The sequence below is a fragment of the Brevibacterium sp. S111 genome, assembly GCF_004745075.1.
In the GTDB taxonomy this organism is placed as follows: Bacteria; Actinomycetota; Actinomycetes; order Actinomycetales; family Brevibacteriaceae; genus Brevibacterium.
Genome location: NZ_RHFH01000005.1, coordinates 112,819 through 170,489 on the forward strand (window position 1 = coordinate 112,819; position 57,671 = coordinate 170,489).

The window sequence follows — 57,671 nt, forward strand, 5'->3', positions numbered from 1 at the left end:
CCCAGGGTGTGCTGACCGGGAAGTACAAAGTCGGGCAGCCGCTGCCCGAAGGCTCCCGCGCCACCGACGAGGAAGGCGGCGGCGCTGACATAATCAAGAGCCGCTACCTCAACGACACCACCTTGTCTGCGGTCGCGAAGCTCGAACCCATCGCCGCTGATCTCGGACTGACGATGGCGCAGCTCGCCGTCGCCTGGGTGCTGGCCAACGACAACGTCGCCACCGCCCTGGTCGGCGCCTCTCGCCCCGAGCAGATCGCCTCGAATGCCGAAGCAGCCGGTGTCACACTCGACGCCGAAGTGCTCACCCGCATCGACGAAGTCCTCGGCGACCTGCCCGAGACGGCCCCGTCGAAGACCCGGTCACCCGAGACCCGCCTGGTCTGAGCTTTCCGCAACGAGCTGACGGTCCGGCGCTGGGCTGAGAGCAAAGCGTCGGACCACGTGCTGCGCGGCCCTGCTCTTCAGCTCGGCAGGAGGGTGCCGTAGTGGGCGGTATCGACGGGGCGCAGGATGATCGGGCCACAGGCCGCCGTGAGCAGTCCCGAAATCACCGGAAGAGCGAAGGCCAAGGGTTCGATTTCTGTGTTGGACACCGTGTACACCATCGGAATATTGCCGTGGAAGAACAGCGCCAAGACCCCTAATGCGACCACCGCCGAGGCGGCACCAAGTCCGAAGAGAAACAACAGCGACGATGCACGGCTGGAGAGGCGACGGACGAACAGACGCAGAATCGCATAAGCCGGGGCGCTTGTCACGAGACCCAACGCGGCTCCGGCAACAGCAAAGAACGGGGCCCACGCGAGATTTCCCGCCAGGTCACCTAGTCCGCTGGATACGCCCATCAGGACGAGACTCCAGATGGCCGCACTGACAGCCCCGATACCGGTGACAACGAGCACAAATCGTCCCAGAGTGCTCCACTTCCCGAGACTCATCTGCCTGACCGCTCCTCATTGACAACGTAACCTGACCTCAACCGTACTGCCTTTCGGCCAAGATCTGGGAGAGCTTCCAGGCGAAGCTCCCCTTCTGGTCCCGGATCACGGGCAATAGTGACTCAGTCGTGCCGTCTGCTGGACCCACCGCGCTTCCCCTGGCAGGTCTCTTCCGCCACTCCCTGACCGGCAGTTTGGTCGTGAGGGGAATTCTCTGGTCGATCCACGGCGCTGTCGACGCCTGAGACCGCGGTGGATCGACCAGAGAATGCCGGTCAGGTGCCGCTGCGAAGACACTTCCGTCGTGCGATGGCGCATAACCCGTTTTTCGATGGCGCCTTCGCCGAGGCGGCCCGCCCTTCGACGGCGCACTCGCCGAGGCGACCCCACCCCCTGAGGCACCCCCGCCGAGGTGCCACCCTCCGTCGTGCGATGGCGCACAACCCGATTTTCGATGGCGCCTTCGCCGAGGCGGTCGGCCTCCTTTCGAACCGAACGACAGATGAACTCGATGAATCTCACACTGCCCCGGGGCCGCCTCGGCGAGGGTGGTGCGCTAAACTGCATGAAGCGGTTATATAACCAAGGAATTGACTTCCGGGCGCGATGAGGGGCCGATTCAGCGCACCGCCTCAGGCGGGCTGGCGCTGAAGGACGAGAAGAGACGCAGACGACGAACAGGTGAGGGGATGCCATTGACGAACGGAGACAGCAACCAGCAGGAACCGGCAGACCGCACCCCGATCAACCGGAACCTCGTCCTCGCGGTCCTCGTCTCCGGCGCATTCGTCATCATCCTCAACCAGACCCTGCTCAACACCGCCCTGCCGGCGTTCATGGACTACTTCGACATCACCTCGGGCGCTGCCCAGTGGGTGACGACAAGCTTCATGCTCGTCAACGGCATCATGATCCCGGTGACCGCCTTCCTCATCCAGAAGTTCACCACCCGCGGCCTGTTCTTCACTGCGATGGGCCTATTCATCGTCGGCACCCTCGTGTGCGCCATAGCCCCGGTCTACCCCGTGATGCTCATCGGCCGTGTCATCCAGGCCTCGGCCGGCGGCATCATCATGCCGCTGATGCAGACGATCCTCTTCGCGATCTTCCCTGTCGAGAAGCGCGGCTCGGCGATGGGCACCTTCGGCCTCGTCATCGCCTTCGCCCCGGCGATCGGGCCGAGCCTCTCCGGCTGGATCGTCGACCACCTGCCCTGGCAGGTGCTGTTCTACATGATGCTGCCGATCGCCATCATCGATCTCGCCGTCGCCTACTTCCTGCTCAAGAACGTCACCGAACGCACCTTCCCCCGCCTCGACATCCTCTCGATCATCCTCTCCACCTTCGGCTTCGGCGGTCTGCTCTTCGGCTTCGGCACCGCCGGTGATGCGGGGTGGATCAGCGCCGAGGTGCTCATCCCGCTGGCCATCGGCGCGGTGACTCTGACGCTGTTCATCCTGCGCCAGTCCAAGCTCGAGCAGCCGATCCTCGAGTTCCGCATTCTCCGCTACCGGATGTTCACCCTCAATACGCTGCTGGGCATGTGCGTGTTCATCGTCATGGTCGGCGGCATGATGGTGCTGCCGCTGTACATGCAGAACATGAACACCTTCTCGGCCATGGAGTCGGGCCTAGCCCTGTTGCCGGGAGCTGCCGTGATGGGGTTGATGTCGCCGGTGACCGGCCGTATCTTCGATGCGATCGGCGCGAAGTGGCTGGCCGTCGCCGGTTTCACTCTGCTCACGGGCACGACGTTCATGTTCGCCCGCCTCGAACCGGACACGTCGTTCGTCTACCTCGCCGTCGTCAACACCGTTCGGATGTTCGGTGTGGCCATGGTGATGATGCCGGTGACCACGGCAGCACTCAATCAGCTGCCCTCACACCTCATCCCGCACGGCACCGCGCTGAACAACACCATGCGTCAGATCGCGGCGTCCGTCGGCACCGCGGCCCTGGTGACGATCATGGTCTCGGCGGCCCGGAACCCGGAGGCCTACGGCGCGGCCGGACTGGTCCACGGCGCGAATGTCGCCTTCTTCGTCGCCGCCTGCGTCGGCGTCCTGGGCATTCTCGGATCGTTCTTCATCAGGAACTCCCACGGGCTCGAACCGGGGCAGAAGAAGACGACGAAGAAATAGCCTCAGACCGTCCCTCCACCATCTGCCACGAGGTGCGCGGCCACGGCGCGGGCCTGCTTGAGCGCATCCTCCGGCTCCACTGCGCCACTGAGGACAAGCGTGGCGTAGCCGTGGACGAGAGACCACGCGGCCACCCCGAAATCAGCGTCCGGACCCGACCGGGTCTCGGCCACGCTGACCGAGAGTGCGGCTCCGGCTCGCTGACGCGCAGCAGCGAGATCCGCATCATCTTCGCGCAGCAGTCGAGGCTGGAACATCACGGTGAAGTGGGACGGGCAGGCCAGCGCAAACTCCACATAGGCGACACCGCGGGCGACGAGCCCGTGTTCGTCGCCGCCGGCATCTGCCGCGCCGTCGCGGCGATCACCGACGGAGTGGGCCCCGCCTCCGTCTCCGAACCCGCTCATCGCCTCCGCGAGCAGGTCGAACCCTTCGGCCGCGAGCGCCGTGAGCAGCCCGGCCTTGTCGCCGAAGTGATAGGTCGGCGCGGCATTCGAGACACCCGCCCGCTTCGCCAGAGCCCGCATGCTGAGTTTGGCGACGCCGTCCTCGGCGATCGCCGAGGCGGTCTGTGCCAGCAGCGTCCGCCTCAGATCCCCATGATGATAAGTCACACTTCGATCGTACCCGAGCAAACTTTCCATTGAAAAGATCTTTTTCGGCGCTGTGCTCCGTCACCGGCCGCGAGGTCGGGCGAACCCGACGCCGGCAGAAGCGGAGGACGCGTCACCATCCTGAGTGCCGTTCCTGCACGGTCCGCGCAATCCATGAAAGAGCCCCGGCGAGCAGCAGGGCCAGAGCACACAACAGGAACGTCGACGACGATCCGAGATAGGTGAAGCCGACCCCGCCGACCACTCCGGCGATGGCGAGACCGATGTCGAAGTTCATGTTCCACGCGACGCTGGCACGACTCGGCGTGCTCACCGAGGAGAAGGCCATGACAAGGCTCGCCGACTGCATGGTGCCCAATCCCAGACCGATGATGAGCATCGCGATGAACAGCGTCCCACCATAGAGGATCACGGCGCAGACCAGACCGATCGCGGCCAAGACGAGGCCGAGGATGTTGAGCGCGAAGGGCGGGAAGTTGTCGGCCACGTTGCCGGCGACGAAGCGTCCGATCACCGCCGAGACCTGCATGCCCGCAATGAACACGGCCGCTGCAGACACCTCGTCGCCCGGGCCGAAGCCGACGATGATGCCGAAGACGATCATCCCGACAAGGAACGGCGAGAGCATGAGGACGAGGCCGAGTGCACCACCGGCCCGGCGTCCGGCCCAGCGCAGGTTCCGCTTCTCGTTGCGCCCGGATCGGACCTCGACGGCGCCACCGCCATTGTCCGAGGTGCCGGCTTCGCCCTGCCCCCGCCGAGGGGCCCGCCCGGGAACGAACTTCAGCACCGTCGGGACGGCCAGGAGCAGACAGGCGCAGACGATGATGCGGAACACCGAGATCGGGATCGTCTCCACCAGCCACAGTCCCAGCGGAGCACCGACGGCGGCGGCCAGGGAGGTGATTCCACCGAAGAAGCCGAGCGCCTTGCCGATCCGTCCCGGCGTCGTCGTGGCCGGCACCGCAGCATTGGCGAGGACGACGAAGAGACCGAACCCGATGCCTCCGCAGAGACCGGCGAGGACCAGCGCCGGCAGTGCCGGGCTGACGAACAGCCCGAGGAGCTGGCCGAGGAACTGCAGGACGATTGCGAACAGCAGCGAACCCTTGAAGCCGAACACGCGACCGGCCCACGGTGCGAAGGGCTGGACGGCGATGACGCCGATCATCATCGTCGTGAGCACGGAACCGCCGGTGACCGTCGACAGACCGCTGGCTGCTGCGATCGTCACCGTCGTCGAATAGGTGAAGAAGAAGGCCGAGAAGCCGAACATCGCCGTCCACACCAAGCCCAGCAATGCCGGCGTGTAGGTCCGCTGGTGATGATGTTCAGGGCTCATAGTCCGAGGTTACGACATCTGAGCCTCCCCTGCTGTGCGCACAGACATGTCGACCGGCGAGCCTGCTATCAGCAGAGACGTCTCAGCCGGCGAGCCTGCCGGCGGCCAACAGCGCGGGGATCACCTCGTTGCGGGTCAGGGGCGCGAACTGGCGGTCCGCGGTGTCGGCCGGCAGCGGTGAGATGGGAAACCATCCGGCGTCGGCGATCTCGGCCAGGTGCGCGATGTTCTCGACATCGAGTCCGTCCGGCAGACCGTCGTAGCAGAACACATCGCCGATGACCCGATGATCGGCCTCGTTCGCGGCAGCGGCGGTGAATGTGCCCAAGGGCTGCAGCCGAGCTGAGCGCAGATCGAGTCCGAGCTCCTCGGCGATCTCTCTGACGATGGTGTCCTCGGCGGACTCCCCCGCCTCGGGCTTCCCACCGGGCAACATGAACGATGTGGTGCCCGCCTTGCGGACCATGAGCAGTTCCTCCCGCTCCGGGTGGAGGAGGACGAGTGCGGAGACGCGGATATCGTTCATTCCGACCACACCCCGGAGGTGCCTCGGCGGTGGGAGTCGAGCAGGTGGGTGTCGACCATGCCCACGGCCTCCATAAGGGCGTACATCGTGGTGGGGCCGACGAATCGGAACCCCTTCTTCTTCAGCGCCTTCGACAGTGCCGCAGATTCCGGCCCGGTGGTCGGGATTTCGGCGACGGTGCGCGGGCGCGGCGTCTGTGCCGGTCTGAACGACCAGAGGAACGCGTCGAGTCCGCCGTCTTCGCGCAGTTCGATGACGCGTGCGGCATTGCTGATGCAGGCTTCGATCTTCCCGCGGTGGCGGATGATGCCGGCATCGCCGAGCAGCGCATCGATCTTCGCCTCACCGAAGGCCGCCACGGTCTCGGGGTCGAAACCGGCGAAGACCTCGCGGAAACGTTCCCGCTTCTTGAGAATCGTCAGCCACGACAGTCCGGCCTGGAATCCTTCGAGGCTCATCCGCTCGAACAGTCCCGCTTCGTCGTGGATGGGCAGCCCCCACTCGGTGTCGTAGTAGCTCAGGAGCAGCGGATCGCCGTACGCCCACGGGGAGCGGGCCAGCCCGTCCTCACCGACGACCGCTCCCCCGCTGGCGGCTGACTGTGGTTCTTCGTCCATGGGGCAACCGTATCGCGACCGACTGACGCGGCTGCCCGGAGGACCGGATCGCGAATGTCAGACCGCTCGACTAGGGTGCGGCCATGACCTCTGTGCTCTTCCTCGGATTCGGCGCCATCGGCCGCCACATCGCCCAACTCCTCACCCCCGAGATCACCGCCGGCACGCTGACTGTGACCGCCCTGGTCTCGGACATGGCCAAGCACGCCGATCGTCCCCATCACGGCGCCGAGGTGGTCGACCTCGCCACGCTCACCGCCGACCTCGGCGAACCGAGCCCGTCACCGACAGCATCGCCCATCCCGTCACCGTCACCGTCACCGTCACCGTCACCGTCACCGTCACCGAGGATGTTCGACGCCTTCGACATCATCGTCGAATGCGCCGGGGTCCCTGCCGCCGCCCGGTTCGGTCCCGCCGTCATCGCCGCGGGCAAGCCGCTCGTGCTCACGAGCGTCGGCGCCCTCGCCGAGGCCGCAACCCGCGCAGCCCTGCTCGCCGGGCCCGGTCGCCTGCACGTGACGAATGGAGCCATCGGCGGACTCGATGTGCTCGAAGCCGCGGCACAGGCCGGCGGACTCGACGCGGTCGAGATCACCACGTCGAAGGAGGCGACAGGGCTCATCCGACCGTGGATGTCCGAGACCGAAGCCGACCGGCTCCGCGCTCTTCGCCCTCAAGACGGTCCCGTGAGCGTCTTCACCGGCAACCCCGCCGAGGCGATCGTGAAGTTCCCCGCCAACGTCAACATCGCGGTCGCCTTGGCGTGGGCCACCCGCGGCCTGCCCGGATCCGCCGCGCACACCGGAGGCGGTCTGCCCACCGGTGCCGACTCCGGGATCGAGGCCTCTCTGCTCGCGGACTCTCTCCAGCGGGTGCGGGTCGAACTCCTCGCTGTCGCCGGCCAGACCCAATCGGCGCACCAGGTACGGGCGGCAGGATCGGCCGGCAAGTTCGCCTTCGACATCCGTTCGACCCCGAGCCCGGAGAACCCGGCCACCAGCGGCCTCACCGCCCTGTCGGTCACCCGCACCCTGCGCCGCGCGCTCCGCGCATAAGCGCTCACCCACCGCTCGGCCGCCTCGGTGAGGCAATGACAACGCCCGGGACCATCGACCCATAGGTCGGTGTTCCCGGGCGTCGATCTCCGCATGAGGACATCAGACTTCACTGAGGACCTCAGCGCCGGTGTCAGTCCTCGCCGGTGGCGATGTTCTCCTGCAGCTGCAGGAACTCGACGTGGCGTTCGTACTTGTCGAGCACGTCATCGATGATCTGCTCCTTCGAGTAGCCCATGATGTCGTAGCCCTGACCCGCACCGCCGTCGAGGTAGACCTCCATGCGGTAATAGTCCTCGCCGGAACCGCGGGGGACCATACCGCCGAAGGAGGGCACGCTGACCTTGTGCGGCCAGACCTGGTAGCGGAAGGGGTACTCCCCTTCCCCGTCGACCTCGAACTGGATGAGTTCGCCGTCTTCGACGAAGACGCCTTCGCTGTCGACGCGGCCGCAGCGGGAACTGATGCCTCGGCCTTCCATCTCTTCGGCCACCTCGGTGAGGGTCGGGGTGAGCACCTTCCGTTCGAACTCACGGGCCCGGGCCTCGTTCGGGAAGGACAGGACACGGCCCAGCTGACGCTGCCAGGTCTCGTGGCCGGGACCGCGGGAGCGGCGGGCCAGAGAAGCGGGCAGGCTCGTGTCGATGCTGTCGACTCGGTGTGCTTCGACCCGCAGCGCCTTGTACAGACCGATCATCACGAGGATGACGACGAAGGCGAAGGGCAGGCCCATGATCACCGTCGCATTCTGCAACGCTCCGATCCCGCCGACGAGCAGCATCGACACCGTCAGGGCGCCGGTGGACAGTGCCCAGAAGATGCGCAGACCGGCACGACCGTCCTCCTGCGGGTTACGCAGATTCGACGACAGATTCGCCATCACCAGGGCAGCGGAGTCCGCAGTGGTGACGTAGAACAGCAGCGCCGTGATCGTCGCCAGACCGGCGATGAAGGTGAAGGCCGGGTAGCGGGAGAGCAGATCGTAGAAGCCGCCCTCGGGGTTGAGTATGACCGACTCGCCGAACTTCTTGTCACCGCTGCGGATGACGTCCAGCGCCGAGTTCCCGTAGATCGAGATCCACATGAAGATGTAGATGAAAGGAATCGTCAGGGTGCCGAGCACGAACTGGCGGATGGTTCGTCCGCGCGAGATGCGAGCGAGGAAGAGGCCGACGAACGAGGCGAAGGCGATCCACCAGGCCCAGAAGAACAGGGTCCAGTCGGTCATCCACGTGCCGGTGTCCTCAAAGGCGAAGGTCTGCCCGGCCATGTTCGGGAACAGGCGGATGAAGTCGGTGACGTTGAGGACGAGCGCATTGAGCAGGTACTGGGTGTTGCCGGCCACGAGCACCCACAGGCTCAGCCCGATCGCGAGGACGACGTTGAGAATGGACAGGAACTTGATGCCCTTGTCCACACCCGACACGGCAGAGAGAGTTGCGACGCCGACGCCGACGACGACGATGCCGACCTGAGTGGCGGTGCCGATCGGAATCCCGAAGACCGTGTTGAGACCGACGTTGACCATGACGACGCCGATGCCCAACGAGGTGGCCACACCGAAGATCGTGCCCAGCAGAGCAGCGAGGTCGACGGTCTCGCCCAGTGCACCTTGGACCCGTTTGCCGAAGATCGGGGCCAGCGCCGAACGGATCGCCAGCGGCATGTTCATCCGGTAGGCGAAATAGGCCAACGCCATACCCATGAGCGCGTAGAGACCCCAACCGCTCAGTCCGTAGTGGAACAGCGCCCACACGGTGGATTCGCGAGCGGCGTCGACCGTTTCGGCTTCGGTGCTCGCCGGAGTCAGATACATCGTGACCGGTTCGGCCACGGCGAAGAACATGAGGTCGGTGCTGATACCGGCGGCGAAGAGCATCGACGCCCAGGCCACAAGACCGAACTCGGGCTTCGAGTGCTCGGGACCGAGCTTCGTATTGCCGTAGCGGGAGGCGGCGAGGTAGATGACGAAGACGAGCACGGCGAGAACGAGGAGGACGTAGAACCATCCGAACCAGTCGGAGGTCCAGCCGACGACGGCGCCGAGAACCGCCTCGGCATTCGCGGGGGCGATAAGCGCCCAGAGGGTGATCGCCAGGGTGCCGAGGGCTGCGGCGATGAATACCCGCTTATTCACCGGCGGCAGCGAGGGCTTCGCACCGCCCTTCGTCTCTCCCTTCGAGTCACCCGGCGGGGTGTCGAGTGATGCTGACATGTGTGAGCTCCTTATCCGGACGCGGTCGCGTCGTGTCATCGGACCCGGTCGAACAGCATGCTCAACCGAGCGTGATCAACGATTGTTGCGTAATGGAAAGTTCCGTCCTTGCCCGCTCCCTATGACTGGAGATGGCCAACATCGGAGGTTACCACAGAGACACATACGGTCACTTCCCAGGGTGGTCACAGCCGACTTACAGGTCGGCGGATCACACTCCGCCGCGGGCCGGTGCGAGTCAGAGGGAGACGAGGAGGAGTGCGGCGGCCATCACCACCCCAGCGCCGAGGAACGTGATGACGGTGTAGCCGAGGATGTCGCGCATCTTCAGCCCGGCGATCGCGAGCACCGGCAGCGCCCAGAACGGCTGCAGCATGTTCGTCCACTGGTCGCCGTAGGACACGGCCATGATCGCGATCGAGGGATCGACACCGAGCTGGTTGGCCGCATCGAGCATGATCGGCCCCTGCACGGCGAACTGCCCGCCGCCCGAGGGGACGAAGAAGTTGACGAGACCAGCCGAGAGCAGGGCGAGGACACCGAAGGTGGTGGTGTTCGAGATCGAGACGAAGGCAGCGGAGAACACGGCGATGAGGCCCGTGGTCGACATGATGCCGAGGATGCCGGCGTAGAGCGGGAACTGCAGCAGGATCTCGCCGACGTTCGAGGCGGCTCCCTTCGTCAGGTGGATGAGTTCGAAGGGGTTCTTCACCAGCAGCAGGATGAGCGCGAGGAAGGACCAGTTGACGATGTCGAGGGTCAGTCCCCCACCCTGAGCGAAGTGGATGGCGAGGTAGACGACGAGAGCGAGCCCGACGACGAGGGTGAGGATCCTCGAAGCATCGATGCGGTCGGCCGGGGTGACGACCTCATCGTCGGCCTCGGACTGCTCCTCCGACGTCACCGAGGCGGGCAGTTCGTAGACCGGAGCACCGGACTTCGGGGCGATGAGGAAGAAGAGGAAACCGCAGACGACGATGACCCCGAGGATGGCGAGCAGATTCCAACCGGCGAAGATCGTCTCGGACACGGGGACCGTCTGCCCGCCGAGGGAGTCGGAGAGGAAGGAGTCCGAGGTGGCCGCAGTCAGCGGACCCGAACCCGAATAGCCCATGTGCCAGACGACGAAGCCGGAGTAGCCGGCGGCGACGAGCAGCGGGAAGTGGACCTTGATGCCGCGCTCACGCGACTGCACCGCGATCTCGCGGGCCAGCAGGGCGCCGACGACGAGACCGAGGCCCCAAGTGATGAGGCTGGCGAGGGCAGCGACCACGAAGACGAAGATGTAGGAGAAGGTGGCGTTGCCGGGCACCCGCGCCAGCCATGCCAGCAGCTTCCGGACGGGACCGGTGTTGGCGAGGATGTGACCGAGCAGGAGGATCAGACACATCTGCGTCATGAACTCGAGCAGACCGGCCAGGCCCTCACCCCAGCCGGTGACGACTTCCACCGGGCCGGCGTCGGTGAAGATGAGCGCGAGGACCGCGACGATGAGGCTGAGAACGATGGCGAAGGTCAGTGCCGACGGTATCCATTGTTCGAGGAATCGGTTGATCGGCCGCATGATCCCCTTCGAAGCTGCGGCATTGACCTGAGTTGACGGCTTCGGTGCCGACATGGGGAGACCTCCCGCTGAGAGTTAGCTGTGTGCAGTCTCAGCATACAATCAGGGCGCTGTCCCACGGAACGGAACAGCGCCCTGACGGAAATCAGCACTCAATCGTGACCGGATTCGTCGGTCACCGACGACTGTCTCTCCGTCGGTGACCGGCTCCTGGCCAGTGGCTGTCAGCCAGCCAATGACCCTCGGCGGCCCGAGACAGCGATCAGTGCTGCTTGTACACGAGCTGCTTGTTGACGAACTCGTCCATGGCCAGCGGCCCCAGCTCACGGCCGACACCGGAGCGCTTCACGCCGCCGAAGGGCAGGAATTCGCGTGAGCCTTCGGGGGCATTGAGGAAGACCATGCCCGAATCGATCTGAGCGCCGACGCGCTCGGCCCGCTCCACATCGCCGGAGAACACCGCAGCACCGAGGCCGAACGGGGTGTCGTTGGCCAGTTCCACAGCCTCTTCCTCACTGCCGACCCGGTAGACGATGACGGCGGGACCGAAGAGCTCCTCGTAGTACCCGCGCATCCCCTTCTTCACATCGGTGAGGACGACGGGTTCGACGTAGGCTCCGCCGCCGTCGTAGCGCTTGCCGCCGGCAAGAAGGGTCGCACCCTGGCTGACGGTGTCCTGAACCTGCTCCACGAAACGGTCGGCCGCGGCCACCGAGGACAGCGGGGACAGGCGGGAGCCCTCCTCACCGGGGGTGGCGGGGGTGGACTTCTTGGCCTCCTCGGTGATGGAGGCGACGAAGTCGTCGTAGAGGTCGTCCATGACGATCATCCGCTTCGGCGAGTTGCAGGCCTGCCCGGTGTTGCCCATGCGGGTGCGGAAGAAGGTCTTCGCCGACGCCTGGACGTCGGCGGAGTCGAGGAGGATGTAGGGATCGGACCCACCGAGTTCGAGGACGACCTTCTTGAGGTTCTTGCCCGCCTCGGCGGCGACGGCGGCACCGGCGCGTTCGGACCCGGTCAAGGACACGCCGTGGTTGCGCGGATCAGGCAGGATGATCTCGGCGACCTGCTCGTTGCTCGCATAGATGTTGATGTAAGCACCTTCGGGCAGACCCGCCTCGATGAAGATCTCCTCCATGATCTGAGCCGAACGCGGGCACTGCGGAGCGTGCTTGAGCAGGATCGTGTTACCCAGAGCCAGGTTGGGGGCGGCGAACCGGGCGACCTGGTAGTAGGGGAAGTTCCACGGCATGATGCCCAGCAGCGAGCCCACGGGCTTGCGGCGGATCATCGCGGTGGCGTTCTCGGGCCCACGCAGAGGCTCATCGGCCATGAACGCCTCGGCGTTGTCGGCGAAGTACTTGTAGATCATCGAGCTCAGCTGGACTTCGCCCTTGCCCTCGGGAAGGGCCTTGCCCATCTCGAGTCGGATGACCTCGGCGAGCTCCTCGGCGCGTTCGGCGTAGATCTCCGAGACCCTGGTGAGGATGGCCGCACGCTCGGAGACCGGGGTCCGCCCCCAGTCGGTGAAGGCCGTGGCCGAACGATCGAGTGCGGCGAGGATCTCGGAATCGGAGTTGGTGGCGAACTCTTCGGCGACTTCGCCGGTCGCCGGGTTGGTCACGCGGTACATGGTGCTGGTCATGACTGTCCTCGTTTCACTTCGATGTGGGGGTCTGTGTCACCTCCCACGCTATGGCCGAATGCCGGCGGCGGCAACGCAGATCTCACCTCCTGGGAGGATTCCCAGGCAAGTCTCCGCGGCCGCCGCCGGTCTCATCCTCAGTCCTGACCTCCGTGGGTCCGGTCTCCTCGGCTCGAAGTGACTCGGCGCGGGCCGACCCCGGCCGAGGGTGACTCAGCCCGAGGACGGCTCAGCCCGAGGTCGGACTCAGCCAGCGACGCCGGTGAGTTCGTTCGTCGCATGGGGCAGCTTCTCGCTGGCCATCACCTCTCCGTCGTCGAGATCGACGATGTGGATCACCTGCTCGGCCGGATCGCTGACGTAGGCGACCTCGTCCTGGACGAAGAGAGTCGGGCGGGCCTTCTGCCATTCGACCGGTTCCTCCCATGCGTCGATGACCGGGTACTCCTCCGTCACCGAGGCGGTCGCCGGGTCGATGATCTTGAGCGTGCCGTCCGTGGTCAGAACGACACCCTCTCCCTCGGGTCCGCGGTCGAGGGAGCGGAAGCTGTAGGAGGCACCGAGGTCGACGAGCGAGAGAGTGTTCTCCTTCGTGTCCGTCACGCTCACCCGCTCCGGACGTTCGAGTTCGGCATCCTCGTCGACCTTGTAGTCGCCGAGGACGTACCTGGAGTCCTCGTCGCCGGCCTGGTTGCCGATGCGGCCGAAGTCGTCGGGGGCGTCGAGCTTCTCGAACTTCCCATCTTTGAACAGCAGGATTCCGTCTTCGCAGCCGAGGGCGATGACTTCGCCCTTCGCCGAGGCTTCGCCGTGGACGCCCGGGCACTCTTCGCTGCGAGCGATCTCCTTACCGGACTTGTCGATGACCTTCGCACCTGCGCGCTCGTCCTCGGTGCCTATCGTGTGCAGAGTCTTCCCGCCGGAGAGCCTCACCGCGACTCCGTGATGGGGCTCTTCGGCTTCGAGGACTTCCGGAGTCGGTTCATCCTCGGCGAAGTCGTCCGTGTCGAAGGTCTGAATCTTGCCGTCGCCGTCACCGAAGAGCACGGTCGACCCGTCGTGGCTGACGACGTGGCCGGGCAGCTCGGTGTCGAAGACGGTGTCGGTGAGGACGGGGTCGGCAGCGTAGCTGTGGGTGTGGTCGCCGTGCGGCTGAGTCCACACGCCGGCGTCGAAGAGGCGGAAGCCTTCGGCCACGGAGACCATGAGGTGGCGGTCATCGCCGACCGGGTTGAGCCGGTTGAACCCTTCGAGCTTCGTATCGGCGATGACGTCGAGGGTCGTCGCGTCGAGGGTCATGATCCCGCCGTCGTAGGTGGTCACGAGGCGAGGCTGGGCCGCGGCGACTTCCTGGGCGTGACCGTCGTCGGACTTCGCTGTGTCTTTGCCGTCGCCACTCGATGCCCCGCCGGAGGACTTCTCGTCCTGACCGACAGCGTCGTAGTCGGTTGTGTCATCGCCGGGCTGACATCCGCCCATCAGCAGCGCCGAGGCGACCACCGCCGTTCCGAGCAACATCTGAGATCGTTTCATCATCCGCAATCACTTTCTAGTGAGAATCAGTATCAATAGCATGTCGATACTAACCCGATCGCGGGCGGATGCGCGAAATGGGAACACTCCGACGACGCTCATCGGCCTCGGGCACGGCTATGTCCTGGGTCACTGCTACGGTAAGACCATGGCCAGTGTGACTGAACTCGTGAAGCGCTATTACACCACCGTCGACGCCGGAGACGCGGACGCCACCTCGGCGCTGTTCTCTGCCGACGCCAGCTATGACCGCCCCGGCTACCCGACGCTGGTCGGGCAGCAGATCGCGGATTTCTACCACGGTGAGCGGGTCATCGAATCCGGCTCTCACTCACTGCAGGAGATCCTTGTCGAGGGCGATCGCGCGTCCAGCCGCGGCGTCTTCAACGGTCACCTCAAGGACGGTTCGGAGACCTCGGTGGGCTTCGCCGATTTCTTCCTCTTCGACACCGACGGCCTCATCGCCGAACGCACCACGTACTTCTACCAGCCGGCCGTCTGAGACGGCGCCCCTCCGCCTGCGACTTCACAAGACAGACGTTGCCGTCGGGCCCGTCGTTCGGCGCCGAGCCCGTTCGCGGCTGTGACCGTGGCGGAGCAGACGGTCAGACTCACTGGCCGCGCGCGTCGAGGACCGCGCGCTGAATGCGATCGCGGACCGCAGCGGCCTGCGGTGTCGGGGTCGGCCTGTATGCCTGCTCCACCTGCTCGAAGACCTCGCCCATGGCCGCCGGATCGACGTCGACGGGCAGGTCCTCGATCGCGGCGAAGGCCGGACCGATGTGGTCCATGAACCCGCGGATGCCGGATGCTCCCCCGCCGAAGTGCATGCCCTCGAACTGACCGACGGCGGCCCAGCGCAGACCCAGCGAATTCTTTATCACCGTGTCGAGGTCGGGAGCGGAGATCACGCCGTTCTGGACAAGAGAGATCGCTTCCCTCATCAGCGCGTTCTGCAGACGGTTGCCGACGAAGCCGCGGATCTCCCGGCTCAGCACCACCGGCTCGCGCCCACAGCTGCGGTAGAACTCGACCGTCGCCTCGATCGTGTCCGCGGACGTCGCCGGTGCGGGCACCACCTCGACGAGCGGCATGAGATGCGGCGGATTGAACGGGTGGCCGACGATGACCCGGGCGGCCGCGTCTGCCTCGAGGTGTTCGGCGATGAAGGATGCGGGGATCGTCGACGATGACGTCGCGAGCACGGCTGCGGCGGGGGCCGACTCGGCGATCTGGGCGAACAGCTTCGGCTTGGCCTCGGGGTTCTCCGGACCGGATTCCTGCACGAACATCACGCCTGCCACGGCGTCCTCGACGGTGCCGGCGACCTCGACGGTGCCGACCTGCGAGGCCAGCTCATTGAGTGCGGAAGCCGCTGAGGTGACCTCGGCTTGGAGGTCGGCGACCACCTCGGCGAGGTCATCACGCGGGTCGAAGACCCGGACCGTGAACCCGCTGCGGGCGAAGAGGTAGGCGAAGGATCGGCCGATGGTTCCGGCACCGATGACAGCGACTGACGAACTCATGCATCCAGGCTATACCCGCCCGCCGCGCCGCACCTGCTCACCCGAGATGCCGCCGTCGCTGTGCCCGAAACGTTGCCTGAAGCGCTCACCTGCGGGTGGGCTTCGGTGGCACAATGTCACCATGACAGCGAACGCAGAACTGAGAACAGTGGACTCGGAGATCATCGCTTTGGCCGAGGACGAATACGCCGCCGCAGCCGAGACCGCGCGCATCGAGGTGCGCGAGATCCACACCGCCGACGAGGCGGCCAAGGCGTCGCTGCTGCTCGACGAGGTGTGGAACGTCGACGAGACCGGCACCAACGTGTTCGAGCCCAGCCTCATCATCGCCTTCGCCCACGCCGGAAACTATGTCTCTGCCGCCTACAGCGCCGATGACCCCGAGGAGATGATCGGCGTGACCATCGGCTTCTTCGGCCAGCCGCTGGGCACCGTCATGCATTCGCATATCGCCGGTGTCCGCCATCAGGTCATCGGGCGGGGCGCCGGTTCAGCGATGAAGCTCCACCAGCGCCTGTGGTGCCTCAACCTCGGCATCACGGAGATGACCTGGACCTTCGACCCGCTCGTGGCCCGCAACGCCTACTTCAACTTCCAGCGTCTGGGCGTGAGCATGGTCGAATACCTCGAGGACTTCTACGGGCAGATGCGCGATGGGGTGAACTCGGGACAGGCCAGCGACCGGATGATGGTCTCGTGGCCGCTCGACCGACCCGCACGGGTGGCGACGGCTGATCCCGGTTCGGCTTTCCCCTGCCTGCGCGCCGACGAGGACGGGGAGCCCCTGCTCAGCGAGGTGCCGAAGGAGACCGAGTTCGTCTCGCTCGACTTCCCCTCGGACATCGAGGATCTGCGCGGACAGGACGCGGACCTGGCCAGCCGGTGGCGCCTCGCGCTGCGGACCGCGCTGACCGCGCTCGTCGCCGACGGCTGGGTCGTCGACACCTGCCTCAAGGGCGGAACATACCTGCTCCACCACCCCTGAGGCACCCACGGCGCCCGCCCCTCCCCCAGCTGCTGGCTGGTTGCCACTCGCCGCCACTGGCTGGTTGCTGCCACTCGCCGCCGCGGGCTGGCCGTTCACCGAAAAACGGGTTGGCTGCCGAAAAACGCCTGCACGCAGGCGGGTGTCGGCAGCCAACCCGTTTTTCGACGCCTGCCGCGTAGCACGGGGCGTGTGGGCGGGGCAGCCGACGGCTCGGGCCGTCGCTGCTGTCGCGGCTAATGTCGCCGCTGCTGCTGGTGTTGCATGCCGTCGAGGCAGCGTTTGATTTCGGCGAAGACCTTCGGACGGAACAGGTCGCCGAATGTCAGATTGAAGACTCGGTAGCCGGCATTGAGCAGATTCATGTTTCGCTGATGGTTTGCCTTCGCTGCCGCATCGGGACCATCGGGATGCAGGTAATACTTGCCCACTCCATGCACCTCGACGACGACCGGAAGAGTCTCGTGCTGGAAATCGTTGCGAGCGATGAAAGCTCCGGCCGCAGTTCGGACGTCGACCTGTGGGACCATTCCCGTGATGCCGTGCTCGTGGAACCGAACCGCACACAGCGCTTCAGATGCCGCCTCGAAGAGTTCGCTCGAAATCTCCAGCGCCAGCCGCGCTCGTCGCACTCCGCGCGAACCGTTCATCAACAGCCGCCGGATCTCCTCCCGGGTCATGCCATGATCCCTCAGCGCCTGTGAGATCAGGGGAACAGACACCTCGAGAGAATGGTCGAGAGCGATATCAGCGAGGGTGCGCCTCAGGCTGGTGACCGGATAGCTGTTTCGCAGCGCGACCTCATCAGCGGGCACCGCGCGGGAGTAGACATACAGGCCGGGATAGCTGCGGGTAGGTGCTCGCCTCGACACCTCCACCCGCTCGGCCCCGATGATGGTCGGGTCGAGACCGTGGATGAGCCCTGCCGAGATATGCGAGAAGACATCGCTTCGAAGCAGTGAGTCGCGCCGACAGGCGATCTGAAGTCGGAGTCTCTCCGCGTCATCCCGGATATCCCCGTGGAACCTTGGGAAAGTGATCCCCTGCTCGGTGGAGAACTGCGCGAGCACTGCATGATGGGGCTTCTCACACGTGCTCAGAACCACGAACCACCCTCGACGAGCACGGTAGAGGCAGCAATCGACAGCCTCAGCGAGATGCGCCCGGGGCATTCCGAGGTCATCGAGCTGCTTCCTCGTCAGCACTTTGTACATGAGATAAGTATTGCGTCAAACTGCATCTAACGCAATCAAACACCATCAATAAACACATTCTCTCGCAGCCTCACACATCCACCACCCAGCGCCATCACCAGCCCTCGGTCGGCGAAAAACTGGCTGAGCGCCGAAAAACGCGGGCGCACAACCGTTATTCGGCCATGCACCCGCGTTTCGACGAGCGGAGTCTTAGTTCTCTTCCCAGTTCTTGCGCAGCAGCTTCTTGTCGAGCTTGCCCACCGAGGTGCGCGGCATCTCCTCGACGACGTTGACCTCGTCAGGCATCTGCCACTTGGCGAAACGCGAACTCAGCGTTTCGATGATCAAGTCCCGGGTCACCTCGGCGCCGGGGTTGGGAACGACGTACGCGATCGGGCGCTCGTCCCACTTCTCATCGGGAACACCGATGACGGCGGCCTCACTGACGTTCGGGTTGTCGAGGATCGCGTTCTCCATGTCGATCGACGAGATCCACTCGCCTCCGGACTTGATGACGTCCTTGAGGCGGTCGGTGATCTTGAGGTAGCCGAACTCGTCGATGGTGCCGACGTCGCCAGAGCGCCACCATCCGTCGAGGAAGCGGTCGGCGTTGTCGGGCAGCTGATAGTACGACTCGGTGATCCACGGACCGCGCATGACGATCTCTCCCATGGATTTCCCGTCCCGCGGCAGCTCGTTGCCTTCGGGGTCGACGGTCTTCATCTCGACGCCGATGATCGGCAGACCCTGCGAGCGCTTGAGGTCCCAGCGGGCCTCTTCGTCGAGTTCCATGCCGGGCTTGAGCGCCCAGTTCGTCGTCACCAGCGGCGTGGTCTCGGTGGCACCGTAGCCGTGGATGACGTCGGCGCCGGTGATCTCCTTGAACCCGCGCATCATCGACAGCGGCGGCTCGGAGGATCCGGAGACGAGGCGGACACCGCTGAGATCAGGGGCCTGCGGCAGCTTCTTCATCATCTGGAGCATCGGACCGAAGATCGCCGGAGCGCCATTGGCCAGGGTCACCTTCTCATCGATGAAGGCCTGACCGATGGCACCGAACTCCTCGGCGGCGAACTTGCCCGGCAGCACGAGTTTGGCACCGGCGGCCACCGCGTTCTGGGGGAAGCCCCAGGACAGGACGTGGAACATCGGGGTGATCGGCATGACGCAGTCGTCGAAGGTCGCGTTCAACGCGGCCAGACCGCCCATGGTGTGCAGGTAGATCGACCGGTGGGAGTAGTACACGCCCTTGGGTCGGCCCGTGGTCCCGGTCGTGTATCCGGCGTAGGCCGCGGTCTTCTCGTCGATGACCGGCCAGTCATAGGTCTCGGGCTTGTCGCCGATGAGATCTTCATAGAAGACGACGTTGTCCAGGCTCGTCTCGATCTCGCTCGCAGGCTTGTCGGTCATCACGACCCACCCCTTGACGTCGAGTTTCGGGGCCAGGGACTCGGCGACCGTCAGGAGCGTTTCGTCGACGAAGATCCAGTCGGACTTCGAATGGCTGACGACGTAGGCGAGGTCTTCGGGTGCCAGGCGCAGGTTGAGCTGCAGCATGGTTGCGGCCACGCCGGGCACGGAGAAGTAGAGCTCGAGGTGGCGGCGGGAGTTCCAGTCGAGGACACCGACCATGGACCCGGCACCGACGCCGAGTTCGCCGAGGCCGTGCGCGAGCTGCGCCATGCGCTTGAACTCGTCGGCGTAGTTCGACCGTCCCCACGATCCGTCCGAGCGGCGGTAGACGACCTCGGAGTTGCCGAAGACGGTGGCCGCATGGCGGATGAGGTTGGTGGTGTTGAGCTGGTAGCTGTCGCCCTGGGTGGACGCGATTCCTGTCAGCATGAGACTCCTTCGTTCGCGCTCTGGTCCTGCCGTGGCCCGAGGGCCGCAGCAGAGGAATGGGGTGATCACCGCTTTCAGCGGCGGGTGATCCTACCGTCGACCGCCGGGTGCCCGGTGGGCGGTCATCACCGTCAGACTATCCGTGTCGGGACAGTGGGCAACGGTTCGGACAGGAACGTTATCAAGCGGTGATGGACCCGTCCGCCCGCCGAGGCGCGGCTGTCATTCGCCGGTGAACTTCGGCGCCCGTTTGCCGACGAATGCGGCGACGCCTTCGCTGAAGTCCCTGCTCGCGCGCAGTCCCGCCTGGCCGTCGACCTCACGGTCGAAGGCGTCGTCGAGGGATGTCAGACTCGACTCGTTGATCGCCTGCTTCGAAGCGGCCAGCGCCTGTGGTGCGCCTTGAGCGAACTGGGCCGCGAGTTCCTTGGCCCGGTTGAGCTGTTCACCGGCGGAGGCAACCTCGCTGGCCAGCCCCCAAGCGTAGGCGTCGGCGGCGTGGAGCTTCTCCGCCGTCAGTGCCATCCGCAGCGCGCGGTGACGACCCGCCGAGGCGGCCACGAGAGCCGTGGCTCCGCCGTCGGGCATGAGACCGATCTTCGTGAACGGGAGCATGAGGTAGGATTCCTCGCTCATCACCACGTAGTCGCATGCCAAGGCCAGGGAGCAGCCGATGCCGGCCGCGGGCCCCGAGACCGCTGCGAGCGTGGGGATCGGTGCGTCGATGATCGAACGGATGATGTCGTTCGCTCCGGCGAGGTCGATGCTGGCATCCGTCGCGGCCTCACCGCGCAGGTCGGCACCGGAGCTGAAGGCCCGGTCGCTGCCGGTGAGGACGAGGGCCCGAGAGTTCGCGGCCGCCTCGGCGACGGCTGCGCCGATGGCTTGGAACGTCTCCTGGTTGAGTGCGTTGAGGCTCTCCGGGCGGTTGATGGTCACGGTCGTGACATCGCCGCTGACCTCGGTGAGAACACTGGTGGACAATGCGTCTCCTTCGTACGTATCCGGTGGTGGATCGTGTGCTTCGTGCAGCTGTCGGGGATGGCGGGGCTTGTACAGTCACACGTCCGCGAGGGGCGCATGAGCGTCATCCGCCACTTTAACGTACGTTAAGTTGATCTGCGTCACATGTCCGCGACGAATCTCCGGTGCCATGTCGGCGCGCCTCAGTTGAGCGTCGCGTCCAGCTGGGCAGGAGTGAGTTCGCGATCGGCGAAGACGAGGCGGACGGCCGCCGGGTCCGGGTTGCCTGCGTCCGGTGCCCGGTGGACCAGCTCGAGCCCGAGCTTGCGAGCCACCACCTCCGACGCGGTGTTGTGTTCGAGCAGATACGCCACGATCGGCAGCTCGGCGTCGATGTTCGTGGCCGCCGCGATCGCATCGCGTGAGACCGCAGTGGCCAGCCCCTGCCCCTGAGCTTCGGGCCGGAACCGGTATCCGAGGTTCCAGAACGCTCCGGTCGCGCGGCGGGAGGCGCCGGGTCCGGGCACACCGCGCAGCGAGCATCCGCAATGGCCGAGGATCTGCCCGCCGGACGTCCGCCTGACCATCCACGGTCCGATCCCGTCGAGCTCCCACTGCGAGTCGAGTCGGACGAGGATCGCCTCGGCTTCCTCCCGCTCCGTCATCCGCCCGCTGGGCAGGTGCCCCCACACCCGCGGGTCGGCGTCGATGGCGAAGAACTGCTCGAGATCGTCCGCGCTCGGCCGGTCGAGCACATAGTCGGGTGCTTGTCCCATCAGGACCGACTTCCCATTACGACCGACTTCCCATCAGCTCGGGCTTCCCATCAGGTCTAACTGTCTGTCAGCCCTTCAGCCCAACGCGGCTTCGAGGTCGGCCCACAGGTCTTCGAGGTTCTCGATGCCCACGCTCAGCCGGATGAGCCCCTCGGGCACGGTGACGGGTTCGGAAGGGTGCCGCCGACGGCGTTCGATGAGGGACTCCACCCCGCCCAGGGATGTCGCCGGGGTCCACAGTCGGACCGCCTCGGCGATGGCGGTGGCCTTCTCTGCGGTGTCGACGGTGAAGGCGATGATCGCACCGAACCCGCTCATCTGCTCACTCGCGCGGGCATGTCCGGGATCGTCGAGCAGCCCCGGATAGCGGGTCTCGACGACGCCCGCGTGGGCGGTGAGGCGTTCGGCGATGGCCTGAGCGTTGGCCTGGGCGCGGTCGAGACGCACGGCCAAGGTGCGCAGTCCGCGCAGAGCCAGCCAGACTTCGAAGGGCCCGGCGATCGCCCCGCGCATCGAGCGTTCGGTGTGCAGCCGCTCCCGCAGTTCGACACTGCTGGTCAGGGCCGCGCCGAGGACGACATCGGAGTGCCCGGCGAGGTACTTCGTCACCGAATGGACGACGATATCGGCGCCCAGGTCGAGCGGAGTCTGCAGCAGCGGTGTGGCGAAGGTGTTGTCGACGGTGACGAGGAACCCGCGATCACGCGCGGCCGTCGTCAGCGCCGGCACGTCGGCGACTTCGAGCATCGGGTTCGTCGGCGATTCGATCCACAGCATTCCGAGCCCGGACTCGGACCCGACGCGGCCCTCCCCCGCCGAGGCGGCCGCCGCGTCCGCTGCCGCCGTTCGCGTCGACGCTTCGTCGAGGGCGGCGATGACCGCCTCGGTGTCGGCGATGTCGACGGTGACGAGGTCGAAGCCCTGACGGTGAGCGATCTGCTCGGCCGAGGCGAGCGCTCCCTGATAGCTGTGCGTCGGGATGACGAGGGTGCCGCCGGCCGGAACCAGGCTGATGACCGCGGAGATCGCGGCAAGCCCGGAGCCGAAGACGAGCCCGGGCAGAGCGGAGTGTTCGAGCGAACCGAGCGCCTCTTCGAACGGTGACCAAGCCGGGGTGTCGAAGCGAGCGTAGGCATAGGGTGAGGCGTCGATGTCCCCGGTGCTGACGAAGGTCGAGGACAGGTCGATCGGCGGGTTCACCGAAGCACCGTCGGTGCGCGGGGGCCGCCCGGTTTCGACGACGAGGGTGTCCGGGGCGAACTTCGGGCTGGCAGCGGTTTCGGGTTCTCGGGATGTCATGTGCCCAATATATGCCCACCGCATGACCAGAAACGCAGGTGGTGCCGCGACCGTGCTTCACCGCGCCGCCTCGCCGCGGCCTGCGCGATTCCACTCAGCCGAGGCTGCTGACCATGTGCTCGAGGAGGAGCCGCGCCCCGGCGGTCTGACGCCTGGTCGGTGACCACACGGCGTGGAGTTCGCGGGAGAGGTCGACGTTGTCTTCGACCGGCAGCGGCAGCAGTCGCCCGGCCCGGAAGTCATCGCGCAGCGCCAGCTCGGACAGCACCGCCGGTGCGATCGCGGTGGCAGCGGCGATGCGCAGCGCCGAGTTCGAGCCGTACTCCCCGGCCATCCTCACCCCGCCCACGGAGTCCAATGCCGAGTCGATGACCTCCCTCGTCCCCGAGCCGACCTCACGGACGAGCAGGGGAACCTCCGCGAGCGCCTCGGCGGTGATCGGCTTCGTCCAGGCTCCGGCGAACTGCGGGGCACAGGCGATCATGAGGCGGTCACGGCCGACGACCGCGGCGTTGAGCCCCGTCGGCCGGGACACGGATTCGATGAGACCGAGGTCGCAGGTCTGCTGGCGCACCCGATCGATGACGGTCGCCGAGTTCTCCACGGACAGTCCGATGTCGATCTGCGGGTGCGCGGCGCGGAATGTCGTGAGGTGGTGGGGCATGAGGTATTCGGCCACCGTCAGTGAGGCGCTGACCTTGACGGTGCCGGCGCGGGCGTCCTGGATGGCTCGCGCTCCGGCGTAGAGGGTGTCATAGGCTTCGATGACCTTCGAGGCCCATTCGGCGACAGCCCGGCCCTCGACGGTGAGTTCGGTCCCGCGCGGCGAACGCCGCAGCAGCGGCACCTTGAGATCGCGTTCGAGATTGCGCAGGCTGCGCGAAGCGTTCGGCTGCGCGAGGTCGAGCTGGGCGGCGGCCTGACCGATCGACCGCGCATTGCCGCTGAGCGCGACCAGCAGGCCGAGGGCCTGGAGTTCGGGCCAGTCCTTCATCTCCGCGAGATCATGCATACCCCCATCATGCCATATCGATTTCATATGGGTTGCTTCGAAATCACCGTCTACCGGGCCCGGAACAACGTTGACACACTGAAGTCATGAATCGAATTGCATCCCTCTTGCCCGGTCTCGCCGTCGCCGCTGCGGCCACGGCAGTCGCGTGGCCGATCTCCATGCTCCTGCCCGTACTCTCCCCGCTGCTCGTCGCCATCGTGCTCGGCATCCTGCTGGGCAACCTCGTGCCCAACCTGCCCGAGACATTCATGCCCGGGCTCAACTTCGCCGCGAAGCCGCTGCTGCGTCTGGGCATCGTCGCCCTCGGCGCACAGGTCGTGCTCGGTGACATCCTCGATCTCGGCTGGCTCGTCCTCGTCCTCGCCGCTGTCATCGTCGCCGCAGGAATCCTCTCCGCCCTGGCACTGGCGAAGCCACTCAAGGTCGACCGCCCCCTGGCAGTGCTCATCGGCAGCGGCTTCGGCATCTGCGGCGCCGCGGCCGTCGCCGGCATCGAATCGACGCTGAAGTCGAAGAAGGAGGATGTGGCCGCCGCCATCGGCCTCGTCGTCCTCTTCGGCACCTTGATGATCGCGATCGTGCCGTCCCTGTCGACGGCGATGGGCCTGTCCCCGGAGACCGCCGGCATGTGGGGCGGAGCCGCCACCCATGAAGTCGCTCAGGTCGTCGCGATCGGCGGCATCATCGGGCCCGCCGCGCTCGAGATCGCCGTCCTCGTCAAGCTCGCCCGCGTCATCATGCTCGCCCCCACCGTCGCAGTGTTCAGCTACGCCGTGCGCCGCAGCGAGGCGAAGGCGATGACCACCGGCACCGAGGCGGCCCCCGGATCGGGTGCGACCACCACGGCAGGTGCCCGCTCGGGATCGACCGACAGCGGTGCGGGTTCGGGCTCGACGACGACCACCGCGGAGAAGGCTCCGGCGCCGACCAAGCGTCCGCCGATCGTGCCGCTCTTCGTTGTCGGCTTCCTCGTCATGGCGGCCCTGCGCACCTTCGGCCTGCTGCCCGAATTCGCGGTCACCGGTCTCAACTGGGTGCAGACGGTGTGTCTGGCCATGGCGATGTTCGCCCTCGGCCGTGGAGTCCAGTGGCGTTCGCTGAAGAACCTCGGCGCCCGCCCGCTGGCTCTGGCCGCACTGGTGACGATCGTCGTCGCCCTCCTCGCCCTCGGCGGAGCCGTCCTGCTCACCTGAGTCGGGCGCCCCGTCTCACACAGCGCATCCCCATCTCGGGCCGCCGGCACCCGCCGGCGGCCCGCTGTTTGTGCCGTTATTCGGGATTTTTCGAGCGGTCGGACACACGGATCCTTTACCGGTCGGTAACGCTGGTAGTGTCTCTCAGCAAATCGCCCAGCGATGCTCAGTGTCGCTTCAGCCTTTGCGAGGACTTCATGCTCATACAGATCATCGCTCTGCTCATCTTCGTCGCGCTCTTCGCCATCGGCGCGGTCCGCGGCGTGCAGATCGGCGTGCTCATGCTCGTCGGCGCTGCCGGAACCGGACTGCTGCTCACCGACATGGTCGTCGAGGACATCATCGCCGAGTTCCCGCTCGACATCATGGTCCTCCTCGCCGGAGTGACCTACTTCTTCGCCATCGCCCAGGAGAACGGCACCGTCGATCGGATCATCGATTGGGCACTGGAGCGCGTCGGCTCCTCGGCAGTGCTCCTGCCGGCGGTCTTCTTCGTCATCACCGGCTGCATTGCCGCCATGGGTGCCCCGCTGGCGGGCCTCGTGATGATGCCCGTGGGCATGCAGGTCGCCCGCAAATACGGAGTCGACTACGCGCTCATGGGCCTAGCGATCTGCTTCGCCATCGGCGCCGGCGGCTTCGCCCCGACCAGCCTCTACGGCATCGTCACCTACAGCACCGCGCGCGGGGCCGGCATCGACCTCTCCCCCTATGTGCTCTTCGGCATCGCCGTCGTCACCTACCTCATCATGCTCGTCGTCGCCTACTTCATGTACGGACGGTCGCTGTTCGGCCGGAACTCCGCGGCAGCCGTCGCGAGCCGGGCGGGAGCCGGGTCGACCGAAGCCGGCGCTGACGGCTCCGATGACACTGATTCTGCCGGGACCGGTTCTGCCGGGACGGATGCGAGCTCACGGATCTCTCGCGGCTCCGCCTCGGCGACGAAGGTGGCCTTCGGTGAGGACGACGAGGACGAGGCGCTCTTCGGCTCCTCGAGCTCGGAGCACACCGGCGACTCCGCACCGTTCACGTTCGTGCAGATCCTCACCGTCATCTTCATGATCGGGCTCATCGGCACCGTCGTCGTGCTCGCAGCGATCGGCAAGGATCCGGACATCGGTCTGCTGTGCTTCATGTTCGGAGCGATCCTCTCCCTCGTCGACCCGAAGACCGGCAAGGCCGCGCTGCCGAAGATCGACTGGTCGACCGTGCTGCTCGTCGGCGGCATCATCACCTTCGTCGGCGTGCTGCAGAATATGGGTGCCGTCGACCTCCTCGGTCAGGGTGCCGAAGCGATCGGTTCGCCGCTCATCGCCGCTTTCGTCCTCTGCGTCGTCGGCGGACTCGTGTCCGCGTTCGCGTCGACCACGGGTATCCTCGCCGCCCTGGTGCCGCTGGCCCTGCCGCTCATCGCCGCGGGCGGGGTGCCCGGGTGGGCGCTCATCGCGGCGTTGGGTGTGTGCTCGGCCGTCGTCGACGTCTCGCCGTTCTCGACGCTGGGCGCCACGGTCGTCGCGACCGCCCCCGTCGAGGACAAGCCGCGCCTGACGCGCATCCTCGTGAAGTTCGGCATGTCGATGGTGATCATCGGGCCGGTCGCGCTCGTCGGCGGCCTGGTTGTGCCCGCGATGATCTTCTGAGGCCGAGCGCCTTTCCGCTCACTGTGAAGCGCGCGGGTCCGCCCCGACAATCAGGCTGAGCGCCGAAAAACGGGCTGGCGCCACAACCTGCCGCCGAAAAACGGGTTGAGCGCCGAGGAACGGGAGTCTGCGTGCGTGCCTCGGCACTCCACCCGTTTTTCGGCGATGGCGGCTGGCTGGCACCCTGGCAGCTCGCGGGGCAGACCCGCAGCGAGCTCAGCTCAACCGTTTACGCAGCAGCACGAACTCGAGGTCGTCGACCTTCGGCACTCCGAAGCGTTCGTCGCCGTACGGGAAGGGCTCGACTTCTCCCGTGCGTTCATAGCCGCGCCGTTCGTAGTAGGCGATGAGCTCTTCGCGTCTGTTGATCACGCTCATCGACATCGCGTGTGCGTTCCACCGTTCGACCACCCATGCCTCGGCGAGGTCGATCAGCGCCGACCCCACTCCCTTGCCCTGCCCGAGCGGGGACACCGCGAGCACCCCGAGATAAGCCTCCCCGTCTGCGGGTTCGCGCACGTACACGCTGGCCACTGCCCGGCCTTGGGCGTCGCGGACGAGCAGGATCGCGGAGTCCGCCTCGGCGAGCATGGCCTCAGCCATCGGAGCGTCGAGGCGCTGTCCGTCGAGCAGGTCGGCCTCGGTCGTCCACCCCTGCTTCGACCCCTCACCGCGGTAGGCCGAGGAGACGAGTTCGACATAGTCGGCGATGTCGGCGGCGGTGAGTTCGGCGACTTCGAACCCGGCCTCGCCCAGGTTCAGACGGTGCGCATCGACCGTGGTCGCCGAGGGGTGTGAGGACATGCGGGTGACTCCTAAGTGAGATGACGGACAGCGGCAGTCGGCGCTCGACCGCTGCCGGATACTGCACCAGGCTAGTGCCTGCCGCGCTGACAGAACTATAGTGTCAGCTGTCAGGACAATGACATTCGCGCAGTGCCACCGGCACGGACATTCGGGAGGAATGACCATGGACATCGAAATCTCCGGAGAGACCTTCACCATCGCCGAGGATGCTGCGGCCCACCGTTTCACCATCGCCCATGCCGGCAAGGTCATCGGCGCAGCCGATTACGTCGACCGTGAGGCCGGCCCTGACGACACCGCCGAAGGCACCGTGCGCACCTTCACCCACACGAATGTGTCCCCCGAATGGGGTGGACGCGGCCTGGCCGGCCAGCTCGTGCGCTATGCGCTCGAGACCAGCGCCGAGGCGGGGCTGAAGTTCCGCACCACGTGCTCCTACGTACAGAATTTCCTGCAGAAGAACACAGAGTTCGACAAGTACGTCGCCTGAGTTTCAGTTCGCACTCCGTCGACCGGTGGTCGGTCGTCGACTGATCATCAGTCCTGCGTTCGCTCGTCAGCCGGGACTCGGCGCACCGAATGAGGGACACCCTGCCGAGGCACCTCTGCCCAGAAGCTCCTTGCCGACCCCGAGGAGGAGGTCACAAGCGCATATCGACCCACTGCTTGACGCCGCTGCGGCGTTCGGCACCTGCCGTGAAGAGGCTCGGCACCGCGGAGAGCGCGACCGACGATCCCAGGATCCTCTCCGTGGGGACGGTGGGAAGCAGGGCGACCGCCGCGGCCATGTCGTTCGGGTGCTCATAGATGAAGGAACCACTGATCCGCAGCTGCTTCTGGACGATGTCGAAACTCGAAGCGCCGAGGTGGTGGTGGTCCTCCCCGACGAGCGTGACGGTCGCGAAGGGCATGAGGTGGTCGACGACGGATGCCAGAGCCTCGGGCACCCCTGCCGCGTCGATGACCGCATCGGGGGCGGGGCTGGTGCCCGGCTCAAAGGGGCGGGCACCGAGCTCGACGGCGAGGGCTCGTCGTTCGGCCTGCGGTTCGCTGATATAGGGGCGATGTCCCTGGCCGCCGAGGATCATGGTCGCCAGCAGACCCTGCGACCCGGCCCCGAGGATGAGAGGCGTCTGCGAAGACGTCAGCCCCGCTCGCCGGATCGCCGCGGCGGCGACCGTCAGCGGTTCGGCGCACACAGCGCGTTCGATCGGCACGTCGTCAGGGATCCTGTGGCAGAAGTCGCTGGGATGGTCGATGACCTCGGCGAGGAACCCGGGTTGGGTGAGCACGCCCGCGCTGAGCCGGTGCGTGCACGCCGAGGTGGTGCCGAGCCGACAGTAGCGGCAGCTGCCGCAGGTGATATTGGGTTCGAGCACCACCCGGTCTCCGACGGTCCACTCGTCGTCTCCGAGCCCCACTTCGGTGACGACGCCGATGCCTTCATGGCCGAGCCTCCACGGGAGTTCCGGCGGCGTGCGGCCGCCTGAGGCCAAAGCGTGGTCGGTGCCGCAGATGCCCACTGCGAGCATCTGTATCCGCAGATGCCTGTCGGCCACGCGGCCTCGTGGTCTCGGGCTGATGAGGAGTTCGACTTGGCCGGCAGCGGTGATCTCGGCCGATCGCATCCGGCCATCCTGCGGGACGGGTCGTTGAGCAGCATGTTCGGCCAAGTGCGCAGTCCCGTGTTCGGCACCTCTGCGCATCAGACCGTTTCGGGCTTGAGCGCGACTGTCGCGGCAGAGGCACTGCTGCGTTCGGCCCTGCGTTCGACCTGCCACTGCCGGACGAGGTAGAGCGCGATTCCGATCGAGACGAGGCAGCCACCGGCAAGGTAGGCGCCGACGAGGTACCAGGTGCCTCCGCCGAGGCCGACGAGGAATGTGGCGATGAACGGAGTGAAGCCGCCGGCGATCGCACTGGCCAGCTGGTAGCCGACGCCGGCACCGCTGTAGCGGAATTCAGGGCTGAACATTTCGGCGAACAGCGGCTGTTGGACACTGACGACCGCGTCGTGGGCGATGTTGATCAGCAGGACCGCGAAGATGACGATTGCCACCAGATTGCCGCTCTCAAGAGCGAAGAAGAAGGGGATCGCGCTGACGAGGCCGACGATTCCGCCGGTGAGGTAGACGCGAAGGCGACCGAACTTGTCGGAGAGATAGGCGAACGCCGGGATCGTCACGATTCCCAGGCCGCCGACGACGAGGGTGACGTTGAGCATGACGCTGCGGTCGAAGCCGAGCTCATCGGTCGAATACGACAGTGCGAAGGTCGTGACGATGTACATGGTCAGCAGCTCGATGAAGCGCAGCCCCACGATCTGGAAGATCTGCGCCGGGTAGCGCTTGAATGCTTCGAGGATCGGCAGTTTCGCCACCTTGTCCTCGTCGGCGTTCTTCACTCGTTCGAGGTATTCGTCTGATTCCTGGACCCCGGCACGGATCCAGAGTCCGACGAGGACGAGCACTGCGCTGAAGAAGAAGGGAATCCGCCAACCCCAGGCCAGGAACGCCTCCGGGGAGAAGTTGCTGCTCAGAAGTGCCACCAGTCCAGTGGCCAAGAGGAGTCCGACGGAATAGCCGATCTGCACACCGCTGGAGAAGAAGGCACGCAGCTTCGGCGGCGCACTCTCCACCGCCATCAGAGCAGCTCCGCCCCATTCTCCGCCGACGGCGATGCCTTGGACGCAGCGCAGAAGCACGAGCATGGCCGGCGCCAACCAGCCGACAGTTCCGTAGGTGGGCAGGACGCCGATGAGTGCGGTCGCCACGCCCATGATCGTCATCGTCCAGATGAGCATCGACTTGCGGCCGATCCGGTCGCCGAAGTGCCCGAAGATGATGCCTCCCAGCGGCCGGAAGACGAAACCGACGCCGAAGGTCGCGAAAGCGGCGAGCGTGCCCGCATGGGAACTGTAGTCCGGGAAGAAGAGTTCGCCGAAGACCAGCGCGGCGACGATTCCGTAGAGGAGGAAGTCATACCATTCGACGACCGCCCCGATGAACGACCCCGCAGCCGCTCGTCTCGCCTGCTTGAGCTCGTCCGGTCCAGATGCTGTCCGGGCGTCTGCACTCGTCATGTCATTCCCCTTCGAATGGTGGGTCCTCTTCTGTCGGCGCACCGTCTGGATGTCGCCTCTGTCACAGTGCACAGTAGCACTTTGTTCGCTGTTCGTACACATGTGCATTATGCGCACACCACTGGCCGGACGGGATGCTTCTGAGGGCCGTACCGGTTGCCCTGGCCCCGGCAGATACCCTGGAGAGGTGAAATCAGAGTCGAATTCCAATCCGCAGCCCGCGTCCGGGGACCATTACGTGAAATCGGTGGAGAAGACGCTGGCCGTCCTCCTGGCGTTCAACACCGACAGTCCGCATCTTTCCGTCACTCAGGTGGCGAAGGCGACGAGTCTGACCCGAGCCGCGGCACGGCGCTTCCTCCTCACCCTCACCGACTTGGGGTATCTCAGTTCGGATGGACCGACCTTCTCCCTCACCCCGCGGGTACTCGACATCGGTGCCGGGTTCCTCGCCGGCCTGGATCTGCCGAAGATCGCCCAGCCGCATCTCAATCAGCTCGCTCACGAACTCGACGAGTCGGCGACACTGAGCATTCTCGACGGCGATGACATCGTCTACATCGCCCGTGCCGCCGCCCCGCGCCTCCACGCCGTGACCGTCAACCTGGGCAACCGTCTGCCGGCCTGGGCCACGTCGATGGGTCGCATGCTCATCGCCGAGCTGCCCGAAACCTTCCAACAGGAGTTCCTCGAGCGAGTCGAAATCTCGCCATTCACTGACCACACCGTCTCGTCTGCGGCCGAGCTCGGCAAGGAACTGCACCGCATCCGAGCCCAGGGATGGTGCCTGGTGTCCCAGGAGCTCGATGACGGACTGCGAGGATTGGCAGTCCCGGTCCGTCGGGGTCAGAATACTCTGGCCGCGCTCAACGTCTCCCTGCACACCTCACATCTTCGCGGTCTCTCGATCGAAGACGACCTGGTACCGCACCTGCAGCGGATCGCGGTGTCAATCGCCGAGGACTTCGGCGGTCGGGCGGACTGATCCGGCGCCGACGACGCCCTGCACACGAAGGTGCCCCGCACTCATCGGTGCGGGGCACATCGGGTCCACGCCGAGCGGTCAAGGACCTCAGATCAGGGAAGTCGGCCCCGCCTCGGCAGTCGGCAGGATCATCGGTGGCCCCTCCCTCGGCGAGTTCAGGTGCGGCGGCGAGTTCAGGCCCCTCTGCGGACTCAGGCGCGGCGGCGGGCGAGGACGTCGTTGACCGCTGAGAGGTCGGCGGACTTCGTGGTCCGGATCGCCTTACGGCCGTGCTCGAGCGGAGAGTCCTCACGGGCCGAGTCACTGAGTTCCGGACGGTAGCCGAGTTCCGCGGCGAACTGTGCGGCGATCTCCTCACGGCTGCGCGCTTCAGTCTCGTACGAGCTCGCATCGGCTGCGGTGGCTTTCGGCACCGCATGCTCAGCTTCCGGAGCGTCGACATAGCTGGGCACCGGCAGAGGCGTCGGCGACCAGCCGTCGCGTGACTTCAACCGCTGCATGAACGGATCTTCGACCTTCGGGGCGGCAGCGTCGAGTGACGCGTGCACGTCTTCATCGGCAGCGGTGCCCGCCGAGGCATCAGTGCCTTCTGCCTCGAGGTCTGCACCGAGAATGTTCGACGAGTCCGCATCAACGGAGCCTTGGGCCGGCTCGCCCCCGCCTGCCTCTGCGGCGGATGTCTCAGCTGTCGTCGTGTGCTCCTCTTCGCCCTTCGGAGCTTCCTCCGTGGTGCTGTCATCGACGATCGGAATCGGTCCGGTGAGCAGGACCTGGCGTGTCGTGTGGCCTTCGCTGGCTTCCTTGCGGATGCGCACGAGTGGAATCTCGCCGGTGTCGGCTTCTTCGCGAGACTTCTTCGCCTCGGTGCTGCGGTTCGCCTTCGCTTCTGCGCTGCGGGCCATGGCAGCACGAGCCTGTGCGGCCTTCGTCGTTCCGCTCGCACCCTGCGCCGCAGCGGCGATCCGAGCGGCGGTTCCGCTCGAGACCGGTGCCGCGGGGGCGCTGCCGGCGGCGGTTCTGTCTGAGGGCGCCACCGCGGTGGCGCTGCGCTGTTCCTTCACGTTCACGGTCGGGGCCTTCGCCTCCGAAGTGGACCGCGCGGAGGTCGACCGCGCGGAGGTCGACCGCGCGGAGGCGGACCGATCCGAAGTGGCCTGCGCCGAGGTGGCCCGCGTAGGTGCGGTGCTCGACTTCGGTGCAACGGGCTTCAGTCCGCGGAGGCGCTTCTTCACCTCGAATTTGCGCAGGTTGAGGGTGCGCACGATGAGCAGGGAGACGACGGCGAGGCCGAGGAAGACGCCGGCCAAAGCGATGTGCACGACCGAGAAGAGAGCGAGGACTCCGGACACGAGGATGCCGAGCATCGAGGCCAAGAAGACCAGCGCGAAGCCCTTCACCATCGTGTTCAGCGACTTCAGGGACTCGCGCAGAGTCGTTGCTTGCTCAGTCATCGCATGTTCCTCGTCGGTTCCGCTGCTGGGATGGGAAATCTGTGGACCGTTCTCTGATCGGGTGGACTCGACCTCGCCGAGGCGACCGCCCCGATCCGTGTCCGCCGCGCCATCGCGTGGTGCGCCGCCTCGGGGGCCCTGGCCGGTGACCGGTCGCGATCCGGACGATGCCGTGGAACCCGTCGCCGAGGTGCGCGGCGAGTGAGCCTGTGGGGTGCGTCCCGCCCCGGTCTGCTGCCGGCCCGCCTGGGAGCTGTCGTTGAACACTGCGTGGACGGCGGGGTGGAGCAGGCGCACGTTGTCGGCTCCGACTCCGGCGCCACCACCGGATGCGGCCCCACCGTGTCCGGCGGGGCCACGATCGGCAGACAACGCCGAGTGGGTCTCGCCGACCGCGACAGGTAGGACGTTGAGCTGGGAGTGTTCGGCCGCCTCGGGGATGGTGTGGCTCTGTCCATGGCCGTCGATGACGGCGAAGGCAGGAGTCGAGGCCGAGAGGCTCAGGGTCGGTGCGTCCTCGCCCGGGGAGACCTCCGGGCTCGGGACCGACGGCGTTCTGCGGGGTTTGTCGTGGAAGACCTGGGTGCGTTCCGAGTGGTCGTGCCCCGGGTTCGGAGTCTCGGCTGCGACGACGGCCGCGTTGTCGGGAACCGTGTCGATTTCGGCGCGCGAAAGTTCCGTCGCGGACTTCCGAATCATTGCGGGCACAGCAACGGCGAAGACCACGACGATGGCGATGACGACGATGATGCTGGTGTCCACACTGCCACCCTAAGTTGCACGCATCGACGAAGACGTGAAGGCACTAGGTGTGTCGGTCAAACGGGCACGAAGTTCACGCAATTCTCAGGCTGGGGCGGCAGAGATTCGCTCACTGCGGTGCGGTTCCGCTCGTCCCGTGCCGGTAAGCGGCGAGCAGGCCCTGCGGGACCTCCTCGGCGAGGAGAGCGAAGGTGCGGTGGTCGCACCACTGCCCGTCGATGTGCATATAGCGTTCGCGCAGCCCTTCGTCGCGCAGACCGAGCTTGTCGACCACACGCAGGCTCGCGGTGTTCTCCGGGCGGATGTTGATCTCGATGCGGTGGAGGCCGAGGGTGAAGAAGCAGTGGTCGGCGGCCATCGCCACGGCGACCGGGGTGATGCCGCGGCCGGAGACTCGCGAATCGATCCAGTAGCCGATCTGGCCGGACAGGATCGAGCCCCAGCTCAGACCGGAGACGGTGATCTGTCCTCGGAATTCACCGCCGACTTCGATGGCGAAGGGCACGCTCTGCCCACGTTTGGCCTGTTTGTCCTGCATCCGGACCATGGTGCGGAATCCAGGCAGCTCCTGGCCCGGAGCGGGCAGGGTCGCATCCCATGGGCGCAGCCAGTCGCGGTTGAAGCGGCGGACTTCTCGCCAGGCGTCTTCGTCGCGACGTCGCAGGGGACGCAGCACGATATCGGACCGGCGGTCAGTCAGGATGACAGGCCACACGCTGCTGCCCTCGCTCTCGGGTTCGGTTGCGGTCGGCTGTGCGGCCCGGGACGGAAGGACCGTGAGCCGCGGTCCGCTCGAGACCCGCGGTCCGCCCGAGACCCGCGGTCCGCCCGAGACCCGTGGTCCGACCGGGGTCCACAGCCCGCCCGGGGACCGTGGTCAGTCCAAGGTCGGGACGAACTCGCGCAGCCAACCCTTGAGGTCATCACCGAGGTCCTCACGATCACACGCGATCTGCACGACCGCCTTGAGGTAGTCGAGTTTGTCACCGGTGTCATAGCGGGCGCCCTTGAACACGACCCCGTAGACACCGTGCCCGTTCGCGTCACCGGCGAGTTCCTGGAGCGCGTCGGTGAGCTGGATTTCGTTGCCGCGTCCGGGCCCGGTCGTCTCGAGGACGTCGAAGATCTCCGGGGCGAGCACGTAGCGGCCGATGACGGCGAGGTTCGAGGGAGCATCCTCGGCGGCGGGCTTCTCCACCAGACCGGTGACCTTGACGACTTCGTCATCGGACGTGGTCTCGACGGCGGCACAGCCGTAGAGGTGGATCGCTTCGGGCGGGACCTCCATGAGTGCGACGACGCTGCCGCCGGTCTTCTCCGCGACTTCGATCATCTTCGGCAGGATCGGGCTGCGTTCGTCGATGAGGTCATCGCCGAGGAGGACGGCGAAGGGTTCGTTGCCGACGTGCTGGCGACCCTTGAGCACAGCATGGCCGAGGCCCTTCGGGTCACCCTGACGCACATAGTGGATATCGGCGAGCTCGGAGGGGTGACGCACAGCGGCGAGCTTCTCGTCGTCGCCCTTCTTCGCTAAGGCGGCTTCGAGTCCGTCGACCCGGTCGAAGTGGTCCTCGAGCGGTCGCTTGTTCCGGCCGGTGATCATCAGGACGTCCTGGAGGCCGGCATCGACGGCTTCTTCGACGACGTATTGGATCGCCGGTTTGTCGACGACGGGGAGCATTTCCTTCGGGGTGGCCTTTGTGGCGGGGAGGAACCGAGTTCCGAGACCGGCGACGGGGATCACGGCCTTGCGAACGGTGCACTGCGCTTCATCACTCATGAAGTCATCTTAACGAATCCGCCGCCCCCGGATAGTCTGAAAGGCGTGGATCCACAAACTTCGAAGGCGCAGCTGCGGTCCCGCATCCGCTCGGCTCGCGCGAACCGCTCCCGCACCGAGGCGGCCCCGGGCTCAGCATCGACCGATTCCCGCACCGAGACGGCCCCGACCTCCCCTCCGTCCGTTGCGGACTCAGCGTGGGAAGTCATCCGCGCGGTTCCGGTGCGCGCCCTGCTCGGTTATGCGGCACTGCAGGGTGAGCCTGACCTCGACCCCGCGCTCGATCGTTTCCTTGCCTCCGGCGGGACCGTCTACCTGCCGGTGGTGACGAAGGTCGGTCAACCGCTGCTGTTCGGTGAGATCACGGGATCGATGTCACGCCTCGAGCCGCAGGGGAAATGGGGGATCCGCGAACCCGCAGACGTTGCCGAGCTGCTCACTGCCGCACAGCTGCTGTCACCCGAGGTGGGCCTTGACCTCGTGTTCGTTCCGGCGCTGGGCTTCGGCCTCGATGGGGCACGGTTGGGCAATGGCGGAGGCTTCTATGACCGTACCTTCGGACCGCAGGGCGTGGCGCCGCTCGGGCGGGAGGCTCGTGTTTTCGGGGTGTGCTTCGCCGAAGAGCTCGACCTGTCCGGACTCGTCGCCGAGGACTGGGACCTGCGCATCCCTTCAGCGGTCACCGAGCACGGCACCCACGCCTTCGCCTCGTCGTGACGGCCGCCTGCGACGCAGACGACCCCGCCACGTGACAGGCGACGACCGTTTCAAGTCGACCGGCGGAGGCTCTCGCCGCCTCGTGAACACTGCCGACTGGGGAATCACGACCCACTCAAGCGCGTTGATGTGTGGATAAGCCTGTGCACAAACCGTACCGGTGCGCATCCGAGTGCCTGACGTGCACTATAATCTTTTCGTCGAAGAAAGGTCTCGAATGCCCGTTTACTCCTATGCCTGCAAGAGCTGTGGTCACGCCTTTGATATCCATCAGGACTTCAGCGATGACTCGCTCACCGTCTGCCCGGAATGCCAGGGTCGTCTGAAGAAGGTCTTCGGCGCTGTGGGCATCAGTTTCAAGGGCTCCGGCTTCTACGCCACCGACTCCCGTTCCTCGACATCGAGCACCGCCGGCTCCTCGAGTTCGTCGAGTGCTGACTCATCGTCGAAGGACTCCTCCAGCTCTTCGTCGAGTTCGTCCTCACCGGCTTCGTCGGGCTCGTCGTCCGATTCTTCGTCCGCGAGCACCCCGGCCGCAGGCTGAGCACTCCCGCCTTCCCCTTCGCGGAGGTGGCTGCCGCTCCGGCACCTGTCGCGGCTGCAACACTGGCCATTGGTCCAGAACCGGCCGTTGCTCCGTCACCCGCCCCGACTCGAACACCGCTCGCGTGTGGATGACGGACTTCCATCCACAGGGTCAGGATTCGTCCTTGCCGACGCCCGCTGATCCGTCGATGCTCAGGCCATGAGCTTTCTACAGCGCATCCGCGAGACCTCGACAAGCTGGGCTCGATCGGCTCGCGTCCGACCACAGCGGATCTTCGCCGCGGTGTGCCTTGCCAGCGCATGCGCATTGATCGTCTGGATGTTCACTCCCGACGAGGCCGGTACGGCGGTCGTCGTGGCCCGGTCCGATCTGGCCCCCGGTGCGGAACTGACTGCACAGGATCTCACCCTCACGGACTTTCCTCCCGACCTTGTCCCCGACAAAGCTTTCACCGCTGTCGAGGAGGCGAAGGGCCGCCACACTTCGGCGGGCCTGTCGAAGGGTTCGCCGCTGACAGAGTCGATGGTCCTCGACCAACAGGCGCTGCCGAAGGGAAGCCGGGATCTGCTCATGCCGATCCGTCTCGCCGATGATGCCTCCGCGGCCCTGCTGCAGCCCGGGCAGCGGATACGACTCTTCTCATCCCTTCCCGACGGCGGATCGGAAGTCGTCGTCGAGAAGGTGACGATCGCACGGCTCGTTGATAAACCCGACGGAATAGCCGCCGAATCAGGGCAGCTTGTATCGGTGATCCTCAACGCAGAGGACGCCGGACGTGTTGCCGAATTCGCCGGGCTGCCGATCAGTTTCGCAATTCTGCCCCGCTGAACATCCCTCCCAGCCACACCGGCTGCGCCCCGTCGCCTCACTCATACCGGATGGCTGAGCGGCAGGTTGCCGACTGAACACGGCGTGCCGAAGAGTTCCTATCTGTGGAATGGGTCAACAATGGGGCGGTGAGACTCGCGCCGCATTTCTGCTGACAACGTGTTAACGATGTGTACTATTGGAACGTAATCGGCCAATACTCAACCGCATTTCAGCGAACACACGCCGAAAGGGTTTCTCTAATGTTTAAGGGCTTCAGAGACTTCATTCTCCAGGGGAATGTCGTCGAACTCGCGACAGCGGTCATCATCGGCGGCGCCTTCACCGCGATCGTCACCGCCTTCTCCGACAAGATCATCAACCCCCTCATCGCCGCCGTCGGCGGTGCCGAGGGCCCGGCGCTGTCTTTCCAGCTCAAGCCGGACGTTCCGGAGACGACCATCGATCTGGGTGCGGTCGTCACTGCCGCGATCAACTTCCTCATCGTTGCCGCCATCGTCTACTTCATCATCATCGTTCCGATGAACAAGCTCAACGAGCTGCGTAAGCGCGGAGTTCCCGAGGAAGAAGTTCCTCCGACCACCGAGGATCTGCTCGGCGACATCCGCGAGATCCTGCGCAACCAGACCGCTTCCGCTGCCGGACCTGCTGAGGGCCCCGCCAGTGACGGCGGACCGTTCGATCCGAACCAGCCCCCGCGTCACTGATCCGTCGGCGCACGAGAAGGGCCCGTCCACCACTTGCTGGTGGACGGGCCCTTCTTCATTCCCGAAACAGCTCGCGTCTTCCTGAGAACCTCGGGCTGAGATCTCGAGCTGATGTCCTCGCGCTGTGGTGCCCGCCCCGCGATCCGTGAACTGAGCTCCGTGAACTGAGATCATCACCGAGCAGCTATGACCAGTGGGGTGGCTTCTGCGAGCGATAGTAGTCCTTGCTGAAGCCGCCTTCTCCGGTGTCGGCCTCGTTGCGCAGCGTGGCCCGGTAGCGGCGTTTCGCCGCTTCGACCCGTTCTCTGCGCTCTGCTTCGTCCGCCGGAGGATCGTCGGACACCGCTTCGCTCGGCGCAGCCTCGTCGGGCTGCTCAGGCATCGTCGTTCTTCGACTCCGACTGTGCGCTGTCCTCGGATCCCGGCTTCGCATCTCCGGCGGACTCCGCCGCGTCATCACCGGCCGAGTCTGACGTCGCTTCGGCATCGGCACCGTCGGCCGCCTCGGCGACTTGGTCGTTGCTCGCGGTCTGGACGAGTCCGGCGGACCGGAGCTCATCGGCGCGGATCTTGCCGGTGTCGAAGGTCGGCAGGATGTCATCCTCCACGGGGCCGGTCGAACCCGAACGCGGGATGAGCACCTCGGAGCCGGTGACCTTCTTCGCCTGCGCGTGACGTTCACGGTACCGATCGACCGCTGCCTGCAGCCGGGAGTCTCCACGGGTGGAGCTGCCCTTCTGCGCGAGCGCGGTGCGCAGCAGATCCTTGATCTCCCCGTCCCCGCGCACGACCGCATCGGACTGGATCCAGTCGATCATCTCATCGAGACCCTCCGCCGAGTACTTATGCATCGGCAGTCCCGGCACGAGCTTCGGTCGGCTGCCGGTACGCCCCACGACCACCGAGGCGGCCCGGGCGGCGTTGAGCACGGCCTGCGGGCTCATCGTCTCAACCGTGGTGCGCCAGACATCGAAGATCTTCTCCGTCTCGGTCTGCGGATCGACGAACGCATCGGTCGACCACACACGCATGAACTTCCATCCGCGTCGGCTCAGCTGTTCGGGCAGCACCCGGTCACGCTGGCGCAGGCTGCGCATCGACGCATATTCGGGACCGTCGCCGGCGACGGCGATGATCATCCCGTGTTCGTCCTCCGCCGAGTTCGCCACGGCCAGGTCGATGCCGTTGTAGTGTTCATGGGCGACGACGCCGAGCTGGAGCAGACGATCGGCGATATCGCCCATCAGCGGATCGTAGATCTCGCCGTGCGGTCCGGGCTGGCTGACGCCGCCGGTGGCGATCTCTTCGAGCAGCTGCGGCAGCATGGCCGCTCCCCCGCTGAGTCTGCTGCGCTCGAAGTCGTCGGCTTCGATGCTCGAGACCAGGGTCAGTCGTTTGCGCGCACGAGTCATCGTGGCCGCGAGGATACGCCTGCCGTCGGGGCCCGAGAGCGCGCCGAAGTCGTGGATGACCCGACCGTGGACGGTGCGCCCGTAGCCGAGGGTGAAGATCACCGCGTCGCGGGACATTCCCTGCACCCGTTCGGCGTCGGTGACGACGAAGGGCTCCTTCGTCGAGTCGCTGAAGAACGCCGCCACATAGGGCAGGTCCTTCATCGCCCGCGAGATCGCCGTGGCCACCCTCTGCGCGTGATGTTGGGTGAGCGCGACGACGGCCAAAGACTCACGCGACCGGTTCCGCGCGTGCTTGAGCACGAGTTCGACGACGCGTTTGACCTCGGCATCGGGACTTTCGACCCGCCCGGTGCCGATGTCCGTGGGACCGCGACCGTCGGCGACATAGGAGAATTCGAGCCCGCTGCCCTCCCCCGTGTGCGCGGTCGGAAGCGTCGAGATCGTCGAATCGTAGAAGTGCCGGTTGGCTAGGTCGATGAGCCCGACCGGGGACAGTCGGTAGGAGTTCGACAGCCGCATCCGCGGCAGGAACTCGCCGAGGTGGTCCTGCACAGAGCGCGGATGGTTCCCATCGTCCATCCCGAAGCGGTCGACGGCGATCGAGAACGGGCGCGGGCCGAGCAGTCGGGAGTCACCGAGGGAGATGACCTGGCGGGCACGCGTGATGCCGGGGACGACGTCGACGACCGAGAGTCGCCCGGCGTCGGCGATGACCACGGCGTCGAAGAGCGGCAGTGCGGAGAACAGCTCAGGCACCGTGTAGGGACTGCCCATCCACACCGGGGCCAGGGTCGTGAGCAGCTCGGGCGCCTGGGTCGAGATCCGATTCACCGAGGTGTGCTTCGACAGCAGCTCCTGCTTGATGACTCCGGCGGCGATCGGGTCGGCTTCGATGCCGCGCTTCCAGGCCTGGGCATGGTTGTACCGCAGGCGGGAGGCACCGGCGGCAACGAAGGCGCGGTCGTTCTCCCGGAAGTCCTCGGCCACCTGGTGGAGAGCGTCACCGTCGTGTCGGCCGATCGCCGGGTCTTCGCCGGCCATGGTCTGGAGCACCGAGGCCCAGTAGGCGAGGTCGAATTCGGGGCCGACGAGGGAGTCATCGACCTTGCGCCTGCGCAGATCGGCCATGAGGTCGCTGAGGCCCTCGGCATCGAGTTCGCGCTGCAGGCGGGAGCGTTCGGGCAGTTCGGCGAGGTTCTCCGAGTCTCGGCCCATCGCCTCGGTGCGGGCCTGGAGCTCCTCGATGAGCATCGAGCCGAGATCGCCGCCGTCGGGTGTGGTTTCGAGGATCGGCGAGAGCTTGGCCATATCGGCTTCGACGCTCTGCAGGATCTCGTCGGCTTCGAGCACGCCGCGCGGAATCTGCGGGCGACCGTCGTGGCCGGCGAGGTCGGAGAGGATCACGCGTTGGGAGCGGACATCGATGAGGGCCGAGTGGAGGTCGGCCACCTCGGCCCCGGGACGGAGGAACTCGGCAGCGGACTTCTTCAGTCGGCGACGCTGCATCATGCCCATCTCGACGCCGACCTCGGTGCGGTATTCGGGCGTTCCGGTGGCCGCGATGAGGTCGTCGAGACGGTGGTCGTAGACGTCAGGGGCGAAGCTGTCGAGGGTCTTGCGCACGCGCAGCAGCACCCGGATCGCCCGAGCCCAGTCGTCGACGTTGCGACGCGGGTTGAGTTTCGCCTTCTGCAGGACAGGTTCGGTCGCCTCCACCAGGTCCGGGATCATTCGGCCGATGCGTTCGGCGACGGTGCGTGCGGCTTCGGCTTCGTCGACGGATTTGAGATCGGCACCGAACCAGACGGTGTCTTCGACGTCGAGGGTGAAAGCGCCGAGCGAGGCGAGTTCACCGAGCTTTCCGCGCAGCGCATTCCGGCGGTCTTCACTCGCCCCGAGGATGTCCTCGCCGAAGCGTACGGGTGTCTGCGGAGAATCATCGCCCGAGGTCAGCTCGGCGAGGTGCTGCATCGTTTCGTAGACGGAGACGTCCCAGGGGGCACGTCGGCGATGGAGAGACGAGACATGGTCGGCCAGCGTCGCCCGCTGTTCGTTGAGGTCGTTGAGCAGCTTCGACAGGTCGGGGCGTTCGGACTTCTCTGCCGAGCCGATGAGGCCGATGAGCTGTCTGCGGATGTCCTCCGAGCCTTTGCGGGTATCGACGGCGAAGTCGGAGAGGCCCACCTCGTCGAGGCGGGAGGAGAAACTGTCCAGCGCGTCGGAGGTCTGGGCCAGGAAGAGAACGCTCTTGCCCGTGTGGGCCAGCGTCGTGGCGACTGCGACGGCGACCTGAGTGGCGCCGGTTCCGGGCGGGGTATCGACTACGACCGAGCGACCGGAGACGGCAGCGTCGACGACGGCCTGCTGGTCGCCGTCGACGTCGATGACGAGGAACTCCTCCTGCGGTTTCCGGTCAGGAAGCGGGGTGATCGGTTCCTTGAGTGCGGCAGGGACGACATCGTCGTCGGAGGTCGATTCGGCTTCGGCGGTGTCGCTGTCGGCGTCCGCGGCCTGGCTTTCTTCGACGGTATTGCCGTCGGAGTCCGTGCCGGTGATCGTCGTGGCCGCCTGAGGGTCCGTGGCATCCGATTCGGTCACTGCGTCCGCCGCGGACTCATCGTCGGTGGAGCCCGGGGCCCGACCGGCGGCGGGTTCTGTTGATGCGACGGCGGAGTCGGTGGACTCGTCGGAGCCGGTAGTCGCCGAGTCCTCGGGCGACGCGGCGCTCAGCGGCTCGTCGGTGATCGGCACGGTCGGCTGACCGTAATCGTCTTCGTCCCAACCTGGTTCGACCGGCTTCTCGTCCGTGTCACCGGGCTTCTCGCTGGAGTCGGTCAGGGTCTCAGCCGACTTGTCGTCGGCATCCGGCGTGGTCTCCGTTTCCGGTTTCGCCGGGGAATCCTCCGGTTCGACCGGATCGTTCGACGCCGCTTCGGCCTTCTTCTCCTCGGCCGGTGACAGCGTGTCCCCCGCTTCGGCTGCCTGTGGCACGTACGAGGGTCCGCCGAGGTTCGCCCGGACGTCTTCGTCACCGGCCAGAGCCCGCAGGACGGGGTGCTGCGTGGGCAGATAGTCGGTGGAGAACGGGGTCGCGATGTTCGCGAAGGTCGAGATGATCAGACGGTGGTTGACCCGCAGTCCTGGGACGCTCTGACCGAGCTCGCGGAGGCGGTCGAGCGCCGGCCCGGGGTCGAACCCCTGCGCTCCCCCGGTGGCATCGATCCAGTCGTCGACGGGCACCTCGAGGTCGTACTCCTCGTGGAGGTGCTGGACGAGGGCCGGGTTGATCGTGATCTCGTTGCCGAGCACGATCTCATAGTCCTCGACTCGTGAACCGCGGGGAACGAGAGTGATGTGGCGCATGACCACAGGAGCGTTGAACTTGTACTTCGCGTCCTTCTCCGTCCACGACGCGAGGCCGATGGCCAGATGGGCGGCGCGGATGCCGCGCTCATTGTCGAGCTGCTCGGCCTTCGAACGGATGGATTTCGCGCGGCGACGTGCGTCGGCGAGGATGTCGTGATCGCGGATCAGGCTCGATAGGCGGGTGGCTCGACCAGCCAGCAGCTGCGCAAGACCGGAGGGGTGGGCGCCCGAGAGGTCGATGCTGCCGTCGCGGGAGTCCCTGAAATGAAGCATGGTGTCGCGACCGCCGAGGTGGGCGGCCTGCTTCTTCCACTCGGCAAAGACCTCTCCGAGTTCTGGGAACTGTTCGTCTGCAACGGAATCCGACACAATCCGACCCTAACGAGAAACTGCTGTTTATCAGTGCTGGCACACCGTGGAACACTGAGGTTTCTTCTACGCTACACTGGGTGATCGTGGTTGAGCACGACCACCTGGCCCCCGTAGCTCAGGGGATAGAGCACCGCTCTCCTAAAGCGGGTGTCGGCAGTTCGAATCTGCCCGGGGGCGCACAAAAAGTCCTGGTCAGACCTCCATCGCAGTGTTTACTCCGATCATTCTTGCTCACTCGGTCCGCAAGAGCCTCCGCCCGCCGTTCTGCGAGCTTGTCGGCAACTGCATCCAAGTCTTCATCAAAGAGGTCCGAGTTCACATCGAGCGTGGTGCTGGGCTTGTCGTGACCAAGCATCCGCTGCAGTGCAAGTACGGATGCCCCTGCGGACACCGCGAGCGAAGCAGCAGTATGCCGTAGCTCGTGCGGAGTCAGCCCATCGACGCCGGCCCTCCTGGTGACGCTATCCCTTCTGGGGTTTCGGAATCTCATCCACTAAATCGCTCGGAGCTTGCGCAAGGCGGATCGATTCAGTCCTCCATCGCGCCCTTAACTGCGAAGTGCCCTTTTGAAGAGTCGTGTCGAGCTCATGGTGGCCGCCCTAGTGGCAGGGCCTCGGCGAGGGAGCAGTTGAGGCTGCAGCCGCGGGGGCGTTTCCCGAAGTAAGAGGGCACCGGACGAAGCAATCACCGACTCGCGGACACGATCGATCACGATGCTACCAACGGAACTACCCTGCTGCCGAGAGGCACTTTCAAACACTACACGCCGCCATGCCCGACGATCACGCGAATTTTCCAGGCTAATGGACCGACGGGATACGCGAGGCGCTCTTTCGTCGTGAAAGCGCGAATGCGAGCAGAATCGCGAGAATTGCGGTTCCACCCCAGATTCCCACTGCGGTCCAAGTCAGGCCGGCGATAATTAGTGTCGGAACGAACGTCACCGCAAGGATCTCATTCTGATTGGCCACCCCTTGGAGAGCGTACTGCTCGAGCGTGCGCGATTGCATATTAGGATCGACGATTCGTAGCAGTGCGATGCCTTGCGGAACCGCACCGAGGGCCCAGCCGAAGGTGAAGATTTGCTTCTCGAACCAGTTCTCTGTAAGCACTCGCGGTGCGATGACTAGTCCGATAAAGAGGACGAGGGCCAGGCCGCAGGCGAACAGGATTACCAGCGGAATGGCGTAGTCGGCGACGACAGCGGGGGAAATAGAGGCGATTCCGCAGAGTATGAGGACGTCCGTGGCCACTCCGGAGATCGAGTTCATCGATGACTCATCGACCAGCCGATTCGCCTTGAATCGCTTGAAGAGCACGTTAACCAGCAGTCCAATAAGGAAAGCCACTGAGAACACGGGAACTGAGATTCCGGGCATCAGTTCCTTGAGCCACAACTGGATGCCGTATGCGGCGGCACTGATTGCGGCGATGATCCCGACTTGAAAGGCGAGGGATTCAATGCTCGAGCCAGAGAATACATGCCTACCGATGATCGGCCGCTCCTGAGTATCGCTGAGCACTCCGGTACGCACCTCTTTAGGGATGCTCGAGAGACCAGCGTAGTGCTTAGCGTACCCGCGTTCGGCGCCGACCTTGGCCAGGATGATTCCGCCGGTGATGCCGATTAGCAGACCCACAGTCGCTGAGGTGATTGCGAGGTCGGTGATCTCAGGATATCCCGCCTCGGCGAAGACCTGGCCCATGGCCGCGGCCGTGCCGAAACCTCCGGCCCAGCCAGCGAACAGGACGACTCCGAACGAATCAGTTACGTCGAAAACCGGTTTGAGCAACAAGAGCACGAGGACGATTCCGAAGACGACCTGTACCGAATACATGAATACGGTGTAGCCAAAGAACTGGCCGATCGAACGGCCGACTAGCCCGGCGCGGAAATCAGTATTAATCGCGATGCATGCGAATACGATGACGACGAGCACGGACGAATAGTTGCCGAATTCCTCAGAGAACGGCAGGACGGCGAGTCCGGACGGGCCGAGCGCAAGACCCAAAGCGCCGCCGATGACAGAAGAAGGTACGAGTAGCGAACGGAGCGGTTTGATCCACGCGCGCAGTCCGGCGCCGACGGCCAGGAGGGCGCCGATGAGACCCGCGTCAGTGAGCAAAGCCCAGGCGTTGAAATCCATGGTGTGTCCTCGGTCCTCAGGCGTCGCCGACTTTGGCGAACCGGTCGATGCGATAGTTGTGGAGGGAGAAACGGGGCTCACGCTCGAGTGCAACATCAATCGATGCGCGAGCCCATGCTGGCGTGAGTTTAAAGCCGTGACCGGAATATCCGGTTGAGACGGTGACTCGTGGCGAGGCCTTATCGATGATCGGCCGTGAGTCGGACGTGTAGACGTCCATGTGGATAGAGCTGCGTATGGGGTAAGACGATAGGCCGTTGAGAAAGCCACAGATAGTCTCCGCACTTTCCTCAACCGTCGCTTGGTCGAGTCGGTCTGGCAACAGCGCGGCATTGTCGATCGGTTCTCGTCCGTGTCCCGACCCCGCTTTCATCGTCATGCCGTCCAGTGATGGGAGCCCGTAAACATGTTGACCGTTCTTGTCACGGATGAAACCTGGAAAGGTGCCGGTGGAGAAATCGTACTCGGGGTCAGTGAGAAACCATAAAAGTGGGATTGGGCGGATGTCGAGGAGCGATGACACAGCCGGGACAAGGTCCTTGGTCCAGACACCGGAGGTGACGATGACCTGTGAGGCCGACCATTCCTCGTCGCCAGCCACGATGCGTACCCTGTCGGGGCCTTCTTCGATGGCATCGACGGGGGTCCTATCGAAGAGTGCGGCTCCTGCCCGCCGCGCAGCATCTTGGAATAGCCAAACGGCTAGTTCGGGTCGCAGTACCCCGCCGAGTTCATCGATGATGGCGATATCGTCGGCAGTGTCTTTGAGCTGAGGTAGCCACGTCGAGATCTCGTCGCCGTTTAGCCGGGTGTGCGGAAGTGAGAACTCGTCAACGGAATCGAGCACGCCGCGCATCTCGTCCGAGCTTTCGGCCCCGATCGAGGCGACGCCGTTGCGCAGAAAAACGTTTGCGCCGCTCATGCGATCGAGTCGGCTCCACTCTTGTCGGGAATAGAGTAGGGCGTCGACGTATTCAGGCCCCTCGTGGTATGCCACGCGAAACAGACGACTGTCGCCAGCGTAGGCAGCAGTTGGGTGTAGAGCGGTGGCACGCTCGAATCCTGCGACACTATAGCCAGCCTCAGCGAGGTCCCGAGCGATGAGTGAACCCACTGCACCGAGCCCGACCACTGCAACATCGAAGTTCGTCATTGAACTATCTCCTTCAGTCTCCATCCGGGACATGACCGCCCGAACGAGCGATATTTGTTATGCAAAACACATTGCTTCAATTAGAGTAGATTTTTCTACATTGAGGTGTCAATGCGTAGCAAAATAAATCATTACGATGCGGCCACTCCCCGAAAGAGTGCCCCGCGCGGGGCACGGCAATGCCATACTGAAGGAGTGAAGCGATCAATTCCGACCGAGGCTGCTGACCGGCAACCTGCACTCACACGCGCGGAGGCACGGGTCCAGCTGTATGCCCGTCAGGACCCACTGGCCTTCGCTACCTCGACGGCCGTAGAGATTGCCGAGGCGAGTTCGACAAGCGATGCAACTGTCGCGAGGACGGCGAGGAAATTGGGATTCCATGGCGTGCGAGAGTGGAAGCGCGTGTGTGCAGATTCGGTCGATTCGACTCTCGGCCTCGACGCTCTACTCCGCGTTCGGCTTGACAATCTCAGTAAAGCGAAGTCTGTAAAGTCCTCCGGTGGTCTCGCGCGACAGGTGCTTGCCTCCTCTGCAGAGGCATTACTTGCTCTAGCCGAGATTCTCGAGTCCTCAGCGCTAGACCACGGCGTAGACGAGCTCGTGAACGCGCGACGGGTGCTCGTGTACGGTCTCGGCGCGGCTTATCACGTCGCGGAATACCTCAGCCTCGCGCTCGAGCGGGTCGGCGTCGACGCGAGAGCGGTCACCGGCAGCGGTCATACATTAGCTGATGCGATTCCCCGGCTTCGCAGCGATGACGTAAGTATCGTTCTCGCCCCGAGGCTACTATTTCCGGACATTGTCTGGTATGCAGCGGAGTCCGCTCAGCGTTGCGCGGCGACGATCCTAGTCACCACTGAACCTGCGCCCGAGCGCCTTCGGCAGTCGACAATTACTCTCAGGTTGCCATCGACGGCCCAAGTTGTCGCAGATGATACTATTCTCACTCTCGCTCTCGCTGATGTGTTCGTCGCTGCCATCGCCCGGCAGGAGCCGAACCGTTCGCTTGCGACCCGGCAGGCCGTTCAGATGTTTCGCGATCGGATCTACTCGGGTCAACGGTGCGATTCCCGGTAGTGCGAGCGTGTTCAAGCACGATGCCCGCGGATCGCCGCCGGGATATCGGCATCTCACCCGCCACGTCGCCCGGAGCCTACTCGAGACGTCATTCAGGACGCGATTGCACCCTAAATGCGATGCACCGTGTTAAGTACTCGTCAGATGCGAGAAGCGCGAGCAGTTCTTCGTAAGTAATGGTGCGAAGCTCAGTCTCGCCCTCGTTCATGAAGCGAATCCTCTCGGAAAGTGGGTTCGGGTCGTGTTCTAGGCAATAGATAGGCTGCCCACCACCTGAACCTTCCGCTTTAACGCCGCCCACTGTGCAGATGACACCGATCTTTTGAAAGGTGAAGGCTTTTGAGACGAACATTCCGCAGTGCTTGCAGAAGGCGGACGAACCCAGCGCCGTTCATGAAGCCACGGGCTTCAAACTCGTGCTCGTTGGCTTCGGAAGAAGAGCGCTGTATTTCAAACATGCGGCTTCTTCTGTTACTTCAATAGTTGAGCCTTCACCGCGTATGAACGTTCGTGGTGAAGTTAGTGCCCCTATGTCTAAGTCAAGGGGCAGCGAAGAATTGGCCGTGCTCATCCACCTTGAAGATGAGTTGCGTGACAAGGGGTGTTCGGTGGCTAGGGCCGATGCCGCTCCTGGGTCACCGCCCACAGTGTCCATCGATGTGCTTTCGATACTCACGATTTTGCCACCTTGAAGCGCATCCTTGGTACTAGAGGCGAAGTAGGGCGGCCTTGCCGGAGTCTTTCTGTTTGCGCACCCGGACCCGCAGAGCCTTTGCTTAAGCCGAGTTCATTTACCATACGGGTGATCGCCCCGTTTGCTGTCCGGGATCGGCCTGGGTGTGGATGACGAGTTCTACGGCACGGGACTTGAGTCCGTCGGTGTATTTCTCTGGCAAGAGAAAATCCCCTTCTTCCAATCTCCCTGACTCCAACATCCCCGAGGCGATTCATCAGTCCTGAGCAGATCCGACTACTGCTTGTGACTGAGCGGGCTCACGGGACTCTCCTTACGGTGATCGTCGCTGTCAGGGCCGAACCGCGCTCGCACGTACCATACGCATTCGACGATTCCCGTTAAGAGTGCCGTATTGATGATCCAAGTCGCCACCAGTGTCAGGTCAATCTGCTTGTGCATCAGCACGGCTGCTGCGGCTCCGAACAGAAAGCTGGTGGCCGCAGCAGCGAGCACGAGAATGAAATGTTTCATCTGGTCATCCGTTCTTGCCCGATGAGGCGACCTGCGGGCAGATGCCGGGTCCCGAATTCCTCAGAGCCCGGGCTCCTGCGGAGCCTCGTGCTGCTTGCGACGCCCGTGATCCCGCGCGACGCGCACGACCATCGTCGGGCACTGCGAGTACGGCAGAACCGACTGAGAGGTCGACCCCAGAAGGAGACCGGCGAATCCGCCGCGTCCACGCGAACCGATGACGAGCACCTCGGCCGTGTCCGAGGCTCGCACGAGCACCTCGGCGGGCTGACCGTCGAAGAGCGTCCACGTGACGTCGAGGTCCGGGAACTCCTCCGCGAGGCGCTGCTTGGCCACGACGAGCTTGTCCGCACCTTCGTTGACGAGGCGTTCGAGATCGGCGGTGCTCGGCAGCCATTCGGGACCGATGACCGTCGTCGTGATCACGGCGACGATATGCAGCGGGGAACCACGCCGGACTGCCAGTCGAGCGGCCTTCCACAGCGCCGGGGATTCGGCACCGAGGGAGTCGACACCGACGACGACCTTGCCGTCGAAGCGCAGCCCCTCGATCGCCTCGGCGTCGGCATCGTAGTCTTCGACCTCGACACCGTCCTGGCGGATCGGGCGCGAGGAGGTCGGGTGAGCCGGCCGCTCGGCCCGGTCGTCCCAGCAGGCGGGTACGACAACGGTCGGGCAGGCCGAGTGCGCCGGCAGTGCACTGGAGACCGTGCCGAGCAGACGACCGGCGAAACCGCCGCGACCGCGCGAGCCGACGACGGCCAGACAGCCGGTCTTCGACTCGTCGATGAGCACGCCGGCGGCATCGCCGATCTCGATGACTGCTTCGACGGGAACGCCGGCGGCCTTGACCTCGGCCGCAGCTTCCTTGAGCGTGTTCGTCACGGCCGCTCGGATCGAGCTGTCGTCGATGGGCACATAGGAGACGTCGATCGCGGCCGCGGCCACGCTCGGGATCGTGTAGGCGCCGACGAGGCGGATCGGCCGGTTGAGTGAACGCGCTTCCTGGATCGCCCAGGCCAGGGCATTGCGGCTGGGTGGGGAACCGTCGATTCCGACGATGATGGACTCGGGTTCGCCGGCCGGAGCCGGGTCTGGGTTCTGCGGACGGTCCTGCTCACTCATCGCAAGCTCCTCGGGTCGAAGCGAACTTCTGTTTCGTCCACCCTAGAACACATTGCCGGTGAGTACTTCACCTATGTCACATCGTTATCCGATTTCCACCACAGTGCGGACAACACCGTCCCCTATCTGGGATGATGCTGAACGTTCACGGCACCTAGACGACCGTCGGGCGCAGCCTCGGCGACAGACAGGCCCACGCCCCTCAGGCGGCTGCGGAGAGCTCGAGGAACGGACGCCATTTCTCGACGGGCTTCTCGATGCCGCGCATCCACAGCTGGCCCAGCCGGGGCTCCTGAGGACGGAAACTGAGCTTCCAACCGATTTCGTTCAAGGTGCGGTTGCCCTTGCGGTTGTTGCACTCTCGGCAGCAGGCGACGAGATTCTCCCAGCTGTTCGCTCCCCCGCGCGAGCGCGGAACCACATGGTCGACCGTATAGGCCGGCTTGCTGCAGTAGGCGCAGCGATGGTTGTCCCGGCGCAGGACACCTCGGCGAGACAGGGAGACCCGGCGATTGCTCGGCGGTCTCACATAGCGGGTGAGCAGGATGACTGAGGGCTGATCGAGACTCATGTGCTCGGATCTCACCGGGATGTCCTCTGCGGCCAGCACCGTCGCCTTACCGGTCAGCACGAGCACCACGGCGCGTGTGAACGGCACGATCGACAGCGGTTCGTAACCGGCATTCAGCACGAGAGTCTTCATATCTCGCCCCTCATCTTCTTCTCTTGGGGGCCGAAACCGGCTGCCTCGGCCCCAGGAAACACAAAAGGCGCCGTGCTCATGGGCACGACGCCTTGAAAGAGGGCACGGAGACACGTATGTACTCCGCACCAGAGACTGGAGCGGCTATTCGAACTATTCGACTATGCCCCATCTGCTTTCCTTCTGATCGACGGTGCGATGCTGTCGCGTCGAACCGTACAGAGAACTCAATCTTCTCCAGAGTAACGCCGCGAACGGCTATGACCCAATTCACAGGCCCCGCGTCGCGGAAACTTCTCATTTCGTTCACCGAGTTCACGTATTTCGGCGCGAAATCTTTCCGGGCATACAAAAGCTCCCCGCCCGACTCGAGGACCGTCGAGTCGACCGGGGAGCTTTCGGTGAAGAAGATCAGAGAACGCGGATGAAGGTGACGTCGCCCATCCAGCTGTAGCTGCGCTTCGAGGTTCCCGAGCCAGGCGAACCGGCATCGTACATCTGTCCGCCACCGGCGTAGATGCCGACGTGGCCGGGGTGCCAGATGAGGTCACCGGGCTTGGCCTCCGACTGGGAGACGACCTGGCCGGCACCCTTCTGCGCGCCGGAGGTGCGGGGCAGGTTCACACCGACGTGGCTGTAGACCCACGAGGTGTACCCGGAGCAGTCCCAGCCGCTCTGCGAGGTGCCGCCCATGACGTAGGGGGTTCCGACGCCCTTGGCTGCCCAGCCGAGGACCTGCTCGGCCTTGGAGCCGTCGATCGATCCGGCATCGGAGCCGGAGTCCTTGGATTCGCTCTTGTCCGAGTCGGACGAACCGCTGTTGGCGGTTTCGTTGCTGTCGGAGCCGCTGGTGGAAGCGGCGGTTGCCGTCTCAGAGGGTTCCGGCTTCGGCTCGGGCTTCGGAGCGGCCTCGGCGGTGATGGACTTGGTCTCAACGCCGAACGAGTCGGTCTTCTTCTCGGACTTCTTGTCCTTCGAATCGTCACCGACCGTGACGGTCTGGTTCTGGAATTCGACCTGCTGCGTGTTCTCGGCCTCGGCGGAGACGGCTGCCTGGTCATCGGCGCCCTGTCCGGCGGCGGGCATCACAGCCGCGGTGAGCAGGCCACCGCTGGCAGCAACAACGGCTGCGCGGCGCCCGAAGACACCGGAGTTGGCGTTCAGAAGTTCAGTGAGTTCGGTCAGTGGAGTCTTGACCTTGGCATCTGCGGCGCGGCGGCCATGCTGCTTAGTTGCCACGTTTTCCCTCTCGTACCTATTGGCTTTCCGGGCCAACCGCCACTCTCGGTCCTTGAAATCTCACAGCCAGCGTGGCGTTCGGTTCTCGCTGTGAAGTCGCCATTGCGTGAACGACCTCCACAACTGTAACCAATCGGTGACCCATTGTCACGTTTCTGTCACAACTGCGGGAGGGAAACCGTGATGTTTTCCATAAAAGCCCAGGTCAGAGGCTTAAAAAGTCTTGAAACTTTCGTAACATTCTTCCGTTATACGACGTGCCCCAAGGGGTGGGGAGCCACTCCTTGGGGCACGGATCACAGTCAATTGTAACGACTCGAGACTTGTCGATCGGCGGCGTCGTTACCGCACGTTTGCCGCTTCGTCACCGCTGGTCCGGCCTTGAGCCACCGCTCGTCCTGCTGTTCTTCAACTCGAAGGCAGCTCGTGGGGCCGGACTTCGGCCGCGGGGCTGGACTGCGCACTGTCAGGAGTGCGCGGTTGTGACCTGTCGTTCCGGCTGCCGTGAGTCGGCCCGCCCGCCGACTCCAATCAGTGAGCCGACTCTAGTCGGTCAGCCGGTCAGCCGGTGAGCAGGTCAGCTGCGGTAGGCGAAGACGTGCGAGGCCGTCTCGAGCGGCAGGTCGAGCACATCCTGTGCGCCGGGGACCTGCACGGTGATGTACTCGCCGTTGCGGGAGATTTCGACTTCGCACTCCGGCAGGACACCGGCGACCTGGAACTGCTGGAGCAGGTGGATGTCGACCTGCAGCGGTTCGGCCAACCAGGCGATCGTCAGCTTCTTCGCACCATCGCGACCGACGGCGGTGGCGAGGTCGATCACCTCGGTCGTCGGCGAATCCGCGCCTCCGATGACGTCGAGACCCGGGATCGGGTTGCCGTAGGGGCCGGAGGAGGTTTCGGGCAGCAGCTGTACGAGCTTGCGCTCGACCTGCTCGCTCATCACATGCTCCCAACGGCAGGCCTCGTCGTGGACGAGTTCCCACTCGAGTCCGACGACATCGGACAGGAGGCGCTCTGCCAGGCGGTGCTTGCGCATGACGTCGGTGGCGATCCGGCGGCCTTCGGGCGTGAGCTCGAGGTGGCGGTCGTTGCCGACGTGAAGCAGCCCATCGCGTTCCATGCGGGCCACGGTCTGCGACACGGTGGGGCCGGAGTGGTCCAGTCGTTCGGCGATTCGAGCGCGCAATGGCACGATCGACTGTTCCTCAAGCTCGATGATCGACTTGAGGTACATCTCAGTTGTATCAATGAGGTCGTTCACTTCTGACCAGCCACTCCACTCTTCGTCTTCAGGTCGTTGCGACCATTTCAGGGGTTGTCACCATTTCGGGTCGTTGCGACCCTGCTCCGGTCCGTGCCCAGGCGAACCCGTTCGCGGCCATTGCGATCTGTCCCAATCCTATCGTGCGTTCAGCATTTCCTGTGAGTCGAGAATCCGCTCCCCCGCGACAACTCAACCGCATGCGTCTCACCCGGCGTTCGTGTAGGTGGTCTTGTGCACGGTGTAGAACTCGCGCGCGGCTCGGGCCTGTTCCCGGGGCCCGTAACTCGATCCCTTCCGACCACCGAAGGATACGTGATAGTCGACACCGGCGGTGGGCGCGTTGACCATGACCATCCCGGATTCGGCATAACGCTTGAAGTGGGCCGAATATTTCAGGGAGGTCGTGAAGATGCCTGCGGACAGCCCGAACTCGGTGTCGTTGGCCACGGCCAGCGCTTCGTCGTAGTCGGCGACTTCGATCACCGAGGCGACCGGCCCGAAGACCTCGTCGACGTTGATCGTGTCGCCGGGTTTCGTTCCCGTGACGAGCGCGGGGGCGAGGAAATATCCGCCGGTGGTCGATTCGACGAGTGTGCCTCCGGTGATCTCTCCGCCTTCGGCCCGGGCTTTGTCGATGTAGGCGAGGTCCTGGTCGAGCTGCGTCTGCGAGACCACCGGGCCGATGTCCACTCCGTCTGCGCGGGCGTCACCGACGCTCAGCCCTGCCATCTTGTCCTTGAGCAGGGCGACGAATTCGTCGTGGACGTCGGCGGTGACGATGAGGCGGGACGAAGCGGTGCAGCGTTGCCCGGTCGAGAAGAAGGCCCCGTTGATCGCGGCGTCGGCGGCCGCTTCGAGGTCGGCGTCGCCGAGTACGACGAGCGGGTTCTTCCCGCCCATCTCGCACTGCACCCGGATCTGGTTGGCCGCAGCGGAGGCGATGACCGACCGTCCGACGTGTACGGATCCGGTGAAGGTGAGCGCATCGACCTTCGCCGAGGTGGCCAGAGCGTCCCCGACGACGGAGCCGGGCCCCATGACGAGGTTGAACACCCCCTCGGGCAGTCCCGCCTCGGTGAGGATGTCGGTGAGCGCGTAGGCGCTGGCGGGGACGAGCTCGGCGGGTTTGAACACGACCGTGTTGCCGAAGGCCAGGGCCGGGGCGATCTTCCACGCCGGGATCGCGATCGGGAAGTTCCACGGGGTGATGATGCCGACGACGCCGATGGGTTCGTGGGTCATCTCGGCGATGAGGCCGGGGCGGACGGAGTCGACGATCTCGCCGGTGTTGCGGATGGTCTCCCCGGCGAAGAATTTGAAGATCTGGGCGGCCCGGAGCACTTCGCCCTTGGCTTCGGCGAGTTGTTTGCCCTCTTCCCGGGCGAGCAGATCGCCGAGCTCATCGGCGCGTTCGGCGATGAGGCTGCCGGCCCGATCGAGGATCGCGAAGCGCTGCTGGGCACCGTAGTCGGCCCATGCCGGCGCTGCGTCACCGGCCGCGCGGATCGCTTCGGTCACGGTGGCCGCATCGGCGCGGGCGTAGCGGCCGAGCACATCGGCCGGGTTCGAGGGATTGCGATTGAGACAGCGGTCCTCGCTGCCCACGCGGGTCCCGCCGATGAGGTTGTCGAAGACGGCATCGGAACCGTACTGGGTGGACTGGGCCATGGACACTCCTTTGTGTGGCTGGGTCGTGTGTAGCTGGGTCATGTGTAGCTGGGTCGTGGGTCGCAAGTCAGCAGCAGGGACTGCCGGGGTGCGGGCCGCGTGCCCGCGGTCAGGGGTAGAGGCGCACCGGCGTCCATGCCGAGGCCGCGGAGAGATCCCCGGGTTCGCGGCTGCCGTCGCTGCGGCGGAAGACCCACCGGTCGTGGAACCGGTTCTGCTGGCCCTGCCAGAATTCGATCTCGAACACGCGCACGCGGAAGCCTCCCCAATGGTCGGGCCGCGGTACCTCGCGACCGTCGAAATCGGTGACTGCGGCATCGTATTCGGCCTGCATCTGCTCTCGGCTGGCGGCCGGCTGCGATTGCTTGGAGACGTTCGCGCCGATCTGCGAACCACGGGGACGCACCGCGAAGTATGCGTCCGAGTCGGCGGGGTCGGCCACCTCGGCGAGGCCGCGGATGCGCACCTGTCGTTCCATGTCATGCCAGGGGAAGTTCACGGCGATCCGGGGATCGTCGGCCAGCTGCCGTCCCTTGGCGGAGTCGTAGTCGGTGAAGAAGAGGAAGCCGCGTTCGTCGAGGCCCTTGAGCAGGACGATTCGCGAGCTCGGACCCCATTCGTCGAGGGTCGACACGGTCATTGCGTTGGGTTCGCGAACGTGGTCGGCCGCCTCGTCGTACCACTGTCGGAACAGTGCCAGCGGTGAGGCGTCCGGGTGTTCGAAGACGCTGGAGTCATAGGACTTCCGGGTCTGCGGCAGGCGATCAACGGGCTCAGTCATGGTTTCACCTTACGACGCGGGACGGACACGCGTCACCGTCGGTCGGGATGCGGGGCTGGTGGGTCCCCGATCGGTCCGTGCTCGCGTCCGTGCTCAGTGAGTGACCACGTCCGTTTCAGGCTCGCGTCCGGGCCCCAGCCAGGGCCCGCGTCCGTTCGTCACATGACGGACCGGTGCCGGGCCGTGACCGTGCCCGCCGTAGAATATCGAACGTGACTGCGACGAATATTGAGATCCCGAACGACCTTCTGCCCGCCGACGGACGCTTCGGGTCCGGCCCGGCCCGCATCCGCCCCGCCCAGATCGAGGCCCTGAACTCTGCCGCGGCCGAGGTGCTCGGCACCAGCCACCGACAGGCACCGGTGAAGAACCTCGTCGGCCGCATCCGCTCCGGACTGGCCGACCTGTTCAGCCTGCCCGAGGGCTACGAAGTGGTGCTCGGCAACGGCGGGTCCACCGTTTTCTGGGATGTCGCCGCGTTCGGCCTCGTCCGCAGCCGTGCGGCACATGCGACCTTCGGCGAGTTCGGCCAGAAGTTCGCGAAGGCCACCGACACCGCCCCGCACCTCGAATCCTCACTCATCCTCCAGGCCGAGCCCGGCACCGCGGCGATCCCCTCCCCCGAAGCTCTGGCCTCAGCCGGCGTCGTCACCTCTGCCGCCGAGGCCGCCAGCGGTGACCTCGCCGCTGACTTCTACGCCTGGCCGCACAACGAGACCTCGACCGGTGTCGCCACGACGATCACCCGCCCCGAAGGCATCGACGAGGACGCGCTCGTCGCCATCGACGCCACCTCTGGTGCCGGCGGCCTGGACGTCGACATCGCCGAGACCGACGTCTACTACTTCGCGCCGCAGAAGAACATGGGCTCCGACGGCGGCCTGTGGGTGGCGATCATGTCGCCGAAGGCCATCGGCCGTGCGCAGGAGATCAAGGACTCCGGCCGCTGGATCCCGACCTCGCTCGATCTCGTGACCGCGATCGAGAATTCGCGCAAGGACCAGACCTACAACACCCCGGCCGTGGCCACCCTGCTGCTGCTCGCCGAACAGATCGAGTGGATCAACGGAAACGGCGGCCTGCAGTGGGCGACCGAGCGGACTCGTGAATCCTCCGGCCTCGTCTACGACTGGGCGAATGCCGCCGAGGCCGCCCACCCCTACGTCACCGAGGCGGCCGACCGGTCCTCGGTCGTGGCCACCGTCGATTTCGATGAGTCCGTCGATGCCGCGGCTGTCGCGTCTGTGCTGCGAGCCAATGGTGTCGTCGATGTCGAGCCGTACCGCAAACTGGGCCGCAATCAGCTGCGCATCGCGACCTTCGTCTCCGTCGACCCGGCCGACGTGCGAGCCCTGCTGGCCTGCATCGACTTCGTCGTCGACGCCCTGAAGTAACTCGCCGGGGCTGCGGGGCGTCCCGGCGTTCCGGCGACGCACTTCTCGCAATTCCTCCAGTCAGCGCCATAACCTCCCGGTGCACCGGGGCGTTATGGCGCTGACTGTAGGTGATGCACTCGCTTCGGGCTCGCAGTCCTGCAGCCCGCCAGCTCGCGGGCTGCATCATCAGCCGAAGAAGTGGATGAGCAGTCCGATGCCGTAGGTGATCGAGGCCAGCAGTGCGAGCCCGAGCTCGATGCCCGCGCCGAGACCGATCGCCTTGATCGATTCCCAGCTCGAATTCCACGCGGTCTTCGCGTCCTTGAGCCGGCCGTATTCGGCGAGGAAGAGACCGAGGACGAAACCGATCGGCAACCCGAGCACGGGAATGACGAAGAACCCGATGATCGCGAGCACGCCGCCGAGCAGCACCGAGGAATTCGGCACCTGCAGGGTCTTGAGCTTCCGGCCGGTGA

Annotated in this window: 49 protein-coding genes, 1 tRNA gene and 2 pseudogenes (2 of these 52 only partly in view); 16 read left to right on the forward strand and 36 right to left on the reverse strand. The window is 65.3% G+C overall.

Features of this window, described 5'->3' with window-relative positions:
* A protein-coding gene (locus tag EB836_RS07440; RefSeq protein ID WP_135539029.1) for an aldo/keto reductase family protein crosses the window boundary here: on the forward strand, window positions 1-386 show its end. The gene continues 625 nt to the left of window position 1, outside the view; the window shows 386 of its 1,011 coding nt (coding positions 626-1,011); its start codon lies beyond the left edge, outside the window; its stop codon occupies window positions 384-386.
* Between the two features lie 77 nt (window positions 387-463).
* On the opposite strand, the gene EB836_RS07445 is transcribed toward EB836_RS07440, so the two are convergent.
* Window positions 464-940, reverse strand: coding sequence for a hypothetical protein (locus tag EB836_RS07445; RefSeq protein WP_135539031.1), 477 nt, complete (start codon window positions 938-940; stop codon window positions 464-466).
* A gap of 689 nt (window positions 941-1,629) precedes the next feature.
* On the opposite strand from EB836_RS07445, the gene EB836_RS07450 reads away from it, so the two are divergent.
* Entirely contained in the window at window positions 1,630-3,081 is a 1,452-nt protein-coding gene (locus tag EB836_RS07450) for an MDR family MFS transporter (protein WP_135539033.1), read from the forward strand.
* A 2-nt stretch (window positions 3,082-3,083) separates the two neighbouring features.
* Here the strand turns inward: EB836_RS07450 and EB836_RS07455 are convergent, their stop codons facing one another.
* From EB836_RS07455 to EB836_RS07470, 4 genes are all read right to left on the reverse strand, one after another.
* Window positions 3,084-3,695, reverse strand: a complete 612-nt coding sequence (locus tag EB836_RS07455; RefSeq protein WP_135539035.1) for a TetR/AcrR family transcriptional regulator — start codon at window positions 3,693-3,695, stop codon at window positions 3,084-3,086.
* Between the two features lie 112 nt (window positions 3,696-3,807).
* A complete protein-coding gene (locus EB836_RS07460) occupies window positions 3,808-5,037 on the reverse strand; it encodes an MFS transporter (protein WP_135539037.1) in 1,230 nt (409 codons plus the stop codon).
* Window positions 5,038-5,119: 82 nt separating this feature from the next.
* Window positions 5,120-5,563, reverse strand: a complete 444-nt coding sequence (locus EB836_RS07465; protein ID WP_135539039.1) for an NUDIX domain-containing protein — start codon at window positions 5,561-5,563, stop codon at window positions 5,120-5,122.
* Entirely contained in the window at window positions 5,560-6,180 is a 621-nt protein-coding gene (locus tag EB836_RS07470) for a DNA-3-methyladenine glycosylase I (RefSeq protein ID WP_135539041.1), read from the reverse strand. Before EB836_RS07470 ends, EB836_RS07465 begins: the two co-directional genes overlap by 4 nt.
* Before the next feature lie 83 nt (window positions 6,181-6,263).
* Here EB836_RS07470 and EB836_RS07475 point away from each other — a divergent pair, with 83 nt between their 5' ends.
* On the forward strand, window positions 6,264-7,238 hold the full coding sequence (locus EB836_RS07475) for an aspartate dehydrogenase domain-containing protein (RefSeq protein ID WP_135539043.1): 975 nt from the start codon (window positions 6,264-6,266) through the stop codon (window positions 7,236-7,238).
* Window positions 7,239-7,371: 133 nt separating this feature from the next.
* On the opposite strand, the gene betT is transcribed toward EB836_RS07475, so the two are convergent.
* The 4 genes from betT to aztD form a co-directional block, all read right to left on the reverse strand.
* Window positions 7,372-9,453: a choline BCCT transporter BetT gene (gene betT / locus EB836_RS07480; RefSeq protein ID WP_135539045.1), complete on the reverse strand. Its 2,082-nt coding sequence runs from the start codon at window positions 9,451-9,453 to the stop codon at window positions 7,372-7,374.
* 238 nt (window positions 9,454-9,691) lie between these two features.
* Window positions 9,692-11,071: a TIGR00366 family protein gene (locus tag EB836_RS07485; protein ID WP_135539047.1), complete on the reverse strand. Its 1,380-nt coding sequence runs from the start codon at window positions 11,069-11,071 to the stop codon at window positions 9,692-9,694.
* Between the two features lie 208 nt (window positions 11,072-11,279).
* Complete coding sequence (locus EB836_RS07490) at window positions 11,280-12,662, reverse strand: NAD-dependent succinate-semialdehyde dehydrogenase (protein ID WP_135539049.1); 1,383 nt, start codon at window positions 12,660-12,662, stop codon at window positions 11,280-11,282.
* Between the two features lie 246 nt (window positions 12,663-12,908).
* A complete protein-coding gene (gene aztD / locus EB836_RS07495; protein WP_205683332.1) occupies window positions 12,909-14,180 on the reverse strand; it encodes a zinc metallochaperone AztD in 1,272 nt (423 codons plus the stop codon).
* A gap of 55 nt (window positions 14,181-14,235) precedes the next feature.
* Between aztD and EB836_RS07500 the strand changes: the two genes are divergently transcribed.
* On the forward strand, window positions 14,236-14,697 hold the full coding sequence (locus EB836_RS07500; RefSeq protein WP_346763081.1) for a nuclear transport factor 2 family protein: 462 nt from the start codon (window positions 14,236-14,238) through the stop codon (window positions 14,695-14,697).
* 109 nt (window positions 14,698-14,806) lie between these two features.
* Here EB836_RS07500 and EB836_RS07505 read toward each other — a convergent pair whose 3' ends face one another.
* Entirely contained in the window at window positions 14,807-15,721 is a 915-nt protein-coding gene (locus EB836_RS07505) for a 3-hydroxyacyl-CoA dehydrogenase NAD-binding domain-containing protein (RefSeq protein WP_135539051.1), read from the reverse strand.
* Between the two features lie 121 nt (window positions 15,722-15,842).
* Between EB836_RS07505 and EB836_RS07510 the strand changes: the two genes are divergently transcribed.
* Window positions 15,843-16,706 (forward strand): hypothetical protein, encoded by an 864-nt coding sequence (locus EB836_RS07510; RefSeq protein ID WP_135539053.1) that lies wholly within the window; start codon window positions 15,843-15,845, stop codon window positions 16,704-16,706.
* Between the two features lie 236 nt (window positions 16,707-16,942).
* Here EB836_RS07510 and EB836_RS07515 read toward each other — a convergent pair whose 3' ends face one another.
* The 6 genes from EB836_RS07515 to EB836_RS07540 form a co-directional block, all read right to left on the reverse strand.
* Window positions 16,943-17,812: a hypothetical protein gene (locus tag EB836_RS07515; RefSeq protein WP_135539055.1), complete on the reverse strand. Its 870-nt coding sequence runs from the start codon at window positions 17,810-17,812 to the stop codon at window positions 16,943-16,945.
* 300 nt (window positions 17,813-18,112) lie between these two features.
* Window positions 18,113-19,744, reverse strand: a complete 1,632-nt coding sequence (locus EB836_RS07520; RefSeq protein WP_135539057.1) for a long-chain-fatty-acid--CoA ligase — start codon at window positions 19,742-19,744, stop codon at window positions 18,113-18,115.
* 222 nt (window positions 19,745-19,966) lie between these two features.
* Window positions 19,967-20,728, reverse strand: coding sequence for an enoyl-CoA hydratase-related protein (locus EB836_RS07525; RefSeq protein ID WP_135539059.1), 762 nt, complete (start codon window positions 20,726-20,728; stop codon window positions 19,967-19,969).
* Window positions 20,729-20,910: 182 nt separating this feature from the next.
* Window positions 20,911-21,483: a GNAT family N-acetyltransferase gene (locus tag EB836_RS07530; protein WP_135539061.1), complete on the reverse strand. Its 573-nt coding sequence runs from the start codon at window positions 21,481-21,483 to the stop codon at window positions 20,911-20,913.
* 75 nt (window positions 21,484-21,558) lie between these two features.
* Complete coding sequence (locus EB836_RS07535) at window positions 21,559-22,782, reverse strand: PLP-dependent aspartate aminotransferase family protein (protein WP_135539063.1); 1,224 nt, start codon at window positions 22,780-22,782, stop codon at window positions 21,559-21,561.
* 94 nt (window positions 22,783-22,876) lie between these two features.
* Window positions 22,877-23,794: a LysR substrate-binding domain-containing protein gene (locus EB836_RS07540; protein WP_135539065.1), complete on the reverse strand. Its 918-nt coding sequence runs from the start codon at window positions 23,792-23,794 to the stop codon at window positions 22,877-22,879.
* Between the two features lie 86 nt (window positions 23,795-23,880).
* On the opposite strand from EB836_RS07540, the gene EB836_RS07545 reads away from it, so the two are divergent.
* Complete coding sequence (locus EB836_RS07545) at window positions 23,881-24,990, forward strand: putative sulfate exporter family transporter (RefSeq protein ID WP_135539067.1); 1,110 nt, start codon at window positions 23,881-23,883, stop codon at window positions 24,988-24,990.
* A 197-nt stretch (window positions 24,991-25,187) separates the two neighbouring features.
* Window positions 25,188-26,630 carry an SLC13 family permease gene (locus EB836_RS07550; RefSeq protein WP_135539069.1) on the forward strand — a complete coding sequence of 481 codons (1,443 nt, stop codon included), beginning with the start codon at window positions 25,188-25,190 and terminating at the stop codon, window positions 26,628-26,630.
* 216 nt (window positions 26,631-26,846) lie between these two features.
* On the opposite strand, the gene EB836_RS07555 is transcribed toward EB836_RS07550, so the two are convergent.
* On the reverse strand, window positions 26,847-27,434 hold the full coding sequence (locus EB836_RS07555; protein WP_135539071.1) for a GNAT family N-acetyltransferase: 588 nt from the start codon (window positions 27,432-27,434) through the stop codon (window positions 26,847-26,849).
* 166 nt (window positions 27,435-27,600) lie between these two features.
* Here EB836_RS07555 and EB836_RS07560 point away from each other — a divergent pair, with 166 nt between their 5' ends.
* Entirely contained in the window at window positions 27,601-27,927 is a 327-nt protein-coding gene (locus EB836_RS07560) for a GNAT family N-acetyltransferase (protein ID WP_135539073.1), read from the forward strand.
* Window positions 27,928-28,078: 151 nt separating this feature from the next.
* On the opposite strand, the gene EB836_RS07565 is transcribed toward EB836_RS07560, so the two are convergent.
* A complete protein-coding gene (locus tag EB836_RS07565) occupies window positions 28,079-29,065 on the reverse strand; it encodes an alcohol dehydrogenase catalytic domain-containing protein (protein ID WP_167854393.1) in 987 nt (328 codons plus the stop codon).
* Between the two features lie 77 nt (window positions 29,066-29,142).
* On the reverse strand, window positions 29,143-30,519 hold the full coding sequence (gene shiA, locus EB836_RS07570; RefSeq protein ID WP_135539077.1) for a shikimate transporter: 1,377 nt from the start codon (window positions 30,517-30,519) through the stop codon (window positions 29,143-29,145).
* 187 nt (window positions 30,520-30,706) lie between these two features.
* Here shiA and EB836_RS07575 point away from each other — a divergent pair, with 187 nt between their 5' ends.
* On the forward strand, window positions 30,707-31,504 hold the full coding sequence (locus tag EB836_RS07575; protein ID WP_240689701.1) for an IclR family transcriptional regulator C-terminal domain-containing protein: 798 nt from the start codon (window positions 30,707-30,709) through the stop codon (window positions 31,502-31,504).
* Window positions 31,505-31,695: 191 nt separating this feature from the next.
* Here the strand turns inward: EB836_RS07575 and EB836_RS07580 are convergent, their stop codons facing one another.
* From EB836_RS07580 to galU, 3 genes are all read right to left on the reverse strand, one after another.
* Window positions 31,696-33,717 (reverse strand): hypothetical protein, encoded by a 2,022-nt coding sequence (locus tag EB836_RS07580; protein WP_135539081.1) that lies wholly within the window; start codon window positions 33,715-33,717, stop codon window positions 31,696-31,698.
* A gap of 109 nt (window positions 33,718-33,826) precedes the next feature.
* Entirely contained in the window at window positions 33,827-34,432 is a 606-nt protein-coding gene (locus tag EB836_RS07585; protein ID WP_135539083.1) for a GNAT family protein, read from the reverse strand.
* Window positions 34,433-34,594: 162 nt separating this feature from the next.
* Entirely contained in the window at window positions 34,595-35,497 is a 903-nt protein-coding gene (gene galU / locus EB836_RS07590) for a UTP--glucose-1-phosphate uridylyltransferase GalU (protein WP_135539085.1), read from the reverse strand.
* A gap of 45 nt (window positions 35,498-35,542) precedes the next feature.
* On the opposite strand from galU, the gene EB836_RS07595 reads away from it, so the two are divergent.
* Complete coding sequence (locus EB836_RS07595) at window positions 35,543-36,214, forward strand: 5-formyltetrahydrofolate cyclo-ligase (protein ID WP_240689704.1); 672 nt, start codon at window positions 35,543-35,545, stop codon at window positions 36,212-36,214.
* Between the two features lie 217 nt (window positions 36,215-36,431).
* A pseudogene (locus EB836_RS18700) lies at window positions 36,432-36,572 on the forward strand (FmdB family zinc ribbon protein); the annotation flags it as partial.
* Window positions 36,573-36,586: 14 nt separating this feature from the next.
* Here the strand turns inward: EB836_RS18700 and EB836_RS18705 are convergent.
* Window positions 36,587-36,742, reverse strand: a complete 156-nt coding sequence (locus EB836_RS18705) for a hypothetical protein (RefSeq protein ID WP_346763083.1) — start codon at window positions 36,740-36,742, stop codon at window positions 36,587-36,589.
* A gap of 217 nt (window positions 36,743-36,959) precedes the next feature.
* Between EB836_RS18705 and EB836_RS07605 the strand changes: the two genes are divergently transcribed.
* Both EB836_RS07605 and mscL read left to right on the forward strand, forming a co-directional pair.
* A complete protein-coding gene (locus tag EB836_RS07605) occupies window positions 36,960-37,589 on the forward strand; it encodes an SAF domain-containing protein (protein WP_135539088.1) in 630 nt (209 codons plus the stop codon).
* A 242-nt stretch (window positions 37,590-37,831) separates the two neighbouring features.
* Entirely contained in the window at window positions 37,832-38,296 is a 465-nt protein-coding gene (gene mscL, locus EB836_RS07610) for a large conductance mechanosensitive channel protein MscL (protein WP_135539090.1), read from the forward strand.
* 184 nt (window positions 38,297-38,480) lie between these two features.
* Here mscL and EB836_RS07615 read toward each other — a convergent pair whose 3' ends face one another.
* Window positions 38,481-38,678, reverse strand: a complete 198-nt coding sequence (locus EB836_RS07615; protein ID WP_135539092.1) for a hypothetical protein — start codon at window positions 38,676-38,678, stop codon at window positions 38,481-38,483.
* The gene (locus tag EB836_RS07620; RefSeq protein ID WP_205683333.1) at window positions 38,671-43,446 is read right to left on the reverse strand and encodes a DUF4011 domain-containing protein; all 4,776 of its coding nucleotides are present in this window, start codon (window positions 43,444-43,446) and stop codon (window positions 38,671-38,673) included. The genes EB836_RS07615 and EB836_RS07620 overlap by 8 nt, the downstream gene beginning before the upstream one ends.
* A 107-nt stretch (window positions 43,447-43,553) precedes the next feature.
* On the opposite strand from EB836_RS07620, the gene EB836_RS07625 reads away from it, so the two are divergent.
* Window positions 43,554-43,626 (forward strand) — tRNA-Arg (locus EB836_RS07625).
* A gap of 91 nt (window positions 43,627-43,717) precedes the next feature.
* Here EB836_RS07625 and EB836_RS07630 read toward each other — a convergent pair.
* From EB836_RS07630 to EB836_RS07640, 3 genes and pseudogenes are all read right to left on the reverse strand, one after another.
* Window positions 43,718-43,897 (reverse strand): annotated as a pseudogene (locus EB836_RS07630) (tyrosine-type recombinase/integrase); the annotation flags it as partial.
* A 352-nt stretch (window positions 43,898-44,249) separates the two neighbouring features.
* Window positions 44,250-45,596, reverse strand: a complete 1,347-nt coding sequence (locus tag EB836_RS07635) for a sodium:glutamate symporter (protein ID WP_135539093.1) — start codon at window positions 45,594-45,596, stop codon at window positions 44,250-44,252.
* A 16-nt stretch (window positions 45,597-45,612) separates the two neighbouring features.
* Window positions 45,613-46,749: an FAD-dependent oxidoreductase gene (locus tag EB836_RS07640; RefSeq protein ID WP_167854394.1), complete on the reverse strand. Its 1,137-nt coding sequence runs from the start codon at window positions 46,747-46,749 to the stop codon at window positions 45,613-45,615.
* Between the two features lie 195 nt (window positions 46,750-46,944).
* Here EB836_RS07640 and EB836_RS07645 point away from each other — a divergent pair, with 195 nt between their 5' ends.
* On the forward strand, window positions 46,945-47,829 hold the full coding sequence (locus tag EB836_RS07645) for a MurR/RpiR family transcriptional regulator (protein ID WP_167854395.1): 885 nt from the start codon (window positions 46,945-46,947) through the stop codon (window positions 47,827-47,829).
* A gap of 970 nt (window positions 47,830-48,799) precedes the next feature.
* Here EB836_RS07645 and EB836_RS07650 read toward each other — a convergent pair.
* From EB836_RS07650 to pdxH, 7 genes are all read right to left on the reverse strand, one after another.
* Complete coding sequence (locus EB836_RS07650; RefSeq protein WP_135539099.1) at window positions 48,800-49,036, reverse strand: hypothetical protein; 237 nt, start codon at window positions 49,034-49,036, stop codon at window positions 48,800-48,802.
* A 60-nt stretch (window positions 49,037-49,096) separates the two neighbouring features.
* Window positions 49,097-50,161 (reverse strand): universal stress protein, encoded by a 1,065-nt coding sequence (locus EB836_RS07655; RefSeq protein WP_135539101.1) that lies wholly within the window; start codon window positions 50,159-50,161, stop codon window positions 49,097-49,099.
* A gap of 202 nt (window positions 50,162-50,363) precedes the next feature.
* The gene (locus EB836_RS07660) at window positions 50,364-50,864 is read right to left on the reverse strand and encodes an HNH endonuclease (RefSeq protein WP_135539102.1); all 501 of its coding nucleotides are present in this window, start codon (window positions 50,862-50,864) and stop codon (window positions 50,364-50,366) included.
* Between the two features lie 411 nt (window positions 50,865-51,275).
* Window positions 51,276-52,103 carry a C40 family peptidase gene (locus EB836_RS07665; protein ID WP_135539104.1) on the reverse strand — a complete coding sequence of 276 codons (828 nt, stop codon included), beginning with the start codon at window positions 52,101-52,103 and terminating at the stop codon, window positions 51,276-51,278.
* 577 nt (window positions 52,104-52,680) lie between these two features.
* Complete coding sequence (locus tag EB836_RS07670) at window positions 52,681-53,367, reverse strand: metal-dependent transcriptional regulator (RefSeq protein ID WP_135539106.1); 687 nt, start codon at window positions 53,365-53,367, stop codon at window positions 52,681-52,683.
* A 207-nt stretch (window positions 53,368-53,574) separates the two neighbouring features.
* Complete coding sequence (locus tag EB836_RS07675) at window positions 53,575-55,038, reverse strand: aldehyde dehydrogenase family protein (protein WP_135539108.1); 1,464 nt, start codon at window positions 55,036-55,038, stop codon at window positions 53,575-53,577.
* Window positions 55,039-55,147: 109 nt separating this feature from the next.
* Window positions 55,148-55,819, reverse strand: a complete 672-nt coding sequence (gene pdxH, locus EB836_RS07680) for a pyridoxamine 5'-phosphate oxidase (RefSeq protein WP_135539109.1) — start codon at window positions 55,817-55,819, stop codon at window positions 55,148-55,150.
* Window positions 55,820-56,031: 212 nt separating this feature from the next.
* On the opposite strand from pdxH, the gene EB836_RS07685 reads away from it, so the two are divergent.
* Window positions 56,032-57,213 carry an aminotransferase class V-fold PLP-dependent enzyme gene (locus EB836_RS07685; protein ID WP_135539111.1) on the forward strand — a complete coding sequence of 394 codons (1,182 nt, stop codon included), beginning with the start codon at window positions 56,032-56,034 and terminating at the stop codon, window positions 57,211-57,213.
* Window positions 57,214-57,381: 168 nt separating this feature from the next.
* On the opposite strand, the gene EB836_RS07690 is transcribed toward EB836_RS07685, so the two are convergent.
* On the reverse strand, window positions 57,382-57,671 hold the 3' portion of the coding sequence (locus EB836_RS07690; RefSeq protein WP_135539113.1) for a DUF456 domain-containing protein. The gene runs 208 nt beyond the window's last position; the window shows 290 of its 498 coding nt (coding positions 209-498); the start codon falls outside the window, past its right edge; it ends in the stop codon at window positions 57,382-57,384.

Excerpts from the sequence above, each read along its gene's own strand:
- EB836_RS07445 (WP_135539031.1), bottom strand. The coding sequence starts at position 940 with ATGAGTCTCGGGAAGTGGAGCACTCTGGGACGATTTGTGCTCGTTGTC.
- EB836_RS07450 (WP_135539033.1), top strand. The coding sequence starts at position 1,630 with ATGCCATTGACGAACGGAGACAGCAACCAGCAGGAACCGGCAGACCGC.
- EB836_RS07460 (WP_135539037.1), bottom strand. The coding sequence starts at position 5,037 with ATGAGCCCTGAACATCATCACCAGCGGACCTACACGCCGGCATTGCTG.
- EB836_RS07465 (WP_135539039.1), bottom strand. The coding sequence starts at position 5,563 with ATGAACGATATCCGCGTCTCCGCACTCGTCCTCCTCCACCCGGAGCGG.
- EB836_RS07470 (WP_135539041.1), bottom strand. The coding sequence starts at position 6,180 with ATGGACGAAGAACCACAGTCAGCCGCCAGCGGGGGAGCGGTCGTCGGT.
- EB836_RS07475 (WP_135539043.1), top strand. The coding sequence starts at position 6,264 with ATGACCTCTGTGCTCTTCCTCGGATTCGGCGCCATCGGCCGCCACATC.
- betT (WP_135539045.1), bottom strand. The coding sequence starts at position 9,453 with ATGTCAGCATCACTCGACACCCCGCCGGGTGACTCGAAGGGAGAGACG.
- EB836_RS07485 (WP_135539047.1), bottom strand. The coding sequence starts at position 11,071 with ATGTCGGCACCGAAGCCGTCAACTCAGGTCAATGCCGCAGCTTCGAAG.
- EB836_RS07490 (WP_135539049.1), bottom strand. The coding sequence starts at position 12,662 with ATGACCAGCACCATGTACCGCGTGACCAACCCGGCGACCGGCGAAGTC.
- aztD (WP_205683332.1), bottom strand. The coding sequence starts at position 14,180 with ATGTTGCTCGGAACGGCGGTGGTCGCCTCGGCGCTGCTGATGGGCGGA.
- EB836_RS07500 (WP_346763081.1), top strand. The coding sequence starts at position 14,236 with ATGTCGATACTAACCCGATCGCGGGCGGATGCGCGAAATGGGAACACT.
- EB836_RS07505 (WP_135539051.1), bottom strand. The coding sequence starts at position 15,721 with ATGAGTTCGTCAGTCGCTGTCATCGGTGCCGGAACCATCGGCCGATCC.
- EB836_RS07510 (WP_135539053.1), top strand. The coding sequence starts at position 15,843 with ATGACAGCGAACGCAGAACTGAGAACAGTGGACTCGGAGATCATCGCT.
- EB836_RS07520 (WP_135539057.1), bottom strand. The coding sequence starts at position 19,744 with ATGCTGACAGGAATCGCGTCCACCCAGGGCGACAGCTACCAGCTCAAC.
- EB836_RS07530 (WP_135539061.1), bottom strand. The coding sequence starts at position 21,483 with ATGGGACAAGCACCCGACTATGTGCTCGACCGGCCGAGCGCGGACGAT.
- EB836_RS07535 (WP_135539063.1), bottom strand. The coding sequence starts at position 22,782 with ATGACATCCCGAGAACCCGAAACCGCTGCCAGCCCGAAGTTCGCCCCG.
- EB836_RS07540 (WP_135539065.1), bottom strand. The coding sequence starts at position 23,794 with ATGCATGATCTCGCGGAGATGAAGGACTGGCCCGAACTCCAGGCCCTC.
- EB836_RS07545 (WP_135539067.1), top strand. The coding sequence starts at position 23,881 with ATGAATCGAATTGCATCCCTCTTGCCCGGTCTCGCCGTCGCCGCTGCG.
- EB836_RS07550 (WP_135539069.1), top strand. The coding sequence starts at position 25,188 with ATGCTCATACAGATCATCGCTCTGCTCATCTTCGTCGCGCTCTTCGCC.
- EB836_RS07555 (WP_135539071.1), bottom strand. The coding sequence starts at position 27,434 with ATGTCCTCACACCCCTCGGCGACCACGGTCGATGCGCACCGTCTGAAC.
- EB836_RS07560 (WP_135539073.1), top strand. The coding sequence starts at position 27,601 with ATGGACATCGAAATCTCCGGAGAGACCTTCACCATCGCCGAGGATGCT.
- EB836_RS07565 (WP_167854393.1), bottom strand. The coding sequence starts at position 29,065 with ATGCGATCGGCCGAGATCACCGCTGCCGGCCAAGTCGAACTCCTCATC.
- shiA (WP_135539077.1), bottom strand. The coding sequence starts at position 30,519 with ATGACGAGTGCAGACGCCCGGACAGCATCTGGACCGGACGAGCTCAAG.
- galU (WP_135539085.1), bottom strand. The coding sequence starts at position 35,497 with ATGAGTGATGAAGCGCAGTGCACCGTTCGCAAGGCCGTGATCCCCGTC.
- EB836_RS07605 (WP_135539088.1), top strand. The coding sequence starts at position 36,960 with ATGAGCTTTCTACAGCGCATCCGCGAGACCTCGACAAGCTGGGCTCGA.
- mscL (WP_135539090.1), top strand. The coding sequence starts at position 37,832 with ATGTTTAAGGGCTTCAGAGACTTCATTCTCCAGGGGAATGTCGTCGAA.
- EB836_RS07615 (WP_135539092.1), bottom strand. The coding sequence starts at position 38,678 with ATGCCTGAGCAGCCCGACGAGGCTGCGCCGAGCGAAGCGGTGTCCGAC.
- EB836_RS07635 (WP_135539093.1), bottom strand. The coding sequence starts at position 45,596 with ATGGATTTCAACGCCTGGGCTTTGCTCACTGACGCGGGTCTCATCGGC.
- EB836_RS07640 (WP_167854394.1), bottom strand. The coding sequence starts at position 46,749 with ATGACGAACTTCGATGTTGCAGTGGTCGGGCTCGGTGCAGTGGGTTCA.
- EB836_RS07650 (WP_135539099.1), bottom strand. The coding sequence starts at position 49,036 with ATGAAACATTTCATTCTCGTGCTCGCTGCTGCGGCCACCAGCTTTCTG.
- EB836_RS07655 (WP_135539101.1), bottom strand. The coding sequence starts at position 50,161 with ATGAGTGAGCAGGACCGTCCGCAGAACCCAGACCCGGCTCCGGCCGGC.
- EB836_RS07660 (WP_135539102.1), bottom strand. The coding sequence starts at position 50,864 with ATGAAGACTCTCGTGCTGAATGCCGGTTACGAACCGCTGTCGATCGTG.
- EB836_RS07675 (WP_135539108.1), bottom strand. The coding sequence starts at position 55,038 with ATGGCCCAGTCCACCCAGTACGGTTCCGATGCCGTCTTCGACAACCTC.
- pdxH (WP_135539109.1), bottom strand. The coding sequence starts at position 55,819 with ATGACTGAGCCCGTTGATCGCCTGCCGCAGACCCGGAAGTCCTATGAC.